The following is a 57,671-nucleotide window of genomic DNA, read 5'->3' on the forward strand; positions in this document are numbered from 1 at the left end:
ATCAAGAATTACAATTAACAGAAGGTCTTTTTACAATTGAAGCAGAAGAGAGATTGGAAACAATCCAAATGGCAACAGACGTAGCAGAAAGCTGCTGTGTAGATGATAACGGAGATATTAAAGTTGACCTTTAGTAAAAACGATTGGGGTAGCCGAAAACCAATAAAAGAGTAGGCAAACAACCTAAATCAAACCAACCGATGAAAAATCAAGAATTACAATTAGCAGAAGGTCTTTTTACAATTGAAGCAGAAGAGAGATTGGAAACAATCCAAATGGCAACAGACGTAGCAGAAAGTTGCTGTGTAGATGATAACGGCGACATCAAAGTTGACCTTTTGTAGAAATTATCTGGGGGTGCCGAAAACCAGTAAGAGAGTAGGCAATTTTTACAACAAATCAATCTAAATGCAAGAATCATGACGGTAACAATACTTGGACTCGGACTGATAGGGGGTTCAATTGCTCTGAGCTTGAAAGAAAATAAATTTGCCGATTTAGTCATCGGTGTTGACAGTAACGTTGACCATATTTTAACAGCTCTCGACCTTAAAATTGTAGATAAAATCCTACGCTTGTCCGATGCCGTTACACAGGCAGATATTATCATTTTGGCAATTCCTGTGGATATGCTTTCAACGATGTTGCCTCATGTTTTGAATATGATTTCCGAAAACCAAGTAGTCATTGATGTTGGTTCTACCAAAAAAATAATCATTGATAAAATTAGGAATCACCCCAAAAGACAGAACTTTATCGCTACTCATCCTATGGCAGGAACTGAGTTTTCAGGGCCTAAAGCCGCCATTCCTAATCTTTTCGATTTCAAAAATTGTGTACTCTGTGATGTTGAGGATTCCAAGCCTGCATTGGTGGAAATAATTGAAAATATGTACACCAATGGGCTTAAAATGAAGGTTATGTATTTAGAATCTTCCTCGCATGACATTCACACGGCGTATATCTCTCATATTTCACATATTTGTTCATTCGCTTTGGCATCCACCGTGTTGGCAAAAGAAGAAAATGAAAACAATATTTTTAATTTAGCCAGTTCTGGGTTTGAATCTACGGTACGTTTGGCAAAGTCTAACCCTGAAACATGGATTCCCATTTTTAGACAAAATCAACAAAATATTATTGATGTTATGGACGAGTACATTAACACTCTCCAAGAATACAGAAATTTAATGCTTACGGGTGACTATGAAGTCTTAAAAAAGATGCTTTGGCAAGCCAATCAAATCAAGTATGTTCTTGATTAAAATAGGACGAATATCCTTCAAAAGGAAAATGATTTGCCTTGATTTTAGTCCTGTCTTTGCTCTGAGTACCATTTTTTCTTAAACCAAAAAGCAGCTCTCACCAACAAAATCAAAGCAGGAACTTCCACCAAAGGACCAATTACTCCTGCAAATGCCTGTCCGCTATTGATACCAAATATACCAATGGCAACGGCAATGGCTAACTCAAAATTATTGCCTGTTGCAGTAAAGGATATTGCTGTGTTTTGGGCATAATCTGCTCCCATTTTTTTCCCGATTAAGAAACTCACCAAAAACATAATGATAAAATAAATAACTAAAGGAATGGCAATTTTGAGGACATCAAACGGAATCTGAACGATTAGTTTTCCTTTTAAACTAAACATCAAAACAATGGTAAAAAGTAAAGATATTAAGGTAATGGGCGAGATAAATGGAACATATTTTTCATTAAACCATGTCAATCCTTTCCACTTAATTAGAAAATATCGGCTTATGATACCCGCAAAAAACGGTATTCCTAAATAAATTAAAACACTCTCCGCAATTTGCCCAATCGTGATGTTTACTTCCATACTTTTTACACCAAAATATGGAGGTAAAACCGTAATGAAAAGATAGGCATAAAGGCTATATAATAGAATTTGGAAAACGCTATTTAAAGCGACCAAACCTGCTGCATATTCACGATTCCCTTCCGCTAATTCATTCCAAACAATAACCATAGCAATACAACGAGCAATTCCTATTAAAATGAGTCCAACCATATATTCAGGCTGATTACGAAAGAATAATATGGCTAAAAAAAACATTAATATTGGACCAATTATCCAATTTAATAAAAGTGAAACACCCAATATTTTGGTATTTTTGAAGACTTCACCCATGTTCTCAAAACGAACTTTTGCCAAAGGCGGATACATCATCAGTATTAAGCCGATTGCTAATGGAATATTGGTTGTACCACTCGAAAATGAATTGATAAATCCAGATGAATCAGGTAGAAAATAGCCAATTCCTACGCCGATAAACATCGCTAAAAATATCCATAAGGTTAGATATTGGTCTAAAAAACTTAATTTTTTTCGTTGGGTAGGGTTACAATTCATTGCACTCATAAATATTGAAAGCTGTTTTAGTTAAAATTATGGAATGGAAAAAGGTATTTTTGGGTCAATACTTTACTACAAAAATCCTCATTTAGTGATGGAAGTATGTCTTTTATCAGTGAACCTGTTTAAACTTTCTGTGGTCAATTTTGTCGTGCGATAAAAATTAACTTAAACCGCTTCTTAGATTTTTACTGAGGGAAATTGCAAATTTAAACGGCACTCTTATTTTTAGAATTTCCCTTAATGAAATTTATACAAGGCAACTTTTGGCGTTTGTAGTGTTTGATGATATGATTCCATCTAAATATAATCTGAGTTTTTCGATGTTTTTTTCATCAATACAATAACAAATAGATTTGCCTTCAATACTTCCTCTGATAATACCAGCATTTTTTAATTCCCTTAAATGTTGAGAAACTGTCGGTTGTGCCAACGGAAGTTTATGCACAATATCCGAACAAATACATTCATCAACTGAAAGCAAATAGTCAATAATAGCCACTCTGGCTGGATGAGCAAGTGCTTTCAAAAGATTGGCGATTTCGTTTTGATGAGCAGAAAAGTTTTCTGTTTTTGTGAGTCCCATGATTGATATATTATAATATTGCAATATTACGATAATAAATCCTAAAAACATGAACTTACTAAATTTTACAATGTGCTTAATTTTTAAGAACAACGTTTAATCAACTCCAATATTTAAAATTTAATGGGCAATGAGGATAAAATCTGAATGGTCAGAAAAGTAAGAATTTGTAAGTGAAAAGCTGACAAGGTGATTATTGTCAGTGTGTTAAATTGAAAGTGTACACAAGTTGCTTGATATGTAGGGGTTAGATTTTAGTTGTTGGGGCAAGTTGGAACTCGCTATTAATCCGTCCTTCATGATGCTTTTATTGTTTCCCAAGCTTTTGTGTCAACATTATACTTTTTTATTACCCTTGCAGGATTACCAACGGCAACACAATAAGGTGGAATGTCTTTTGTAACAACAGCTCCGCCAGCAACTACACTGTGTTTTCCAATGGTTATGCCTGCCGTAATAACGGCATTTGCCCCAATCCAACAGTCATCTTCAACGGTAATGGTAGAAACCGTTTCCCCTTGTAAATAAATAGGTTTTTCAACATCCGTATAAATATGGTTTAACCCACTCATAACGATATTTTGGGCGAGAATAACGTTGTTTCCAATTGTTACAGGCCCAATAATTACATTGCCAATGCCAATTCTTGAATTATTGCCAATATTGACCGCACCAACGCCATTATTGATGGTTGCAAAGTCTTCAACCGTGCTAAAATCCCCAATATTAAAAGGTTGAAATGGTAAAACATCCATACGAGTACGTCGGCAAATGCTTGTGCCTTTTCCTTTTTTGTGAAAAAATGGATTAACAAACCATTGAACCCACAATCTTGGACGAGCCTGATGTTTGGGAATTAAGCACCAATGTACCAACTTCTTGAGTTTGGGATTTGATTTTATAGTTGAGATTATTGACATTTTTAGCTTTTGAAAAGATATTTTTTAATTCTCATTGTCAAGGCACTTTTAAGTCCACCGTCCAATTGGATACGGCGGTCGCTTGTCCAAACTCGTGCATCAAAACCATAAATTGCTTTAATTTTTCCACCAGCCTGTTGCAATCTCAATGCCATCATTCCATCTTCCGTTGCATTTTGTTCTACTACTCCTGCTGCTCCTCTAAAAGTTCTTTGAGTTTCAATATCATAGCCATTTATGTCAATTCCTTTTTGGCGAATAAATCCAGAATTGAATCCCAATGTATTGAGAAATGGTTGTGTTTTTTCTTTTTTTTGGATAATAAAACCGCTCAAAAACTCATAAAACGCATATTGCCAACGAGGTGTACTATCGCTTGGTAAAAATGAATAACTGCCGTGAACACAGTAAACTTGCTCATCTTTTATCATGCCTTCAACCATTGCCGTAATCCAACCAGCAGGATATAGGGTATCGCTATCACCTGTTAAAATATATTTTCCTTTGGCTTCGTGTAGTCCACGTGTACGGGCATGACCAACCCCTTGTTTGGTTTCCAGTACATTTTTTACCCCCAACGAATTGAGCAAGTAAGCCGTTCCATCTGTCGAATTATTGTCGATGACCAACAACTCAACAGCGTAGGTTGTATTGGTTTCGGACAAAGAAATCAAAGTATGCAAAATGCCTTCTTCTTCGTTCCAAGCAGGAATAACAACACTCACAATGGGGTTGTTTGCTGAAAATCGAGTCAATTTTTTCTTCAATTCCACAACATCAGCTCCTTCCATTTGTTTGAAACTGAGAGGTTTCTGAAGAATTGTCTTAACCCATTTTGGAATAGAAATATGTATCATAATTTTATGTTGCTCGTTTTGCTTTTTCCCAAATACCAGAAGTTAAACCATTTTTATACCTTAAATATCCTTTGATGGCACAATAATTCATGAAAGAAAAATAAAAGGGGACAAAGAGAAGTTTTATTCTAATCTTCTTATTTTCAAGATAATATCCAATAATTGCGAGTATATAAAAAGTGATTTGTGCAAACATCAAAAGTTGATAGATGAGGGCAGATTCAATAAATATTAAGGCAACGTTAAGAAGAAAAATAAGTGGCAAACAAAAGGGTGCAACCGCCCAACGCATCGCTCGGTGCGAAACGTATTGAAACGAAAGCAAGCCGTATTTAAAAATATTCCAAAGAAAACCCAAACGAGCAATGGATTGAAATCCGCCAGAGGCAATTCTGATTTTTCGTTTCATTTCTTCTTGAATCGAAAACGAAGGACGTTCACTTGCAAAGGCATTGGGTTCATAAATAACCCTGTACCCGTCGGCAGCAATTCTGAGCGAAACCATGAAATCATCTAAAAGAGTGTCTTTCTCAACTTCTCCAAACAATTTTGTTCGCACCGCAAAAAGCTCACCAGCCGCCCCAACTACCGAATATAGTTCAGTATCTAATTTCTTCAAAAATGATTCATATTTCCAATAAAGTCCTTCGCCTGCACCTGCGGCAGCTTCTGAACCTTCAGTTTCTATCCGTTTTTCGCCTGCAACTGCCCCAACCACAGGGTCTTGAAAATGCCTGACAATGTTTTTGATTACCTGATTATTCAAATTTGTATTGGCATCTGTAAAAATCACGATAGACGATTCAATGGTTTTTACTGCCATATTCATTGCCTCAATTTTGCCTCTACGAGTAGCACCGCCAATCAATTTCATGGTCGGATAGGTGCTGAGGTTTGATAAAATGTATTCGGTAGTACCATCGTTTGAGCCTTCTGTAACGAACAAAACCTCAAATTTGTCGGCTGGATAATCTAAACTATAACTGTTTTTTAGTTTGGCTTCGATACACGATATTTCGTTGTACGCAGGAATTGCCAACGTAACTCTTGGAAGAAAACTTGGGTCATTGTATTGTTTAAATTGTTTGCCCAAAACCTTCCTGATTTTGACTAAAACCCACGCAACTATTCCGTAACCGATATAGGTATAGACGACCAAACCAATACAGAACCAAAAAAATATTTCCAGAATAAGTGTCATTATTTTAAAGTTTGCAGTTAAAAATCACACATTCTCAGATTGTAGAAGTGCAGGAAATGTCATGAAAAATATTTTCATATCGTATTTGAAAGAGAAATTTCGGGCGTATTCAATATCTAATTCAATGCGTTCTTCTTCGGTCATTTCCTTTTTCCCTTTGCCTCTTTTGGTCACTTGCCAAAGTCCAGTTAATCCTCCAGGCCCAGCAAAACGTTCAATATATTTATCCGTTGTGAGTTTTTCGGCTTCATAAAGTGGCAACGGACGATTTCCAATTAATGACATATCGCCCATGAAAATATTAAAAAGTTGAGGAAGTTCATCAATGCTACTATTTCTTAAAAAACCGCCAAATTTGGTAATTCTTGGGTCATTCTGAAATTTCATGAAGGCAACCTTTTCTTTTTTCTCTGCTAAATATGTTTTTTCACAAACCACTTGTCCGTCCAAAAATAACTGTTGTTGACAGGCATTTTTTAAGGAACAATCCTCACATAATCCTTCAATTTTTTTCTCGTTGGTTTCTTTAGTGTACATATTCAACGACCCCATGTTTTTAATCATTTGGTCGGCATCTGTACGCATTGTTCTGAATTTATAGATTTCAAAAACTTTATAACCCGCCCCAACTCTCCGAGATTTATAGACAATCGGTCCTTTAGAATCTAATTTTATCAAAATAGCAACTACTGCCAAAATAGGAGAAAGTAAAAGCAAAGCCATACCCGTTGAAAAAACATCAATGGCACGTTTCCAAAAGGGAATTTTTACCGCTAAAATATTAGATTTTGCTTGCTGATTAGCCTGATAATGACGGCGTTTGATAAAATATTCTAAACGAGTCACTAAGTCACCTTTACTGAAGTCTTTCGGAAACAAATCGTCACCTTTCTTTTCGAGAACCTCTTTAAGGAGTCCTTGTGAAATTTGTTCGCTCGTGATAATGACAGGCAAAGTGCGTGTCCATCTTTCTGTTCTTACAGTTTCCAAAAATTTCAGTCCACCCATATTTCTACCAATAATGATAGCATCAGGCGGATATTTATTTTTGATAAATTCTAAACATTCTTCGGCACTTTCAAGCACTTTTACACTAAGTTTATCACCAAATTTTTTTAGGAAATTTACCGTTGTCAAATGGTCATTTTCAACTAAAATGACTTTTATCGTGAAGGAATCTTGTTGAGATTCATCTTGTTTGATAGTGTTCATAATTTAGTTTATTGAGGTTTAACTCTGCGTAAAATTGCCTTGATTTTGGCATGAACTTCCATTGGATTGAATGGCTTGAGCATAAAATCGTCAGCTCCTAAATTGAGGCATTCAATCCGTTCTTTACTTTCGTCTGTTCCAGACAAAATAATAATTGGAACATCGCTATAAAGATTACTTGCTCTGATTACTTTGATAAATTCCTTGCCGTTTAGGTTGGGCATATTGAGGTCTGCAATGATAAAATCTGGGTCATATCCTGATTCCAGCCAGTTCATGCCTTCCATTCCGTCGTTTTTGAGGGTCACTTCAAATTCTTTATTTAAGAAGTGTTCTAAAACTTTGCGGGTACTCGATTCGTCGTCAATAATTAATAATTTTATTTTTTGTTCCATGCTATTGGGCGATGATTATTTCATTCCATTTAGGTTTAAAAAATGTATTTTCTTAACGTTAGAAATTTGAAATCTTATGGGCAAATCAGAATTTTAAAGGAATCATTCTGACAGATTCTGAGGAACTCATGAAGCTTTCCAGAAGCAAGGATATTTGGCAAAAAATATAGCAAAAATTGTTCCAAAAAATATTTTTTTTAATAATTTGCTTGGAAATGTCGATTTTATGATGAAATACGATTTTCAAGACGTTTTATTATAAATTTTAGGGTTAAATGATTTTGCTTAGATAAAATTGGCTTACATATTGTGGTTAATAATCAGGCATTTAGGCTTGAGTAATCTTAAATTTTCTAAAAATCGTATTGTTAAATAATTTATTGCCAATTTTAAGGAGAAATCAGTACAGAACTTCAAAAAATATGAAAATACAGCAAATAGCATTTGAGGAAAACAATTGGTTGAACGCCTCGCAACAAGGAGACATTAATACGGCAAATGTTCAGTTAGTTCTGGCATTTGGCGAACGTAAGTGTTTAGAAAAAGTTCAGCCCTTTGACCATTTGAGAGCCTTGTATCCCAATGCCGAAATTGTGATAAATTCGACTGCTGGTGAAATCTATCAGGATAAAGTTTATAGCGATACGATTACTGTTACCGCCATTGAGTTTGAAAAAGTGGTCATCAAAACAACACAAGTATCTATTCAAAATCATTTACAAAGTTCAGAAGTGGGCGAAAAATTAGCTCAAAATCTTATTACAGATGATTTGGCAGCAATATTTATTATTTCAGACGGTGCCAATGTGAATGGTAGCGAACTAATTGCTGCCTTGAATAAAAAAACTAATAATAAAATACCAATGTCGGGCGGATTAGCAGGAGATGATGCTCGCTTTGAAAAAACCTTAGTGGGGCTTAACCAAAATCCTACTTCTGGAAATATTGTTGGGATTGGTTTTTATGGAGATAGCCTAAAAATCGGTCATGGAACTATGGGAGGTTGGGAAGGATTCGGTCCTGAAAGAGAAGTTACCGAATCAGAGTATAATGTTTTGTATAGAATTGGGGATAAAGCAGCACTTGATATTTATAAAGAATATTTAGGAAAATATGCCGATGAATTACCAGGAGCAGCCTTACTTTTTCCACTGTCGATGCGGGCAACAGAAGATGATGAACCCGTAGTAAGAACAATTCTATCTATTGACGAAGACAAAAAGAGTATGACTTTTGCAGGCGATATGCCCAAAGGTGCTTTGGTAAGATTTATGAAGGCAAATTTAGATAGAGTTATTGATGCGTCGGCTGAAGCTGCCCAAAACGCTATTTTGGATTTTAATAACGCACCTGAATTAGCTATTTTAGTAAGTTGTGTTGGTAGAAAATTAGTAATGGGACAACGTACCGAAGAAGAAGTAGAAGCAGTAAGAGAAATTTTTGGTGATAAAACGGTTATCACTGGTTTTTATTCTTACGGAGAAATGTCGCCACACAATCCCAATGCTCGATGTGAATTGCATAATCAAACAATGACAATAACCACTTTTTCTGAACTTTAATTTTATATGGATACTTCAAACTTTCACCGTTTACTGAATAAGCAAATATCAAAACATCTCCCCGCAGACAGTTTGAAAAATGAGCATCTTCAAAATTTTATAAAAGCTATTAATGAGTCATATTTTAATTTTGAGAGGGATAAGGAGTTGTTTGAACATTCATCGCTATTGAATGAAAAAGAATATGCTGAAATTAATGAAAAACTGAAAAAGGAAATAAAACAAAGACGACTTTCGGTAGATAAATTGATTGATGCCATTTACTCTTTGGAAGAAAAAGAAGGTCTTGAAGCTAACAAAATTATTGACTCCAATAATCTCTTGGTTTTGGTAGATTACCTACAAGTTCAGATTGATAATCGGAAAAAAATGGAGGCTGAATTACGCTTAGCCAAAGAATTAGCCGAAAATGCCACACAGGCAAAATCTGAATTTTTGTCGATGATGAGTCACGAAATTAGAACCCCTCTGAATGCCATTGTAGGTATGACATATCTGATGCAGCAAGAGGAAGTTTCGGATAATATGGCTGAAAACCTTAAAATTTTGCAGTTTTCAACAGATAATCTTCATGCCTTAATCAATGATATTTTAGATTTTAGCAAAATTGAAGCAGGAAAAGTAGAGTTGGAAAAAGCTCCGTTTGACTTGAAACAGTTGATTTCTAATATCAAGAAAGCCAATCAAATAAAAGCAGAAGAAAAACAAAATTCAATCAAGTTAATGATTGATGATGATGTGCCAAATCTGATTATTGGCGACTCGCTGAGGTTAGGGCAAATTGTCTCAAATTTGGTTTCTAATGCGGTGAAATTTACCAAAAATGGGAGTATCACCGTAGAATTGACTTTGCAAAAACGTGCTGGGAATAATGCCATTTTGGGTTTTTCGGTAACAGATACGGGTATTGGTATTGAGCCACATAAGCAACAATTAATTTTTGATAAATTTACTCAAGCCAACTCAGAGACGACTCGTGAATTTGGAGGAACAGGTTTAGGTTTAGTTATCACAAAAAAGCTCTTACAATTGCACGGGAGCGAAATAAAACTATTTAGTGAGGCAGGAAAAGGAGCAAAATTCTATTTCTCGGTTGAACTTGAAGTGGCTTCTGATGTTATTAAACTGAAAAAAGACATCAATTTGGAGTTTCAAGAGGAAGATATTTTGAAAGGAGTAAAAGTACTTTTGGTTGAAGATTATCCAGTAAATATCAAGGTTGCTACTAAGTTTTTGGAACGATGGAAAGTAAATATTGACATCGCTGAAAATGGAAAAATTGCTCTTGAAAAATTTGAAACGGGCAAATATGATGTAGTTTTAATGGATATTCAAATGCCAATTATGGACGGATATACTGCCACTTCAGAAATTAGAAAAATAGATATAAATGTGCCAATTATTGCTCTGACGGCTTCGGCAACCCTTAATAATCAAGACCGAGCTTTTACCGTTGGTATGAATGATTATATAACTAAGCCATTCAATCCGAAGGAGTTATTTAACAAAATTGCCAAATTTAGTGTAAAATCCTAAAAGATAATGTTGAAATTTTGGGTTGATAATCCCTGACGGTGTTTACAAAATTCGTCAGGGATTATTGAACCTGTTTAACGTTTCTCTTAATGTTGGTAAATATCCTTCCAATTCTTCAATAAATCCTTGTACCGAAACGCTGAGTTCTTCATTCGGATTTTCTTTGGCTATTTTTTCAATTTCAATAATTTTTGGCTCCATCGAAGTTAAACCTACCATGGCTAAAGTTGGTTTCAATTTATGAGCTTCTTTACTGATTTCTTCCCAATCTTGATTGCTCGCATGTAATTGTAATTGATAAATATCAGGCAAAACATCATTCAAAAATGTCTGAAACATTTCGGCAGCATATTCTTTATCCTCTCCATAAAGTTGTTCTAAACTTAGTTGGTCTAAAGTATAGGTAATTTTTGAGTTATCATTTTTACTTTCAGGACTACTGCCTATGTATCTCTGTAAAATGCTCAAAAGGTTATTCGGAGCGAATGGTTTAGTTACAAAATCATTCATTCCTGCCGACATAGCTTTACTCTTTTGGTCTAACATGGCAGAAGCTGTGAGTGCAACAATTGGCGTTTTTTGATTTAGACATTTTGTATTTCTAATGGTAATTGATGCCTCATAACCGTCCATGTTGGGCATCTGGATATCCATTAAAATTAAGTCGAAAAGTTGCTTTTGAGCCTGTTCTACCGCTTTTTTTCCATCAGAAGCAATGATAAAGTTTACCTCCCATTTGGTTAATAAACTGCTGATGTATTTTTGATTCATGATGTTGTCTTCGGCAACCAAAATCCGAGAACCATTTATATTTTTAGGAGCAACCTGTATTTCATGAGTGGTGGGTATTATTTCGGTTTCAGATTTTCGGTACGGCAACATGAACGTAAAAGTTGAGCCAATCCCTTCTTGACTATCAACTCTTATGGTACCCCCTTGAATTTCAACCAATTGCTTGGTAATTGCTAAGCCTAAACCTGTGCCTTTGTGCTTATGACCGTGAGCATTTATTTGTTTGAATTTTTGGAAAATCATATCCACTTTATCGGCTGGAATACCGCTTCCTGTGTCTTCAATTTTGAACTCTATCCAATCAAATTCTTCATCTTGTTTTTTCTGTTTTACGATAATATCAATAGACCCTTTTTCTGTAAATTTTTCGGCATTGCCAATGATATTTAGTAAAATTTGGTTCAAAATCAAATCGTCACCAATGTAATAACCTGATATTCTCCCATCAATCATTAAGTTTAATTCAATCGGTTTGTTTTCAATTTTAATCTGAAATAACCTTTGCGTGGTTCTTAATAAACCTGCCAAATCGAATGGATGGTTTTGTACTTCCACTTTTCCTGCTTCAATTTTTGCCATATCGAGTAAATCAGAGATGAGTGTTAATAAGAAATCAGCCGATGTTTTGAGAATATCCAAATACTCATATTGTTGTTTATTCGGACGAGTATCAAATAACAAGTGAGTCATACCAATAATGGCATTCAGAGGTGTTCTGATTTCATGACTCATATTGGCTAAAAACTGTTTTTCTGACTGTCGTGCCTGTTCGGCGATTAATTTTGCCTGTTCGAGTTCTTGTTCTAATAATTTACGTTCGGTAATATCATAATGAATACCCATTGAACCAACAACCTCACCATCTTCTCCAAAAATAGGAGCTCCGCTAATAATTACCCAAAGGCGACTACCATCTTTCTTTTTGAGTTGTAATTCATAAGAAGAAGCACTTCCTTTTTTACGTTCATCTTGATTTTGACTTAAAACTTGCTCAAATTCATGAGGTAAAAATAATTTTTGGGCAGATTTGCCAACTAATTCCTCTTGAGTATAGCCTATCATCTGGCAAAAACTATCGTAGGCTCTAATGATAATTTGGTCATTGTCAACTTCCAGCAGTCCAAGTTCCATATTATCCATAATTCCCCGATATTTTTCCTCACTTTTGCGTATCAATTCACGAGCATTGTATTGTTCGGTAATGTCGGAATATTCCCAAAGGTGTCCACGATATTGTTTTTCCAAGAAAATAGGAATGTAGGTTCTCAGTAAAATTCTACCATCTGCCATCTGTAGATTTTCATCAACAATTAGCCGTTTTTTTTCTAAAATTTTATTGATTTTCGCAATAAAAATATTAGGATGTTTAAAAAGGTGTTTAGACTGCTCGGCAGCATTTGAATAATCCATGCCAATCAGTAATTCTGGTTTTGTTTCAATACCAAACGTATCACAAAACTGTTGATTCACTAAGACAATTTTACGGTTTTCATCTTCCACTAAAACACCTTTTTGGAGATTGGTAATGAGGGTTGATAATCGAGTTTGTGTTGCTCTTAATGAATCTTCTGTGGCTTTTCTGTCTGAAATATCTCTGGCTACTGCTACCAATTCTGTAACCGTATTTTCACTTTGAATCAGGCGAACTGTCTGCCCAATCCAGATAATTTGTCCATTTTTGGCAATTACTGGAAATTCGGTATAAGTGCTTTCAATTCTTCTTTTAATCATTGTTCGATAACTTTCTAACAATGATTCTACAAAATTTGGTACGATAAGTTTGGAAAAATGCTGACCGATGATTTCCTTTTCGGTATATCCTAACCGATTTTTAACGACACTATTGACAAAGGTAAAATAGCCTTCGGGAGATATTTTATAGATAATATCCTGAACCGATTCTATTAATTCTTGATAGTTTTTTTCAGTCTTTTGTAATTCTGCAATTCCTGCTTGTACCTGTTTGGCAAGATTTTCGTTGAGGTCTTTTAACTGTTCGTTGGTGGTATGTAAAGCCAATGCTTTTTCTTCCAAGATATTCTCGGCTTGTTTGCGGGCTTTTTGCTCCCTTTCTATACGACGTTTGAGTAATTCAAGCTCCTCCATACTATTTTTTGATAATTACAAACTTTGTACTGCTTCCGTCTTCATTTAATGGAATTTGTGAAATTTCGACATTTTCTTGATAATATTCAATACATCCTTCAATTAAACCGAAAGCTAAATCAGCCATTTTTCGAGCTGAAGTATACGTCATAATTAAAGTATTTTCGTCGGGTCTTTCAATATCAAAATGTGGTAGTTCTGCATCTGGATACAGTTTCTGAACCTCAACATGAATATAATTGTGAATTGATGCCAAAAAGGTAAAAGCATCAGGGGCTTTTGCCATGAAATGACTATATGTTTTGGTGAAAGTTTTGAATAAATATCCACCAAAAATTTTGAGTAATTCGTTGATTGGAATATTGGTTTGGTTGCCCAAGTTTATTACCAAACTGACCATTTCGGTATGTTGGTATGTGCCAACGGAAGTATAAATGCCATCCGACGGTAATTCAGTGGTTGAAAGTAAATTATCGACCATTTTATAGCCAAATTTTTCTTCGACCATCTCAAGAAATTCTGTAAATACGATGCCTTTCATAATAATTTTGACGGTAAATTATATTGTGTTTTACTTCATTATTCTATGTCACCAAGACACTAAGTCAAAATGGTTTTGTGAAAAATGGGTGATAGAGCATGATTTCCTCTAAAATATTCATTTCCAATTAAAAACACCCTATTTCTTAGTGTAATTGAGTCTTTGTGGTTAATTTATTATGCTTTTATATGCTTTCCATGCCAAATCCCAAAGTAATGTTATTCTATTTTCCCAAGCATTTCCCTTTGCTGCCTCAAATCGTTCATGTTTTTTCTCTAATGAATTATCATTAATTGCTTCTGGAATCATTTTTAAAAATGCTTCGTGATTATTAGCTAAATAAATACTGTTTTCAAAACTGGCAATATCTTCTGAAAAATTGGTGGTAACAACTGCTTTTCCAGCGGCTAAATATTCATTGATTTTTAGAGGATAAATACCACCCGTTAAATTGGTTTTGGCAAAAGGAATGATGGTACAATCAAAATATTGAAGATAGGCAGGCAATTCCTCAATCCGCTTTGAACTCACAAAAACGATGTTTTTATAGTCATCAAGTCTGATTTTTGTAAACTCTTTATCTTTTCTTGGACCAACAATCACGAGTGTTTTGTCAGGATTTTGTTCCGCAATTTTTACCATCAAATCATAATCTATTCGCTGACAAACCGCCCCAGTGTATCCAATGATGGGTGTTTTGATATTTTCTAATTCTTTTGGTTTGGGTAAAGTTTCTAAAAAAGCTTTTTTGAATAAATGTACATCGCCTCCATTTGGAAAATAATTGACGGTTTTATTATTTCTCGCTGAGATATTTCTGCATAATTGTTTGGAGGTTGCCATTGCCATATCATAATGGCGAACACAAATATTTTCTTTCACCAAGCCATGTCCTTTTACTTCCTCGATGGCATCTCGACTATGATAGATACTCAATGTTGGCGACAAATATTTGTCAATTTTTGCTAAATAATTTGGGTTAAAAGAATTGATAAATATATAATTTTTAAAGCCTTTTTCCCGACAAATTCTTTTGATGACATTACTCAACTGACGGTCGTTATAATCGCTCGCAAAATCATATAATTTGCCTGCTGGTAAGGAGTAAATCGGTAAGGCGGGTTTGGGAGTGACCGCCACAAAATTTTCTGATTGCTCTGGGATATTTACTAAATAATCTTTGCCCCAAAGTAGTGCATTCATGCGTTTTTTGACGGAAGGTTTGTTTCTTTCACGCCAAACATCAGCCCAAGAATAAGGATAATCAATATAAAATACTTGGTTATTCCGACTCAAAACTTTTGCCAATGCCAAAGAAGCCGACGACACATCTCCATCCCATCGAGACATCGAAATGATGAAAATTGGTAATTTATGGAAGTCTTCTTGGTTTATCATGGTTTTGAAAGCGTAATATTATTTCTACAAGTATAAATCTTTACGAGAAATTGGTTTTTTCTTTTTCAATTTTCTCCCTGCCCTAAATCCAATAATTAGTGCTATTAAAACGGGTGGCAAAATAAAATTCCAAGGCATATTTTTAGATTATTGTAACCCAGACTTTAGTCTGAAAAAAAACCAATGGTCACTTCCAGAAAAGTCGGTATTACTTTTCTGAATCTTCTCCATGTGGTGTATGAATAAATTGTTTTCTGGCTTTTCCGATATTTAAAGCAGATTTCAAAATAGAAATTATGGCACTAGGAATTTGCAAAAAAGCATTTACCAAATCTTTATTATACCATTTTGTAGGAATCCCCATAAGCAAAGATACTGCCAATGCAATAAACAGAAAAATGCTGAAAATCAATAAATTACCTGCAAAAAAGAAGCAAAATATAATCCATAATCCCAAAACTGCTACTAATAAAACTCTTGGAAATAAGTAGGTTTGGAATACTTTATTGAAAAAAGAAATATTGCCTCTGAATAACTGAATCCAACCTTCAATAAAATACTTCTCAAAAAACTCAACTTGGGTTGCCAGCCATCTACTTCGTTGCTGACTAAAAACATCGGTTTTGGCTACTTTTTCATCATAAACATATTCTCCATCCAAAAAAGCAACGTCTTTTCTAAGTCGCATCAGTCTGAATTCTAATTCTTTATCTTCGCCAGAGGTTTCGCCGATGTCGGTTAAAAGCTCAATGAACAATTGCCAATCAAAAGCCATTCCACTACCAATGAGGGCAGAAGGCAAACCCGCAGCGACGTGTCCTCTTCTGAAAATATGGTTATTGATTTCCTCTGTGCAAGCATCCAACAAGGCAAATGGCGTTTGGGTATTTTTGGCGGTTCGATGTCCTTGTACCGCTTGAAAACCTGCCTCAAAAGCATTATTGACAGCGTGTAAAAATCCTTTTCCAATATGGTTATCAGCATCCAAAATCAGTAAAATATCAACCGATTTATTTTGTGTTGCTTCAATGGCTTTTTGTAGTGCTTTTCCTTTGGTACTTTTCTCAAAATGAACTTCTACTACTCGAATCGGCAAAGAATTTAAGGTTTTTAAAGTTGCTTCACTGAAAGAATCGGCAATGATAACTACTTCAAATAATTCCTTTGGATAATCTTGTTCGAGAATATTTTTTGCCGTTGAAATAATGACTGAATCTTCTTTATATCCTGGAACAAAAATGCGTATTTTTCGCAATTTGGACGCTTGGAGAAAGCTTTTTTTCTTCGAAATTTTTCCCAAAATCGAAAAAAAAAGCAAATAAGTCACTTGAATTGTAAGATAAATCAAGATGAAATATTCTATAAAATGGAGTGTCAATTTTATCATTTTAATCAATTTTTAACTTACTCAATAAATAGGATGAATGATTTTGGGGTTCTTGTATGGCGGTATTAGAAATATTCCAGACAAATGCACTCCAAATGGCTTTTGCATGAGCATTTTCTTTCTTCAAAAAATGTTTTAAAATATGTACTGGCGAAGAAATGAAAACAAAAAATGAACTGGCAATCAACCACTTAAAGCCCACATAATTTCGTCGAATATACAAAAACCTATTTCGGTATAAATAGTAGGTTTTGAAGGCTGAATTTTTTCCTGTCGAAACAGATTCTTTGTGATAAATTGTCGCCTTACCGTCATAATGAACCTCATATCCATGTTTTTTAAACCTTGCTGCCCAATCTAATTCTTCATAATACAAAAAGAAAATTTCACTCATTTGCCCTACTTTTTTTAAGGCAGAAGCAGGAATCATCATGGCGGCACCGTTGGGCAAATCGGTGATTCTGGAATCATCAAACTTGCCGTCATCTTTCTGTAAATATCCAATATCAAAACTCCTACTGGTGAGTGGATGCAAGCCAATTGCCCCTGCATATTGAATGGTATCAGGCATAAAATGGTATTTTATTTTTGGACAAACAACACCACATTTTGGGTTTTTCTGTAAATAATTGACTAATTCATGGATTAAGTTTGACGTTAATTCGGTGTCGTTATTGACAAAAAATAAATATTCTCCTTTGGCAAAATGTAGCCCTACGTTATTTCCACCCGCAAAACCCAAATTTTCGGGACAACTAATATGTTTGATAAATGGAAATTCTTGCTTCAAATAAACAGAAGTGTTTTTGGGCGAAGCGTTATCAACCACGATAATTTCCCAAGTAGGATATTCTACCAACGCAAGCGACCTCAACATTTCAGCGGTTACTTCGGGCGTGTCATAATTGACGGTTATGATGGAAACTAAGGGACTTGACATTTTTTAATTACGTTTTTGTTTTTGGCACGCAGATAACGCTTTACTATCCCATTTTGGGCTAATAAACACAAATGCCCAACTGATATACACAATGGCAGAAGAAGGTAGGGCGTTCATTACTTCATTGCCATAACTACAAACCAAACTACCGAATGACCCTGCACAAAGCGAAATGAGTTGATTTCTCAGCACAGGGTCACGAGTCTCCCAGATGATTCCTGCTGATTTTCCAACGATATAAAACATCATTCCAAACCAAATAATAAAGCCAATGACACCATACATTGCCCACATTTTCACATATAGGCTGTCGGGTGGAATATTGGCAGTAGCGATGTGTTTATTGTAAGTTCGCCCCCATTGTCCAATTGTTCCTACGCCCATTCCAATGGGCTTACTTGCCATAATATCTTTCAAAATTCTCTGGTTAATCAATCGGGCTTGGAGTGAGGGGTCATTGGGGTCGAGAGAACTTCGTAATCTTCTAATTTGGTCATTTCCAGAACCAATTGATGTAAATTTTAACATTCCTATAAAACCCAAGCCAATCACCATTCCTGCAATTAAAATCCGAGTTTGTTTCATCAAAATCAAGAAGATAAACCCACCACCTACCAAAGCTCCCATTGCTCCTCTGGTACCAGAAATCAACATTCCATAGAAAATTAATAATCCTGCAAATCCATATAATATTTTTTTCCCAAAAGAATAAGGACCAACAGTCAAAGCGATACACATCACCGCTAAATGTGCTTGAGAAGCTCCAAATTGGGCGGCTTCAGAATAATAAGAAAACACCCTTAATTTTCCGAAAAGAATATGTGTTTTCTTCGCTCCTTCTTCCAACCAACGATGTTCAGCCGAATCTACCCCAAGATATAATTGTTTCATTCCATAAAACGCCCCAAGTACCGACATAATAATGATGATGTGTAGAAATAAGCCAATATCTGTTTTTCTCTTGAAAATAAGAATGACTAAGGGTACTGTCAAAAGCCAATAAAGTGCTGATGAACGCATTTCTTGAAACCAGCCTTGAATATTGGGGCGAGTTGGATTGCCGATTTCTAAAACCGTAATGCCAAACCAAATCAGTGCTAACCAAACTAAGTCAATATCAAGGTGTCTGAGTCTAAATTTTGTCCCTTGATAAAAGAAAACCGCCAACCATGTCAAAACCAATAAACCATCTACCAAAAGTCCAAATTGAGGGCCTACGATGTGTTTTCCGATAGTTGGCATCAAAAAACAATAAAAAATAAAGGAAATTAAACCAATACGTGGATTGAGGAAAAGCAATATTAAAAAGGCTATTCCAAATGGTAAAACCAATAATAATCCTGCAATCGTGATACCCATACTGGCAATTAACCAACCCAAAACAATGCTCAATAATACGCCAACGATTAGCCAGCGGTTCTTCAGCCCGATTCGGTTTGATGTATATAAGGTATTTTCTTGCATGAAATATTTATTGTTTCTGAGTGAGTTTATTCGTCATTTTTCCAATAAATTCCTTACAATAATCAATTATTTCTATCAAAATATTGTGTTTTTCTAACAAGCCCGTTTTGTCAAGCATCCACCAACCCAAAGTTGCACCAATTATGGCATTGATGACCGATGCAAAGGCAACCCAAACCAAATTATGTGTTAAGTAAAGAGCCAATAAATCTGCCACGATATTGACAATTGCCATAATGAAGACTTTTAAAAAATTTTTATTGGGCAATTGAAGTGCATCTAAGCAGATTCCCGTCATACGATTGATGGGCAATAACAAGCCAAATAAAATGAAAACTCTAAATATGGGCGTTGTGTCGGCATATTGTTTCCCACCAATAATTAACACTAAATATGGAGCCAAAATAAAGGCAAATAATAAACCTGGAATGTAAAGTAAATACGACCATGACAGGTATTGAACCAATGTTTTTTTGAAGGCTGAATAATCTTTTTCATTGTGTTTTGCCGCCAATTGTGGAAAGGCAGTAGTGCTTAAACTCCGAAGTGGAATTTCAAAAAGCTCTGTCAATTTTAACGGAATGGCATATTTTGCTACTGAAGCAGAACCCATCAAACTTCCAATTAAAAAAGTATCAGCACTTTTCAAAACGTTGGTAGTTGCTAAAGTTGCCAGCGTATATTTTATCAAATTGAACAAAGATTTTACCTCTGTCATCGTTTTGAATTTGATATTGAATGGATTTGTTTTCTTAAAAATCAAGACAAAAACTAACAAGCAAATATTAAATCCTAAATGAACGGTGGCGAATTCCTCTAAACTGCCTTCTTTTAAAAAAGCATAAAAAGCAATAATTAAAGCATTGGTACTTTGCGTGATTCGGAGCAATAAAAGGAATTTCAAATCCTGTTTGGCAACGGCTTCGGCTTCGGCAATGTGAAGCGGTAGCGTAACCAGTCCCAAAACGGCATACCAACCACAAAATATCTGAATACCAGCATTTTGGGAGAAAATTCCAGAGAAAAAAAGAATGATTAGTATCACCGAAATACTCAAGGAAATCAAACCTCCGAGCCAATAAGCACTGCCAATAATGGTTTTTTGTTGATGTTGGTCGTCGGTTGAAGCCCGCATGACTAAGGCAGATTGTAGTCCGCCTGATTTTATCATTTCAAATAAAATAACGGCTGTGGTATAAACAATATATTCTCCCAAAATTTCGGGTTTCGTCACTCTTACCAACAACATAAACGACCCCAAACCAATGATGGCTGGGAGTAGCTGACTGGCAAATGCCAATCCTTGAATGGCAGCTTGACTTTTGTTCGTTTTCACAGTTTAGCGGATTTTCTTTCTATTCCCAAACTCAAATTTTGCAACTCGTTTCAAAATTGACCGAAAAATATTTCTCTTTTTGGGTACTTCTCCAATATATTCTTCGGCAAAATCGGTATCTACTCCGTTGAGAATAAATTGAGGATTATTTCCAGTTGTTTTTCTGAAAATATTGAGAATATCTCGGTCAACTCTACCCCAAACCCGATTTGCCCTGCATAACAAAATGGCATAATTGAGCTTTGGAAACAATCCAGGTTTGATTACAATGTCGTCTAATGACGGAAATTCTATCAAGATAAAATCTTTAACATTTTTGAGTTTATTTTCTCTTGCTTCCAAAAAAGCCTCATAACTATCTGGAAATGAAACACCAAAGGATTTTTTCTCAGGTTCTTTAATCGTTATTGGCAAATAAGTATCTGATGTTGTTCCTGAATTATTGATGAGTAGTTGTTTTTCAACACTATAATTCAGATTCATCAATTCTTGTCCTAATAAATTGATAATGGTTGTTTTTCCTTCGCCAACTTGGGTACTCAAAATCCCCACGACAATTGGCTTTTGTTGGGTTTCTACATTGGCTAAAAACTGTTGTAGTAAACGTAAGTTTGCTTTTTTTACAAAATTGGGATTTCCATTTAAAAGCGGATAAATTCCCAATAAAGGAGCATCGACGGTTTTTCTGGCTCTGAGTGGTTCAAGTAAGGTTTTGTTTATCAGAGCATTCGTTAAAATAAAAGCCAAAACCAAGACCAAACCAATCACAAAACCAAGAATTACCATAACCATTCTTTTCGAAGTATTAGGTCTTAAAGGTAAATACGGAGGGTCAACAACATTTAATTTAGCCGTGAGTTCGGTATTTTGTTGTGTCAATCTTGCCATATTCAACCCATGAAGAAGCTCCAAATATTCTTGTTCAGAAACCCCAATTTGCCTTTCAATTTTCTTCAACATAGCACCTAAGGGAGCAAACCGCCGATATTCTTCTTCAAATTCCTTTTTACGCTTGTCCATTACGGTCAATTTCGCCTTACTTTGCTCATAAGCGAGCGTCGTTTTTAGCCATTCATCCAATACATTTTTGGTAGGAATTCCGTTTGGCGTGTTACTGTCTTTATAAAGTCTATCCAATGAAACCTTTAAACTTCCTTCGGTTCTGGAGGCAATGCTTTTTAAACTATCAATCTGTTTTTGATTGCTTCCGTCATTATTTACGGTTTCGCTGAGGGCAATTTTATTATAAATATTAGAAAGTTTTTCTCGTTCCTTGATAATATCTGTCCCGTTTGAATATTGATTATTTCGACCTTTGATGTTTTCATTTACTTTTTCCAAAGAAGATTTAGAAGACATTTTATCCATCTCCAAATTATGATTTAACGCATACAAATCTTCACGTTCACCTGCTACGGCTTTGGTTTGCTCATAATAGTTGATAATGTCGTTGGTTTTATTAAAGTCCAAAAAGGTTTTTTCGGTAGAATCAAGTTTAGAAAATGCTCTTTTGGTTTCGCTCTCAAAGTAACTTACCACCGAGCCCGTTTGTCCTTCACGTAGAAGTTTATTTTTACGCATAAAAGACTGTTCCAATAATTCAAGCGTTCTTTTACAAATAAATGGGTCGTTGGTTTCGTAAGATATTTTGATTAAATCACTGTTGCTGATACGAGACGATTTAATGCTTTTGAGTGCTTCGAGGGAATAAAATGCGTTACCCGAATAAATGATTTTATAAATCAAATTATCGTCACTTTTTTCAACTAAATCCGCTATCGAAGCACGAGTTTCGATTAAAGAGGGTTTTACAATTTTACGTTTAATATCTTCTGGTACTAATTGTTGTAATTCATCATAAGCTCCCCAAGTCAAAACATTGGGGTCGTGTTTTTTCAGAAAGAGATGTTCTGCCAATAAATCAATTAAAACGTCTTGTTTGGTTTCTCGTGATTCAATCAATGAAAGTAAATTATCAAAAGCATTACTGGTTGAATAAAAATCGGCTTTTGTACTTCCATTCAAACTATATCCTGAGGCAATTCCTGTGTAAATGGTTGATTCTGAGGAGTAAACTTTTTTTTCGTGACGGGTAAAATAATAGATAGAGGCTGCCAAAATCGTAGGGATTATTAGCAGCCAAAGGAGATTTTTGGAAAGCAATTTTAGAAAATGCAAAAAGCTCATTTTACCTGATTTAATAAAGATGAGAAACTTATACCTGTGTAGGCATCCAATTCCATCAAACTGGTCTGAAATTTATTCAAATAAGTTTCATATTCTATTCTTGATTTATTGTAAATATCTAATATTCTTGCGTTTTGTTCTACCGTAATTTGCCCTTGTAAAAAATCTCTTTCGGCCATTTTATAATTAATTTGTGCCGCCTGACGATTATTACTACTTATGAGCATAAGTTTATGAGCCAACTTCAAATCTTGGTAATATTCAATCACTCTTTGTTTTACATACAGATTGGAACTTTCCTTTTCGTAGTTTGCCATTTCAATCTGCGAACGGGTAGCTTTTGAAAAATGTTTTCGGTTAAGTATTTGAGATACAGGTAATTGTACTCCAATTCCGAGATTGTAAAAACCTGTTTGTACGGTGGTGAATCTATTCAGAGAGTTAGTTTCGTTTACCGAAGCGTAATTGGTTCCGTATTGATAACTGGCTAACATGGAAAGTCTGTCGAAAATAGCATTTTTGCTTATTTTCTGATTGGCATTGGCGAAATCAATCCCGCTGGTAAGTCTTTTTATTTCTGGCGAAAATTTCTGGGCTGCAGTTATTAATTGCGGCAAAAGTTGGTCGTTGGTGAGTGCTTTGGTTAATAGGGAATCTGTCGAAATCTTTTGAGAGTTTGATTCATTGGGGATTAACATTGAGATAATCCAAATTATGAAGATGAAACCATATTTTCTGTTTTCCCGCATTTGATTAAAATTTAGGCGTTAATCCAATTTTATTTCGGAACAATAAAGGGTTTGTCTCAAGACAAACGATAGACCACGGATTGAACGGATTATACTGATTTTCGCTGATTTTTCTTTATTTTATGATAGCAAAAATGATGCCTTTTAAATATCATAACCATTTGATTGATAGATTGCTAAGATTTTAGCGGCGGTTTTTTGCCATGTAAAAAGAGCTGGTCGCCCGTATCCTAAATTAATTTTCTCTTTTCTGAGTTGTTTATTTGAATATGCCACTGTCATACCTGCTGTAATTTCGGCTATTGAGTATGGGTTCACCATAAATGCAGCATCTCCTGCAACCTCAGGCATTGCTGAAATATTGGACGTAACCACTGGAATCCCAAAAGCCATCGCTTCTAAAATAGGCAAACCAAAACCCTCTCTGAGCGACGGATATAGGAAAACCTTTGCTTCTGAATACAAAGCCAGTAGCGTAATATCATCTACAAATCCTGTCAGGACAAATCGGTCAAGTAATTCTTTTTTATTGATTTCATTCAAAATATCTTCAATAAAAGTTTCTTTCAAACCCGTGATGGCGAGTTTGACTGTTGGATTTTTTTCTGCGAAATCAACAAAAGCTTTTACCGTATTTTTTACATTTTTCCGTGGTTCAACATTTCCAAGAAACAAAAAATAGTCTTCGGATAAACCTAATTGAGTTCTGATTTCTTTAACAGTTTCAGGGTTTGGTTTTATTCCAAATCTGCGACTTACGCCATTATGGATAACCGTCACAGCATCATTTTTTAGCCCTAATGTTTTGGTTATATTCGCTTTTTCAACTTCCGAAATGGTAATGATACTTTTACACTTTTGAACGATTTTGGGTACGAGCCATTTTCTGTATAAATTTCCATACTTCTGATAGTTCGTTGACGTGTTTTTCTCGGTTGATTTCTCCATGAAAATGACATCATGAAGAGTTAAAACTAATGGAGTTGAAAGATTAAGTGGAGCAGTATTGCTGGTACAATGTAATAAGTCCAATTTGTATTTGCGAACATAAAAAGGTAGCATAATTTGTTCCCAAACAACATAATTTGCCCCAGAAATTTCTACAATTTTAAAATTTTGAGTTTCGTTAATACAAGATTTGTCTTCATCAGGTTTTACAAAAATAAAGTATTCATTTTTGTGGTCTAAAACCTGTAAAGCACGAATCAGCTCTAAAGCCACGATGTCCATTCCGTGCTTATGCGGTCTAAAAAGGCGTTGTGCTTCGATTCCTATTCTCATGTTCTCAGTTATTATCTTGATTCATTACTTCCAATATTGTTGTAATTACGTCTTTCGCCTCCTTCACTTCAGTATCCAAAAGTTGATAGCAGGTCAATACATTTTCCTTATTAGGATTGTTTTTTGAAAGGTCTTCTAATGTTTTTATTTTAGAATGTAAATGCGTAAGTCCAACCATTGAAAACGACGGTTTTACTTGGTGAGTCAATGCTCCAACTTTTTGAAAATCCTGATTTTCAATAGCCAAAGAAATTTCATCCCAAGTGGTTAAACTATCCTCCAAGAAAGTTTCAAACATGATTTGTAAAATAGATTGGTCACCTCCATAAATTTCTTGGAGATACTTTGCGTCGAGTAAAGGATGTGTCGTGGCGGACATAATAGTATTTTTTACTAAATAATAAAGCAAAAAATGTACCATGTATTTATGATGAGAATTCTCAATCGTTTCGATGCCATTGGAAGGCACATTAAATACTTGTTTCCCCTAAATTAAGTTTATACAAGAAGTGTTACATTTTCTGAATAAATAGATAATTTTTCCATAACAATCTGATAATAAATAGATTCTACTTTTGTATCGTAACATTATCAACCGATTTATCGCATGAAGCCCAAAATACTATTTATCACAGGCTCAATTAATCAAACAACTCAGATGCACCAGATTGCTAATAATCTGCCTGATTTTGAATGTTGGTTTAGTCAAATTTTCGTAGATTCTCCTCTTCTCCAATGGTTAATTGATAATACTGAATTACTATCAAAAACAGTTGTTTCGGGTCAGTTTAAGGAGAATTCGGAGAAATATTGTCTGGAAAATGGGTTGAAAATGGATTATAAAGCAAAGCTAAATCGTTATGATTTAGTGGTTTATTGTTCGGACATGATTATTCCAGACCGAATGTTACAAACCAAGACTCTTTGGGTGCAAGAAGGCATGATTGACGAATATACAACCCTCAGTAAAATCATTAATAAACTCCAGCTTCCTCCTTATTTAGCTGTTGGTACAGCTTTGAACGGAGCTTCCAATTTATGTGATATTTATTGTGCCGCTTCTGAAGGGTATAAAGAACGTTTTGCAAAACTTGGCACGGATAATTCTAAAATCATTGCTACGGGTATTCCTAATTTTGATAATAGTGAGCAGTTTTTAAACAATGATTTCCCGCTGAAAGATTACGTTTTAGTCGCTACATCCGACGGTAGAGAATGTTTCAGGAAAGAAGACCGACCTGCTTTTATCAAAGAATGCGTTGAGATTGCAGCGGGCAGACCCTTAATTTTTAAACTTCACCCCAATGAGGTTTTTGAACGTGCCATTGCTGAAATCAAAGAACACGCCCCCCAAGAATCACTTATTTACACTACGGGCAATATCAATCCAATGATTGCCAATTGCGAGGAGTTTATCACGCAATATTCTTCAGCGGTTTACGTAGGAATGGCTTTGGGTAAAAAAGTACATTCTTATTTTGACAGAGACGAATTGGAAAGACAAATGCCTATTCAGAATGGTGGAAAATCAGCAGAAAATATAGCTAAAGTTTGTCGTGATTTTCTAAATTTTGAAGGTAAAAAAGAAGAATTTATGGCACAATATCAATACAAAAAATCGGTTTCAAGATTGGTATATGAATAAACATCATCCGATAATTACCATTGTTATTCAGGCTCGAATGTCGTCAAGTCGTTTACCCAAAAAAGTGATGTTGCCAATTTTGGGTGAAACACTTTTATGGCGAATGATTGAGCGGATAAAACGAGTAAAATATCCTGTAAATATAGTCATTGCTACTTCTACGGACGTAATTGATGATATTATTGAATTATTTTGTCAAGAGAAAAACGTTGCATTTTTTAGAGGTGATTTGAATGATTTGCTCGACCGTCACTATCAAGTAGGGCTTTTGACGAAGGCAGATGCTGTAATAAAAATTCCTTCTGATTGTCCATTGATTGACCCCAAAATTATTGATAAAGTCATTGATTTTTATCTGGATAATCAGAGCGAATACGATTTCATTAGTAATCTTCATCCAGCCACTTATCCAGATGGAAATGATGTTGAATTAATGGCTTTTGAAGCTTTAGAAAAAGCATGGAAACAGGCTCAAAAACCTTTAGAAAGAGAACATACAACGCCGTTTTTTTGGGAAAATTCACAACTATTTAGATTAGCAAATCTGACATGGGAAACGGGTTTAGATTATTCAATGACCCATCGTTTCACGATTGATTATTACGAAGATTACCAATTTATTAAACGAATTTTTGAAGAATTATATCCTTCTAATCCCGATTTTCAATTGGAAGATATTTTGTCGTTAATTGATTCAAATACAGATATTTATAAAATAAATAGTCAGTTTTCGGGTGTAAACTGGTACCGTCATCATCTTGATGAATTAACGACCATTTCATCGGAACAGACCAAGATTTTTTAGCAATCATATATTAAAATGACAGAGAAGAAAATTGAAACTTTGGAGCGTATTGCTTTAAAAGTCCGTGAACATATCATCAAAATGTCAACTGATGGTGGGTGTTTTGTGGGAGCGTCGTTGTCGGCAACGGATTTAATGGTGTATTTGTACAGTGAATTTCTAAATGTTTCAGAGGATAACCTCAATAATCCCGACCGAGATTATTTGTTTTTATCCAAAGGACACGACGTTCCTGCTCTTTACGGTACGCTTGTAGAAATGGGTATTTTAGCCGAAGAAAGATTACAAAATCACCTTTCGGCTTCTGATAATATTTATTGGCATCCTAATACCAAAATTCCTGGAATTGAATTTCATTCGGGTTCATTGGGGCATTTGCCATCGGTGGCGATTGGTGTGGCTTTGGACTGTAAAATTAGAGGTACAAAAAACATGATAGTTTGTATCATGGGCGATGGCGAATTGAACGAAGGTTCGTGCTGGGAGGCTGTTTTGGTGGCAAATGCCTATAAATTGGACAATCTCATTTTTGTCATTGACCGCAATAAATTTCAAGCCAATGTAGCCACTGAAGACTTGATTCCGCTTGAACCTTTGGTAGATAAATTTGAAGCATTTGGAGCAGAAGTTACTCGAATTGATGGACATAATTTTCAAGATTTAGAAGAAGCATTTGCCGAAATTCCTTATAAAAAAGGAAAACTAAACGTCATCGTTGCTGATACCGTTCGAGGAAAAGGTTTACCGAGTATCGAAGCTCGTGCCGACCGTTGGTTTTGTAATTTCTCTGAAAATGAAGTAGAACAATTATTAGAGGAACTTCACGGAACGCACCAAGCCATGATTGAGTCGGAAGTAATGGTGGTTAGATAATCTGTTAAAATTGGTCTTTTCGTGTCTTTTGGCACAAAAAATAAACAAAATGTACGAAGAATTATTAAAAAATACAGCCCTTGCCGATGAACGATTCGTTGTGATGACGGCTGAAAATCGGGCTTTGGTCAGAAATTTACCTGAAGTTTTAGGGAATAGATTTATTGATACTGGCATTACTGAGCAAACAATGATTGGAGCTGCTGCGGGGCTTGCTCTTCGTGGACGTATTCCCGTAGTTCACGCTCTTGCTGCTTTTTTGTCGATGCGAGCCTTTGAATTTATCAGAACTGATGTAGGAATTGGAAATTTGCCTGTCAAATTGAGCAGTTTTATTCCAGGTTTTTTATCAGATGGTAATGGGGCAACTCACCAAGCGATTGAAGACATCAATATTATGCGTGGAATTCCCAATATGCAAGTTTTTGCTCCTGCTGACGAACAAGATTTAGTAACGATGTTGCCCGAAATCTGGAATTCACCCTCGCCAAGTTACGTTCGTATTTGTCACAGACCTACAACGTATAAACACCAACGTGTGTTTGAAATTGGCAAAGCAGAAGTCATTTCGGAAGGGACTGACGTAACCATTTTAGTTTATGGTTTTATGTTTGAACAAGCCATGATTACGGCTGAAATATTGAGAGAACAGGGGAAATCTGTTGGCTTGGTAAATATGAGAAGCCTAAAACCTGTGGATGAACAAGCGATTATTTTTGCGGCTTTACATTCCGAATTAGTCGTAACCATTGAAGACCATTTTCTGACGGGCGGTTTATATACTATCGTTGCCGAAACACTTTTGAAAAACCGTTTAACTGCCAATGTTTTACCAATTGCTTTGGAAGAAAGATGGTTTAAACCTGCCAGACTTTCGGAGGTGCTTGATTATGAAGGATTTACGGGTGAAAAAATGGCAAATAAAATTATGAGTCGTCTGGAAGAAATAGCCATTGACGACCTCAATAACAATGGAAAATATTACGAATAAGACCTCAAAAGATGAAAAATACTGTAAAGTTTAACGATAATTATCCCGAAATAACCAACTCAGACCTCATTTACGAACGAGCATTGAAGGTTCAAAAACCTATTACTCAAACACTTGCCAAAGGAACTGGGCAATTTACCAAAGGTATTGCTCCGAAATATTTGCAAAAAGGGAAAGGCTCGCACGTTTGGGACGTTGATGGCAATGAATACATTGATTTTAACGCTGCTATTGGCCCCATTTCACTTGGTTACGCTTATCCAAAAGTGGACGAAGCGATTAAAAAACAGTTGGAAGACGGTATTACTTTTTCGTTGATGCACCCTTTGGAAGTAGAATTATCGGAGCTTATTCAAGCAGTAATTCCGAATGCTGAAGCCGTAAAAATTTCAAAAACAGGGGCTGATGTTTGTTCGGCGGCTGTGAGAGTTGCCCGAGCATTTACGGGTCGAGATAAAGTGTTTTGTTGCGGTTATCACGGTTGGCATGACTGGTATATCGGTATCACAAGTCGTAATTCGGGTGTGCCAGAGGCTATTCAAAACATGACATTTACTTTTGAATATAACAACATTGAAGCCATTATTGAGGCTTTAGATGAGGATGTTGCTGCCGTAATTCTTGAACCATTCATTTTTGAAGCACCGCAAAATGATTTCTTGCAACAATTAGCTGAGGCTTGTCGTGAAAACGGTACATTATTGATTTTTGATGAAATGTGGACAGGTTTCCGTATTGCTTTGGGCGGTGCTCAGGAATATTTTAACGTCATTCCCGATTTAGCCGTTTATTCAAAAGCCTGTGCCAACGGAATGCCAATTGCTTTATTGACGGGGCGAGCTGATGTGATGGAACTATTTAATAATGAGGTGTTTAGTTATACGACCTTTGGCGGAGAAGCACTTTCTTTAGCCGCTTGTATTGCTACGATTGAGGAAATTAGAGACAAAAATGTACCTCAGTATTTAGCCGAAAAAGGGCAATTGATACAAGACGGATATAATCAAATTGTGGAAGAATTGGGGATGCAAAACCTTACGAAATGCGTTGGTTATCCGTGTCGTTCAATGGTTACTTTTTCTGCCGAAGCGGGTAACGGCTTGGAAATCAAGGCACTTATGCAACAAGAAATGATTAAGCGGGGCATTCTTTGGGCGGGTTTTCATAATATGTGTTTTAGCCACTCCGACGATGACATTAATTACACCCTTTCAGCGTACAGAGATGTTTTGCCGATTGTTAAAGAAGCGATTGAAAATCAGAATGTTAAGTCGTATTTGAAAGGAGAAGTATTAGAAGCAGTTTTCAGAAAAACGAGCAATTATAATATCAAACCAGCTTTAGCAAAAGTATAAATTTGGTGTTTTGTGAAGCGTTAATAAACTCAGACTAAACATAGAAATATGGTAAATTGAATGGAAAACCAAATAAATAATTCCCCCTTGAATCTAACTCAATTATTTTCCTTAGCAGGCAAAACTGCCATCGTTACGGGTGGAACAGGGTTGATTGGCAAAAAGCATTGTGAGGCATTAGCCGCCGCTGGAGCCAATGTAGTAGTAGCTGATATTGCTGAAAATGCTACAAAAACTTTTGCTGAAACACTCGGTGAAAATGCTTTTGGAGTCAGTTTAGATGTAACCGATTCAGCATCGCTTGAAAGAGCAAAATCTGATATTTTAGCTCGTTTTGGCACAATTGATATTTTGGTAAATAATGCTGCTATCAACGATATGTTTGAAAATCCAGAAATGGCAGCCACCTTATCAGCTTTTGAAAAATATCCGATTGATTCGTTTCGTAAATCTTTGGAAGTGAATGTATTAGGTGTTTTTCAATGTTCGCAAATCTTTGGAATTGAAATGGTAAAACAAGGTTCAGGAAGCATTATCAACGTGGCCTCAACGTATGGAATGGTTGGACCTGACCAAAGTATTTACCGCAATCAATTGGGAGAACAAACCTTTTATAAATCGCCTGCTTATCCAACTACCAAAGGAGCAATTATCAATTTTACAAGATACTTGGCGGCTTATTGGGGGAAAAATGGCGTGCGAGTAAATACCCTTTCTCCAGGCGGTGTAGAAAATTCGCAAGATGATTTTTTTGTGCAAAATTACTCAGCCAAAACTTTACTCGGAAGAATGGCTCAACCCACTGATTATCAAGGTGCATTGATGTTTTTAGCTTCTGATGCTTCGGCGTATATGACAGGAGCAAATTTAGTAGTTGATGGTGGTTGGACGGCTATTTAATGTAGCACAGGTTTTCAACCTGTGGCTCTAAATGTATTTTTTTGTGACAGGTTTGAAACCTGTGCTACTTAACTGTTCAAATAGAATTATTTTTTGTGACAGGTTTGAAACCTGTGTTACTGAACTGTTCAAATAGAATTATTTTTTGTGACAGGTTTGAAACCTGTGCTACTTAACTGTTCAAATAGAATTATTTTTTGTGACAGGTTTGAAACCTGTGCTACTTAACTGTTCAAATAGAATTATTTTTTGTGACAGGTTGGACGGCTATTTAATGTAGCACAGGTTTTCAACCTGTGGCTCTAAATGTATTTTTTTGTGACAGGTTTGAAACCTGTGCTACTGAACTGTTCAAATAGAATCATTTTTTGCGACAGGTTGGAAACCTGTGCTACTTAACTGTTCAAATAGAATTATTTTTTGCGACAGGTTGGAAACCTGTCCTACTTAAACAATGACAGAAGAAATACTATCAAAAGCTCGAAAAATTAAGTTACTCATTACTGATTGTGATGGCGTACTGACCGATGGTAGCGTGTACTATGGAGAACAAGGCGAAATCTTGAAAAAATTTAATATTCGTGATGGCATGGGTGTTGAAAGACTTCGGAAATTAGCTGATGTACAAACGGGAATTATTACAGGAGAAGTTTCTCCTTCGGTGGTAAAAAGAGCCGAAAAACTCCAAATCACGGAATTGCATTTAGGAATCAAAGATAAATTGAAAGTATTGATGCAAATAATGGTCAATAAAAACCTGACCACTGATGACATCGCTTATATCGGCGACGACGTAAACGATATTGAAATAATGCAACAAGTTGGCTTGACTGCTTGCCCAGCCGATGCCATCAGTTTTACCAAAAATATCGCCGACTACATTTGCGAAAGCAAAGGCGGAGAAGGCTGTTTTAGAGAATTTGCTGAATTAATTATTGCCTCAAAAATATAACAACAACATTCAAATTTTGTATGAAAAACATCATTTTATCATCAGGAAAAGTAATTGGTAAAGGACAACCGTGTTATATCATTGCGGAAATCGGAATCAATCATAATGGCTCATTAGACACCGCCAAACAATTAGTTGATGAGGCTTTTAACGCAAAAGCTGATGCCGTAAAATTTCAAAAAAGAACACCAGAATTATGTGTTCCGCTTGACCAATGGGAAATTATGCGTGATACGCCTTGGGGCAGAATGAGCTACATTGACTATAAACGCAAAACCGAATTTGGTAATTTAGAATACTCAGCTATTGACCAACACGCCAAATTCAGAGGAATTGATTGGTTTGCTTCACCTTGGGATGTTGATTCTGTGGATTTCTTAGAATATTTCAATCCTGTTTTATACAAATTGGCTTCGGCTTCGTTAACGGATTTTGAATTAATCGAAAAAATCTTGAAAACTGGTCGCCCATTGATGATTTCTACGGGTATGTCAACGCAAAATGAAATTATCGAAACGGTTGCTTTTATTCGTCAATTTGATGAGAATTACCCTTTGATGATTGCACATTCTACGTCTGCTTATCCTTGCAAACCAGAAGAATTGAATTTGAGCATGGTACAAACCTTGAGTGAAATGTTCCCTGATACCCCAATTGGATATTCTGGACACGAAACAGGCTTGGCAACTACCGTAGCTGCTGTTGCGATGGGAGCAACTTTTGTGGAACGTCATTTCACGCTCGACCGTGCCATGTGGGGGTCTGACCATGCCGCTTCGGTTGAGCCACAAGGTTTGTCTCGTTTAGTAAAAGATATTCGTGATGTGGAAACTGCCACAGGCGATGGCGTAAAAAAAGTTTACGAAGCTGAAATTTCACAAATGAAAAAGCTCAGAAAACATATTTCAGCCGAATATTCTGTTTAGTACGCTGTATTTAGTACACTGTTTAATAAGTTATTTCAACCTCCCGAAAGTTCTAAAACTTTCGGGAGGTTCTCCAATCAAACATTTTAGGAAGAAAATTATTCAGAAAACTTATTAAACACTGTATTTAGCATCAATATAAAAAAACGAAAAAATGGAAGGGAGCATTTGCAATTTTCCTTAATTCAAAACCGATAAAGGCATATTTACATAGTATTGTTCAGCCATTTTAGTGACTTTTCTTATCAATTCCTTCAAATCAATCCCTTCATTTTGAGCAATTAAAGGTAGGAAACTCTTTGTGTCTAAATTTGGCATGGTGTTTATGTCCAAAATAAAAATCTGACCTTCATGAATTCTTACGTCAGTTCGAGACATTCCTCTGATTTTCATCGTTTTATGTAAACTCAAAACGATATTCATTAATTCATTTTTGAGCATATTATCCAAGTCAGGATTGAGGATTTTTTCTGTTATGCCATAATTTTGACCTGCAATATAAATTTCACGATTATCATTAGGTCTAATTTCAAGAGGCTGCAAAGCAATATAATCGGTACTATCTTCATTTGGAACCACCCCAACCGTAAATTCTCGTCCTGTCAAATAAGGTTGAATTATATAATCGTCACGTTCCAATAACGCTTGATACGGAATATTTCCTTTTTCAAAAACCAACATATTCAAATGCAAACTTCCCATGCGAGGTTTGGCAATAAATCGGGAATAATGACTTTCAGGAATTTCACTAAGAGCAATAATTTCTGGCGTTTTGACATTGATTTCCTTACAGATTATTGGCAGATTTACTTTGTCCTTCGCCAAAATCTGAATTTCATAAGAACTGGCAGTATGTTTAATCTCGTGACTATCCAGCCACTGTGCCACATCCGCCTGACCAGCATCAATAAAACCATAGCAGACATTAAAAACCATGTCAAATTGTTTCAAAAATGAGGCAAATTCATCGGTAAATCCTACAAAATGAGTCACAAATGGATAATACCCATCTGGCGTTGATTTTAATAAATTAATAATAGTATCACTAAATATGTTTTCTTTCCAAGGAGTAAAAACAGAGTCTGAATACAGATAAATCAATCTTTGCGGGTTCATTGTTACGAAGTTATGTTATGACTCTCAAATTTAAGTAGCCCACAACAACCGTCTTTTAAGCTAAAGTTAATTGAACATTAATTTTTCAATTTAAGTATTAGGACTGAATATTCTCCACAGATAGGTAGCTCTGAAAAATTTAATCGAAAATAAATATTTTCAAAAACTGATTAAAACTGAAGCTTTATGTGTGGATTTAATTATTGAATAAATATATTTGTTTCTAAAAATTATTCAATCTTATAAAATAAATGAATAGAAGAGAGGTCATTAAAAATGTAGCTTTGATGTTGGGTGGTGCATTCTCTGCCCCGACTGTCATGGCGATGAATCATTGGGAGCAAACTACGCAGGTACGAGGCAATATTGCTATTTTCAATTTAACCGAAAATCAGCAAAAAATTGTTGCAGAAATAGCTGAAATTATACTCCCTCGAACCGATACACCAGGAGCGAAAGATGTGGGCGTGCCTGCATTTATCGAGATGATGCTGAAAGATTGTTACAAAACTCCTGAGCATCAGAGCTTTATGGAAGGCTTAGTTTCAATGGAGCGTGTGAAGTTTTTAGAATTAAATGCAGATGAAAAAAGAGGAGCTTTGAAATTATTGGAACAAGAAACCAAGAAAATTACAGGAAAAATAACCCCATTTTGGAGATTAATAAAGGAACTGACGCTACTGGGTTATTTCACCTCAGAAGCTGGTTTAAAAGCTTCATTTGAGTATGTTCAAATTCCTGGAAAGCTCGAAAATATCAAAATTAAGCCTAATCAAAAGTCGTATGCTTATTGAGTGAAAAGTGAAGAGAGAATAGTGATTGGTCATTAGGGAAAATATAAGTAACCGATAATTAATGAACCCAATTACCAGTAACCAATTCTCAAGTAACTAATTTATCAATAACCAATAAATAATTGAAAATCATGAATTTGAATATAAAATCAAAAAAAATAAACACCTTTGATGCCATCGTGGTTGGGTCGGGTATGTCTGGCGGTTTCGCAGCCAAAGAGTTGACCGAAAGAGGTTTAAAGGTGCTGATGATTGAGCGTGGGCATGAAATAAAGCACGTTGAAGGATACGATACCGCCATGAAACAGCCTTGGGATTTTGAACATCGTGGTAAAACCTCTAATCTTTCGGCTGAAGAACGTTGGGCAAATAGTAGATTTTGGGGTTTGGGTAGTGAAGAAGTTGTCAATCATTTAACCAATGATAAAGATAATCCGTATATCGAAAAACGTCCTTTTGACTGGATTCGTGCCTATCACACAGGTGGAAAATCAATGCACTGGGGACGGCAGAGTTACCGTTGGGGAAAGCATGATTTTGAAGCCAATGCCAAAGAAGGCGTAGGTATCGACTGGCCAATTCGTTATGAAGACTTAGAGCCTTGGTACACTCACGTAGAAAAATTTGTGGGTGTAAGTGGTCAAAAAGAAGGCTTAGATGTAGTACCTGATGGGCATTTTTTGCCAGCAATGCCACTATTTGCTCCAGAAGCCTATTTCAAAAATAAAATGTTTGAAAAATTCAACCGTCCTGTAACGGTTGGTCGTGTTGCCAATTTAACACAACCTCAAGCAATTCATACTGAATTAGGACGTGCATCGTGTCAGTACAGAAATAAATGCCAAAGAGGTTGTCCTTATGGTGGTTATTATAGTTCATTATCAGGGTCAATTCCTGCTGCCATGCGAACAAATCGTTTGAGTATTCTGCACGATTCGATAGTGGCTGAAATTATCTATGACGAACAAAAAAAGAAAGCCATTGGCGTGCGAGTTATTAATCAGCATACCATGGAAACGGAAGAGTTTTTTGCTAAAATTATCTTCTTGAATGCAGGTTCTATTAATACTGCCGCTTTAATGCTTAACTCAAAATCAAATCGTTTTCAGAATGGATTTGGTAACGAAAGCGACCAAGTGGGTAGAAACTTCATGGATCATCAATTAGGTTCTGGTGCAACGGCTTCGATTGAAGGTTTTGAAGACGACTATGTTTACGGACAACGCCCTAATGCACTTTATATTCCTCGTTTCAGAAACTGGGGTAACGATAAACAAACGGCTTACCTCAGAGGTTTTGGTTATCAAGGCGGAGCAAGTAGAGAAGGTTGGAATAGAGGAGTAAATGCAGATGGTTTTGGAGCAGATTTCAAACAAGGTTTAAGCCAACCTGGTGCATGGAATATCAGTATTGGTGGTTTTGGTGAAATATTGCCTGACGCTAACAACAGAATTTACCTCGACGCTGACAAAAAAGATAAGTGGGGTATTCCGATGATTGTTACTGATGCAGCATTTGTGGAAAACGATTGGGCAATGCGTAAAGATATTGTAGCTTCAGCGGTTGAAATGCTCGAAACGGCAGGTTTTAAAAACGTTACGCCTTATGACCGCCCAACGCACATGGGATTAGGAATTCATGATATGGGAACTGCTCGGATGGGTCGTGATGCTAAAACGTCGGTTTTAAATGCTTTCAATCAAGTTCATGATTGCAAAAACGTTTTTGTGACAGATGGGGCAGCAATGGCATCTTCTTCATGTGTAAATCCTTCTATTACTTATATGGCACTTACGGCTCGTGCTGCCGATTTTGCGGTAAAAGCATTGAAGAAAAGGGAGCTTTAGGTATTTGATGTAAGCACGATGACGAATTAAAAATTACGATTATTATAAGATTGATTATCAATGGCTTGTAGGGTTTTAAAATAGTGTTTTATTTTACTCCAAAACTGAGTTGTTGATAATTAAGCTTCATTTAAAGAGAGGAGAGAAATCAGAAATTGATATGCTCTTCCTCTCTTTATTCCCTATAAAAAGGAAATTTTTGATGCGTTAGTTTTATAGTAAATTCTTGAAAATTCTTTTTTTTCTTCTCGAAACCACCGCTTCATAACCATTAATCATGGTTACCTTATGTTGTTGTTTATCCAAATTTTTGACATGATTGGGATTAATCATAAAAGAACGATGCACTCTTAAAAAACCATGAGTTTCTAAAAACGGCTCGAAAAATTTGAGACTATGAGCAACCATATTTTGATTGCCATTTTCTAAATGAAAAATGGTATAATTGACATCGCCCTCCAATAAAACAACGGTGTCTATTAATACTTTTTTGGAAGTTTTTTGATTAAGAATTAACAAGGTTGTATTGCCTTTTGGGTTATATGTTTTCATGCACATAGAAGTGGTAAGTTTGAAATATTTCATAGTTTTGAAAAGCATTTATATTCTTTTGCTTTCTCAATACAAAATTTGGAAAAATAGTAGCGTGAGTGTTATCACAAAATGAACTATTTTTAACTCATAATGAACAAAAGAAGAAAAAGGGGGGAGTTTCTCAGTATCAACCACAAACTTCTTTCCTCATTTTGAACTTTTTATATCTCATTTTGAACATAATTGTCTTTTAAGGTATGAGCGTCTATCAAACAGTGTATTGAAAAACGATTGAATCTGAAGTAGTACAATCCAGATAAATAGGCAAAAAAAAACTCCCTCATCAGTTCTAAATTAGAAACCAATAAGGGAGCAAGTAAATTTAATTTGAAATTTTAGTAACCAGGATTTTGCATCGTCTGCTTTTCTGTACCAGTTAACGGAATATTATTTTTGGTGATACCATCAAGGAACGTCTGTGGAATTGGACGCAACAAGTGGTAATCTTTGATATTAGCCGAAGCACCAGTAGTACCAGGAGTAGGTAAGTTATAAGCCTTTGCTCTTGCAAGCAATGTTTTTGTTCTGGCTAAATCCTCCCAACGGTGAAACTCACCACACATCTCTCTTGTTTTTTCGTTCAATACCAAACATAACATCTTATCATACGTTGAAGTATATCCCAATTTATTGATAACTGCTAAATCCTGTGCTGGCAAGCTATTTGAACTTGTAATGTCCAAGGATGTTGAAGCAGTAGTTGTAGGAATACCTGTTGACTCATAATAAGAGTTTTCTGTAAAATACGAGTTAATGCTTGTACTTTGTCCTGCTGTTGAAACAACAAAAGCCGCAGCACCATCAGCATAAGAAGCTCTGTCTTCACCAGCTTTATAGGTTGCTCTTCTACGTATATTATTGATGTATGGCAAGGCATCGTCATAAGAACCAGTACCAAGTTTAGCTAAACGAACCTTTGCTTCTGCAGCCATCAAATAAGTTTCTGCCGATCTTGCCAATACAATATCTCTGAAACCATTCACATCGTTAAAACCGATACGAGAACCATCAAAATATTTATTTAATGATGGGTATCTAACGCCACCCATTAAATTTTTGCCATCTGTTGAATAAGCCACGAATACAGAAGGAATTGTTTTTCCAGTTTTTGAATATACAATCTCATCCACATAACTTGATTTAGCAAAACGCTTATCGTCTGGACTGTTAATGACGTACATGATACCCAAGTCACCATTTACATATTTTCCACTACCCTTATTAACTCTTGATTTTGTTCTAAAACTTTTCCAGAAACGAGAGTCATTTACTTGGTCAAATACTGAATACGTAAAATACGAAGGAGCTAAACGACTGAATGGACGCATCCCTGTCAAATCACGTTGCATGTATGGTAAATCATCGTAACGTGCTGCAAAATACAAGTGTTGAGTATTAGAAGTGGTTGACAAGGCATCATTAGAGAATTGAGCTGAAAGAATCACTTCAGATACAGATTCGCTTGGAGCGTTTACTTTATCCCAAGCCCAAAGTGCAGCATAATTAGATACCAATGGGTGTTTTGTGATAATTTCATCAGAAAGTTTTACTACCTCTGCCAAATCAGCAGCTTTGGTAGAAGTATTCCACGAATCATTGATTTCACTTGCTCTTGAAAGGTACGTCTTTGCTAAGTAATGCCCAACTGCATCTTTCGTGATTTTTTGAGGGCCAGGCCCTACGTTATCTAATAAATCGGATGCTTTTTTCAAATCATCGATAATCAAAGCATATACTTCTTGGGGCGTAGCACGTGAAAACTCTGTTTCAACGGTTGTACTTACGCTTGTTTTGATAGGCACACCACCATACTGACGAACCAGTTTTAAGTAATTGAATGCACGCATAAAATACGCTTCGCCCAATGCTGTTTTCTTAATAGCAGCACTTGTTGAGGTACTGGCAAGAGCTGAATTAATTACCTGATTAGTCAAGCCGATAGCAATGTAATACGTATCCCATGCTCTTTCAGCAGGAACAGTATTGGAAGTTACCGTGTTAACGATAGACTTTAATCCCCCATCGTAGTTATTCCAAGGGCTATTAGACTGGTCTCCACCTACTACAAATTCATCTGTTCCGTAGTTAGTCGTAGAAAAAGTGGCTTCACCATTGAAGGGTACAGCAAATGTTTGATTATAAGCACCTACAACACCAGCCAAAATACCTGCATCTGTACCAAAGTAGGAGTTTGGACGGTCTGTAATTACTTCCTCTGTTAATATATCTTGGCATGATACTGTTGTGAAGAGGGTCAGAATACATGCACCTATTTTTATATATTTCATATTTCTATTTCTTTATTAATTAAGAGTATCAAGATTAAAAATCAAGGTTAATGCCGAATGTATATCCTCTGTTTGAGGCATTTAATTGTAAGTCCATATCAAGCCAGTCAATATTATTGTAAAGCATTCCTAAGTTTTGTCCTTGAACGTAAACTCGTGCATTGCTCACGCCTAATTTCTGACATAATTTTTCTGGAATTCTATAACCCAATGAAACGTTACGTACTTTAATAAATGATCCATCTTTGTAACCTAAAGAAGGTGAATAAGGATCACCTGTTGCAGCAGTATAGAATGGACGTTGATAATCTGAATTGGTGTTATTTGGCGTATAATAACTTACTTGACGTTGCGAAGATCTACCAGAAAGAGATTCTCCACCAGTGTTATACAAGTAGCTTAAACGTCCATATAACATTACTGACAACGATAATCCTTTGTATTCAAAATTATTAGTCAAACCAACAATGAATTTTGGGATTGTACTACCAATTACGGTACGGTCATTGTTTGCATCAATTTTATAGTCACCGTTCAAATCAACTGGTCTTACCATACCTGTGCTAAATTTAGAACCATTTGCATTGAACTTCGCCATTTCATCGGTATCAGACTCTTTCCACAAACCATTTGCTTGATAGTCATAAATTACGCCTTGACTTTGTCCAATAAACCATTTGTTGTTAATATCGTCAAATTTACCTTGAGATAAAGTAACGATTTCATTTGCTTGCCATGAACCATTGAATGTCGAAGACCACTCAAATCCTGCTTTACTCAAGTTCACCGTTGTTAATGTCAAATCAAGACCTCTACTGGCTGTTTGTCCTACGTTTGCGTTTGTAGAGGGGTATGCAGTAACTGTTGGAAGACCTCTTAACATCAATAAATTTGTTGTATTTGATGTATAGAAATCTAAACTACCTGATACTTTTCTTTTGAAGAAAGAGAAGTCAATACCGTAGTTATACTGCGTTGTTCTTTCCCAAGTTAACGATTGGTTTGCTAAAACCTTGTTGTTCACAAGACCAGATAAAATTGACGCACCTGAAGGGTAGAATGCATTTACAAGAGCCCCTTGAGTTTCATAAGGATTAATTGAAGCATTACCTGTTACCCCTACACCAGCTCTTACTTTCAAGGCATCAATCCATGTTTGCTCAGCTAAGAATCTCTCGTTATTGATTCTCCAACCTAATGCCATACTTGGGAAGAATGACCATTTGTTACCTTCTGCCAACTGAGACGCACCATCGGCACGACCAGAAACAGTGATTAAATACTTATTGTCATAATCATAGTTCACACGACCCATGTATGATACTAAAGCTTTCTGTGTAAAGTCAGAACTATATCCACCTGTTGTAGCCAAAGGAGCTGTATCTAAGTTATTCCATTTTTGACTTGGGAACGCTACGTTATTTGAGCGAAGGAAGTTCGACTCGTACTCATATTGCGTTTGTGTCTGTAATGCAGTAAGACCGATTTGACTTTTTCCAATCGTCTTATTATAAGTAAGTAAGTTATCTAACGTATATGAAACAGATTGAAACTTAGTTAAAGAAGCTGCATTTGTTGAACCTCCTAAGTTAGCTACCGAAAGTGCGTTGATGAAAAATCCATTTCTGTTAAACGAAACATCTGGACCAAAATTCATACGATACTTCAAGCCTTCTAATGCTTTAGAGAAACCTCCAAAGTTTAACTCACCATAAAAACTACCAAATAGTCTTAAGTTAACACGTTGGTCTTGAGAATATTTTTCTTCATCTACGATGTTGAAAACCAATGGGTCATTACCTGGTTGTAATATTCTATTACCCGCTTCATCAAAAGGTACTGCATAACTAAATAATCTTCTTGCACTGGCATAAAGACCTGCCTGAACGTTAGCTGCTGTCCCAGACTGACCGTATTCGTTAACCGAATAAGAGGTATTCAATATACCACCCATCGAGAACCATTTACTCGGTGTGATGTCAACACTTAGTTTACCTGTATAACGCTTGTAACCTTGCCCTTTGATAGTACCTTGGTTGTCCAAATATCCAAAAGAAGCATAAGCCTTCATTTTTTCAGTACCACCACTTACACTTAGGGTATGTTGTCCAGTAAGAGCCGTTTGTGTAACCATACCGAGCCAGTCTGTTGTTGCTACTTTAGAACCGTCCCAAGTACCATTAGCCCAACCCTTTTGGATATTAGCCCAAGCACTTTTATCACTTCCTCCTGAGAAAATCTCAAAGTCATTTGCTTGAGTAGGTTGATCTCCACGAGGATAAGCTTTTGATGCTGTCGATGTATAAAAATATGACCATCTTCTGTAATCAATATACTCGCCTGCATTCATCATTGGAGATAAATCAACGATATTTTCAGTCGTAAAGTTAGAATTTAGACTAAGGGTATATTTACCATTTTTACCTCTTTTCGTTGTGATTAATACAACCCCATTCGCTCCACGAGAACCATAAATTGCCGTTGCAGAGGCATCTTTCAATACGTCAACCGATTCTATATCATTCGGGTTAATATTATCAATACCTCCAGTTGAGTTCCTCTCTGAAGTAGCACCAGTAGTAGAATTTCTTTCAATAGTACCACCTGTTACCAACGGAATACCATCTACAACATACAATGGCTCATTGGAAGCCGTCAATGAACGTACCCCTCGAATGGTTACCCTACCTGCTTGACCTGGTCTTTCATTTGACGTAATATCAACCCCTGCCGCTCTACCTTGCATACCTTGTAATGCGTTAGCTACTGGTCTTTGATTTAATTCCGCCGAACTCACACTAATCATCGCACCTGTTACGTCAGACTTTTTACGCTCACCGTAACCTACCACAACCACTTCTTCTAATGATTTGATATCATTTGCCAAAACTACATTAATCACCGAACGTGCCCCTACTGTAATTTCTTGTGTTTCAAAACCTGTTGAAGAAATCACCAAAACCGTATTAGCATCTGGCACGTCAAGTTTGAATGAACCATCACCCCCCGTAATAGTACCACGAGCTGTACCTTTAATTTTGATGGTTACTCCAGGAAGTCCTTCACCATCATTACTTGTTACTTTACCTGTAACTGGTAAAGCGATACCTGACTTGCTTGATATTCCTGTTGAATATGTCAAACTAATACCTTTTGAAGGTAACAGATAACCTTTACCCTGAACTTGAGCATAGCCACCAGCTAAAGCCATCAGCACACTCATACTTAGTAATTTTTTAAGCATTGAAGTTGGGTTTTTTAAATTGAAAAATTGAAAAGTTGACTCAAATACATGATTTATTTTATATTTTTTTGTCTTTTTTGCGCAAAAGCATTGCCGCTAAAATAGGTAGCCCTCATCGAGCATCCTGTAATATAAGTCTTATCCTGTAATAGGGGTAAACACAGAAATCTACTCGTTTTACTTGAAAAAATTATAAAAAAAATGAATTATACTTCAAAATATACAAATCACTCATGAAGATTTACAAAAAAATGAATACTGGGTAGATATTCATCTGGAGGGGATTTTGCTTAAATAAATTGACTTTCAAACGTAAATTTTAGCTTGATAAATCGGTAAATGTTGAGGATATTTCTGAAAATTTGGAGTACCTGATTCGCAATTTTTATCTTAAAAAACGTTCAGAATTATGGAGTGATAGTGAAGGTTGAAAAATAAGTAAGGTGCTTATTTTCAAATTATTATGAGGGGTAAATGTTCTCTGGAAAATTTGGAGTTTATTTCATGATCGGGTGAAACCCTTCGGAATGACAAGGTACATTCTAAAATAATTTCACCCAATCTGAATCTTAACTTTACTGTTTAATAAACTTTAAAGTTTTATTTCCTTTTTCACTTTGATAGTACAATAAATATGCCCCATCGGGTAAATTACTAATATTGATGATGGTAGATAAACTACCAATTTGAATACTGAAAATATTAAGTTTATTACCTCCTAAAGTATAAATTCCCAGACTATCGTGTACCAAACCATGAGGATGATTGACTTTTAAAATACTTTGTACAGGATTTGGTGACAAAGAAATGGTTGTTCCAAAATCATCATTATCGGTTGATAATGGTAGTGTAACTAAACTCTTAACAGGAATATTTAAAGTTGTTGCCCCTTGCGTAACATGAAGAATATCACCCGAATAGTTGCCTGCCTTTAAGGTTGCCATTGGACGAATTGAAATATTGGTTTGAGCTAATTTTCCAAGCGTTGGACTTAATTTTATAGTTGATGCCCACGTTTTGGTATCGCTACTGATTTCAAAGTTTATCGGAGCGGTTATGGTTATATCACTCGTCAAGTTTTCTGCTGAAATAGAATAACTTTGAGCCGTTACTCCTTGCCCTTCAATCATGTTAAATTCACTCAAAGTTTGTGTCAGCGTTACCACAGGTGGTTTCACGTTTAAGTCCTTTGTTGAACCTCTAAACTGTAAATCTTTAATTTTTGCATAACGTCCTGGACTTCCACTGCCTGTGCTATAATACAAACGAACCGTTAGAGAATCTCCTGCGGCTAAGGTTATGCCCTCATTGCCTTTCAAAGCGATTTTGTATTGTGTCGTTGTACTGGCAGGGTCTGAGGTAAGAATTAACGGGGTCAGAAATCCTCCATTTGCACCGCTCAACATGGGCGTTCCATCAGGTAAAAGTCCACCAGTAACGTTTAATGAATCCGTTTTAAAGCCTGTTTTGGAGAATACAACCGCTAATTTACCTGTTGCGGCTTGATACAATGAGCTTTTTAACACCAATGAATCTACTTTTACAGAAAATCCAGTTTGTGCTTTGATAACAAATTGTTCATAAATTCCACGATGCAAATTATTGGCATTTCCACCACCTGCAACCGTCCAAACACCACCGCCATCTGATGAAGGAGCAATACATTGTCCATGCAATGCAGAATAAGGTGCAATCACAGAGCCGTTTGAAATAGTTAAGCGTTTAAGCGTTGGTATTGGGGCTGTTACACCTTTTGCTCTCAATGCCAAACTATCCATATTATTAACCGCCATTGACCAATATGCTAACGTTTGAGTAACAGCTAAAGCGGTACTTTGAGTGAAGCCATTGGTCAAAATATTTTGAGTAGATGCTCCTGTGCTGGTGTGGGTAATCGTGCCTGTGTACGTTCCTGAGGCATTGGCATTCAGACGAACTTGTACATTGATTGTGGCAATTGTGCCATTAACTGGTGTGATGCTCAATGCTTTTTGGCTATTATTCCATGTTTTTCCGCCATCTGCCGAAAGTTCAAAATTAGCAGGAATGGTTACTGTTAAATTATCCGCTAAATTGACACATGATAAGGCATAAACCTGAGCCGCTGCTGGTGTGCCTAAGCCTTGTAAAAAATCTTTGGGAGAACCCGTAATTGTAATCGTTGGAATACTCGATACTGAAATAGTATCAGAGAAATAGGTGTTTAAGCCTGTTTTTGATACCTTCAAGATATAATGATATTGTTTTCCTGCGGCTGGTGCATCGTCGGAAGTGCTAAAATTAATGAGTGTATCCGTTGTGGCGGTGATGGTTTTTACGGTAGAGAAAGTTGTTTTATTATCTGTACTTCTCAATAATTCATACTTCAAATCTTTCATTGCCCAAACCACATTCCAAGCAAAACCCGTTGGCGTTGATAAATCAGCTCCTTTTTTTACTTTTAAATTTACGATGGCAATTTCTGGCGTGGTTGCTTTGCATAAATCCGTTACGGAGGTACAAGGTTCCCAGTTATTTAATACTGTTGCATTGGTTAAATAAGGACTTGCTTGGGCATCGGTCAATTGTTTTGACCATGCCACTCTACTGCTAATATTGGCAGCACTTCCATTATATTTCTTGGGTTTATATTCAGCGTAAGTAATTAAAGCGGTATTTGTACCCGTATCCCATGTTGACCATCCTTCGGGTTTTACAATTTTATCTCCGTAAGTACAATTCAAGAAAACTACTTTGTTATATTTCTTGGCTACATCAGCCGTAGAAGCGTCATTTTGCCAAGGACGACCCAACACATACGACGTTACGCCTGTATTAGAAGGTAATGTACAATTTCTAAAAACATAACCATAAGCCTGACCATTGGGCGTGTTGGCAGCGGTGATATAGCTACCTGATAATTTATCTACACGGTCTTTGGCATAAATAACACAAGAATCAAAAACAGCCGTTGAACTTCCAAAAATAAAGTCAACCACCCCGTCAATATAGGTGTTTTTGAGATACTGACGTTTACCGTCTCCATTAGCCAAAAAAGTATCTTGTCCACCCAATAAAATACAAGATTTTACGATATTTCTGTCACCTTCCAACGTAAGGGCAACCGCTTGCGGAGCATCACCCGTCGTGTTTTCAATGGTTAAATTCATCAATAAACAATCCGCTGCTTTTATTGACAGCGTTGTTGAAGTGCTTGTACCGATGGTAACACCGCTGACAATTTTACCTGAATAATCATTCCAAGAAATAATCGTTTTACCTGCACTTTCACCGATTAATTGAATGAAAGGTTTGTTAGATGGAATGGCTATTTTTTCAAGATATTTACCATTTTTAATGAAAATACGATAGGCTTTTGTTCCATTGATGGTTACGGCATTTATCGCATCTTGTATCGCTTTAAAACTCCCTGTTCCATTTTTAGCGACTACGGCATCATAACCCATTAAGTCAACGATAGGTGTTGTACTGCCCGAACCGCCCACAATTGTCCCCGTACCTGTATCGCCTGTGATTGAATTTAAGTAGTTTTCGAGATTGGTATAGCCATTTGAAGCCACCAAATTTCCGTCATTAGCATCGGCAGGATTTAACCCTTTAGCCGTTTCCCAAGTATCTGCCATTCCGTCCATATCAGCATCTTTATAAGCAGTATTTGCTCCATACTTTTGAAGACCACCCACGTTGGTAGGGCTATCAATAATCCCTGAAGGGTGGCTCACCCCTGCATCTTTCACGGCTGCATACGTTGCTCCTTCATAAGTAGCAGTTCCTGTTTTTGTTTCGTAAACAATGCGAGTATCAATCAAATCTCTTTTGGGTAAAATTGCTCCTACGCTGTCCAAAACGGCTTTGTAGGCATCCAATGCGGATTGTACTCTGATAGGCGAAAGCATTGAAAAAGCAACATTTTGTTTATTGGCAGCAAGCAATGCCGTTGCTTTTGCATAACTATCTTTTTGTACACCTTTTGTCCAGTTATCAGCCGTTACATCTGGAAAACCATCTACATAGTTGCCATCAATATAAAATTTTCCGCCAAAAAGTGTATCTACGCCAGCTTCTGCATAATAACTGGAATAGTTTAAAATTCTGTTTCGTTTATTAGAAGCTGAACTTGTGGTTAAGTTTCCAGCAGTGGCAGGGCCAGCTTTATAATAATTATTAACCATGTTGATTTTTGCCCCTTCTCCACCATACGACGAATTGATATTTCCCCAGTTATAAATCACATTATTACGATAGTCAACCAATTCTTCGCTGGGGTCATAGGGAATATATCCTTTTCTGGCACCGCCAAAACGTGGATTTCGTGAGGTATGATGGGCTACTAAATTATGGTGAAAAGTAGCGTTTGCACCACCCCAAATACCCGCATATCCGTGGTCGCCTTTATCGTGTTTTGAACGATATAGACTTTCTGCCACAAGACACCATTGTAAGGTGAAATTTTTGATACCATAAAAAGTAGCCGTTTCATCAATCGACCAACTCATTGAACAATGGTCAACGATAATATTTTGGTAAGTCCCATTCCACGAATTCATGGCATCGTCATCGACGGCGTTGGTATCGCCAAACCGACAACGAATATAACGCACGATAATATTGGAAGCTGAGATATTTAAGGTATAGCCTGTCAAACAAATTCCTTCTCCTGGAGCAGTTTGCCCTGCAATGGTGATATTATCTTTTTTGATTTGTAAACGACTTTGAAGTTTAATTTCTCCCGAAACTTTAAAAATAATAGTACGATTCCCTACACTGATGGCATCACGCAAACTTCCTGCTCCCGAATCGTTTAAGTTGGTTACCTCATAAACCGTTCCGCCACGTCCGCCTACTGCAAAACGCCCGCCACCTTCTGCTCCAGGAAATGCAATTTGTTGAGAAAACCCCAAATAGGAGAAAGAGAGGAGCAATAGAAAAATAGAAAATTTTGATGGAATAAATTTCGGAAGAATGTACTTAATGTCGCAAAACCTCAGCCCGAACCCTTTTCCGATTGAGAGGGGAGCATTCGACCAACGCACGGGTGAGTTTTTTTTTAACTCAAATTTAACTTTTGACATTGAGTATATATTTTCGATAAATTTTACAAATTGAGATTGTTGTTGCATAGTTTTAGATATTAAGTCAATTATCTGTAAATCAAATAGTTAATTTGTTTAATTGGCTTTAAAAAAAGCTCCCCAAAAATCAGGGAGCTTTATAAATAAATCCAACTTAATCTATCTTTATTTTATTCTCCAACGTGGGTCACCAGTATCTTTTCTCCCTGCGAAACTCAAGTCTTTAAAATTGAAATTTAAGCCACTTGTTGGGCTAACCCATAAATCTGCCGCTGTTTTAGCATAGACAGACGACGGGAATCCGCTAATTTCTGACCCCGCCACAAAGGTCAATGTACTGGTGGAATAAGTATTTTCAACGGTAAAATTTGTCGTGGCAAGTGCCGTAGGAGATTTTGCTCTTATCGAAACCGCCGTTGGTGTACCTGCTTGGTCCCAAGCTCCGCCCCAAACACAATTAGAAATTTTTATTCCATTGCTTACATTATTGGTTGCGGCAGTTGTTCCTCGCCAGTTGAATAATAATACAGAAGCATTGGTATTTGAACCAACTTCATTCAAGGTACAATCTGAAATTAAGACTGATTTTGAACTTTGTCTTGAAGTAAGAAAAATGTTAATCTTACTAAAAGTGCTATTTTGGAAGGCAATATTATCAACTGCCGCCATTCCTGCACCATCGGTATCAGTGGTTAAAATACCATACGTTCCAATTTGGTAAACGATAGAGTTTTTAATGTTGAAATTGGTAAGAAACATTCTCGTTCTCATTCTCAAAACTCCACGCATATTTGATAGAATACAATTATCAAAAGTCAATTCTTTCAAAAGTGTTGCAGTGGCTCTATCAGGATTAAAAACATAACTTGCTCCGATGTCAGCCCCTTTAATTTCAACATTTGAAAAACGGATATAGTCAATTGTTGAGCCATCAGCAATTACCCCACCACCAGTAGTGGTAATAATTGTTTTTTGTTCTCCAAAACCATAGGCACTTGTTATTAAAACCGACTTTGAAAATGGGTTAGTTGGCATGGTGTAAGTTGCTCCTTTTTTCAAAACAATGATTCCCCCATCTACTACATTGGCTAAAGCCGTATTCAATGCCGTTGCGTCATCACTTTCAGAAAGGTCAATTACATTGGTTTGTTTTGTGTCAACTGCTTGCTTGATAGTTGTATAATTGTCCCAACCTTGTACTTTACCTGTGGCATCATAAATGGCTAATTGGTAGGTTGTTTCGGGTAATAATTTCTTGACAATCGTAATTCCCACCTTTTGGTCGGCATCGCTAACGTCGTAAGTTGCCAAGGGAGTTGCTAATTTCAAATCTGTTTTTGCAAAAACTTTGATTTTAGCAACCTTAATTCCCGTAGAAATATTCCACTTTACTCGTGCAGAAACGTCTAATAAATCTGCCGATGTTGGAACGATAAGAATACTTGGAAATTTATCTGTTTTGACACTTCCCAAATCAGATATTTTGCTATTATAAACAGCATCTGCTGCCAAAGCTGTGGCTCTTATTTGGTACAAAGTATTCCAAAAAAGGGATTCCCCTTTTAACAATTGGTCATTTACGACAACATAACTGGTATCGGTAGTTATCTTATAATCAACAGTTTTGAAGGTATCTCTACTTACTTCTACGGTATAACCTGTGGCAGTTTTTGCATCTGCCATATTTACAATAATGGTATTGTTGAGTGCCGACAAATCTTTTTTCAATACAGGCATGAAAAGGCGAGTTTGTTGAACAAGCTCTTCTTCTGGCTTACAAGCAAGCAATAAACTAACGCCTGCCAATGCTACCCAAAATGATTTTATTATATGATTTTTATTCATCTTTCTGCTGTTAAATGCTTCGGTTTTTAATTAAAATCTACTGAAACTGATAACCATCATTGGCTAATTTTCCTTGACTATTGGTGATGGCTTCGGAAGGAATTGGGAAAACATAACGAGCCACTCCTTTGGCAGGCCCTGAATTATAATGTTTATCCCAATCTTTAAGTAACCATTCGCCATATCCAGTAGTGGTTTTCATACTTGCCAAAAAGGATACTTTCGTCCAAGACGCATCTGGTGTGCCAATGTATTTTTTGTTTGGATTTAAGATGGTAAATACGCCACTTGTATTACGTTTCCAATACATAAAGTCTGGTAAATCAGCATATTGACCCGTGCCTGTTGTGGCAGCATCAGCCATTAATTTTAGGGTATTTACGGTTTCTTCTGCTTTTTTAGCATATAAATTCCAACGGATTAATTCATATTTACGAATCATTTCTCCTCCAAATTCCCAAGCACGTTCATTTACGATGCCATCAAAGAAAGTTGATTTACTTTTTGAAATGGTTGAAATGTAAGTATCCACTTTTTCACTCCAATGTTTAGCCGCAAATGCTCTTTGTCGTACTCGTTTTAGGGCATCTTGAGCAATTGCCGTTGGACCATTGATTTCATTTTCTGCTTCTGCTAACATTAATAATACATCTGAATATCGCAACATTGGCCAGTTGATGCCTGTTCCTTTGGCTGAGGCAATACCAGGAGCTTTATCCAAAAACCAGCGACTCCATTTTCCTTGTGCAATGTTTAGGGCATTGGTGACAAAAACCTGTTGTCCAGTTGTATTAATTTTATAAAATGCACAAGTAACATCACGACGAATGTCCAGCGTATCAAAAGAAAAATAGTAGGATGGTGGAATCGACATATAATTATTGCCAGAACCATAACTATGCGAGGCAGTTGCTCCACCTTCAACGGTGATACCAATATTCCAACCTACGTCTCCATTACCATTGGCAAAAGGAATTTCAAAGAGAATATCACTATTTGAGGGAGCAATTAATTTGGATTCATTCAAAAACACTTGACGAAAATCTGTTGGTAACGCACGGTCTTTTAAGGTAATCAATTTTTGTGCATACGTTTTTGCTATTTTGTAATAGTCTAAATAATCGGATTTTCGTTCCATTTTCAAAGCAGGTGTCAAATAATATCCGCCTCTTTGCAAAGCCAAACGAGAAATCATGCCTATGGTATATTCACGGTTTACTTGCTCAATGCCATAGCCAGTTTCATCAGCCCACAACATTTTAGGTTCAATATCAATTAAATCTTGAATACATTGCGACAAAATAGCGTTACGGTCTTCTTTCGTCAAGAAGAAATTATTTCCAGCTTTTGGAGCTTCACGAACATTAGGCACATCTCCAAAATAATAAGCCAACATACTGTACCAATAAGCTCTCACGGTATAAGCTTCACCAAGCATATTGTTCATTTTTTTGGTGGTTGCTGCATTGCCTGATGTTAATGCTTCACTTGCCAAAATACCTTCAATTGAAACATTACAATTGCGAATAGCGGTATAGGCGGCATTCCATACAATTTTCAAATCTGCATTGGCAGCGTTGGCATTCAAATCCCAAACCTCAAAACGAGCTCCAGTTGCACCCCATCCGCTTTGACGTTCAATGTCGGTATTGCCCGTCATATTATTCGACAAACGAGAGCGAAAAGCATCTTGTCCGAAGGGTTCATAAATGGCATTTACGCCTTTTCGGGCATCATCCACATTGGAATAAATATATTTTGTATCGAAAGTTGAAAGAGAGTCTGGTTCTAAAAAATCTTTGCAGGAAGTCAACAATAGAGACAACCCTGCGAGTAAAAGCATATATTTTTTCATATTCTGAAATTATTGAATGAGCATTAAAATAACATTTACGAGGTATTTTCTTTTACTTAAAAAGTAATACTAAGCCCTACGGTATAAGAGCGACTTCTTGGAAATGACGAATTGTCAATCCCAGGAGTCAGTGCCGAAGTGCTATTTTTTGCTGTACTTACCTCTGGGTCGTATCCTGTATATTTAGTCCAAATATGAAGATTATTACCTGTTACATAGAATCTACACTGTGACATTCCCAATTTTCCAATCAAGCCTTTTGGTAAAGAATAGCCAATGTTTACATTGTTCAAACGAATGAAAGAACCGTCCTCAACTGCCCAAGAGTGAATAATTGCCTGAGAATCATTGAAGGTAAATGGCGACCAGATTGTTTTATTCGCATTTATTTCTGCTAATTGTGTCAAGTCGGTCACAATTCCGCCTGCCGTTCCTGTGTATTTTCCATCAATGTCTAAATATGAATAACGGTTATCCAAACTCATGGCATCAGTTAAGTTTCCATAAGTAACACGGCGAAACTGATTGTACTGAATTTTTCCTGCATTATAGACATCATTGCCATACGACCAGTTAAAGAAAACCGACGCATCAAAACCTTTATAACGGCCATTGAAACCAAAACCGCCTTGTGCTTTTGGGAGCGTATTTCCTATCACTTGACGGTCGCTGGCGTTGATGATACCGTCTCCATTCAAATCTTTCAATTTTAAAAACCCTGGACGTATAGCGGTGTTTCCAGTAATGGTTGTGGAGTTGGTAATTCCTTCTTTTAATATGTATTTTCTGGTTGTTGCATCATAACTCGAAAAGTCATTTGTCGAATAAAATCCATCCGTAACATATCCATAAACATCACCAATTGTTCCACCCACTTTTAAATAAAAATCTTCTTGTTCTCTTAAATCCGTACTTGCCCAACCCGACTGAATAAAACGCTCGGTTGTACCGTCTAATTCAAGAATTTTGGCTTTGTTTACACCAATATTAAAATTGGTTGAGAATGAATAATCTGCCTTATCAGCGATATAGGCGGTTAATCCTAATTCAATACCTCTGTTTGAGGTACTACCCACGTTGTTCCATTGTTTGGTAAAACCAGAACTTGATGGAATTGCCGATTGTAATAATAAGTCTTTCGTTACATTTTCATATAAGTCCAAACTACCCGTTAAACGTTGTTTGAAAAAGGCAAAATCTAAACCGATGTTAGTTGTAACGGTTGTTTCCCATTTCAAGTTTGGATTGTATAAAACTGTTCCAACGGGCGTATAATATACATTGTCTGCATTACCAAAACCTGGTCCTCTCAAGGTAGTTGTTTCAAACAGTGGTTTGGTTGAAGTGGGGTCAATTCGGTCATTACCAGTAGCTCCATAACTGGCACGAAGTTTCAATTCATCTAATGATTTGATTGATTTGAATAATTCTGTTTCAGAGAGCTTCCAACCTAAAGCCACCGCAGGGAAAAATCCAACTCGATTCGCTTCGCTAAATTTACTTGAAGCATCCGCACGGAAGGTTACTGTGGCTAAATATCGGTCTTTGAATTGATAATTTACTCTACCAAAACCTGAAATTCTGTTGGCATCCGTATTTTCAATGGCATATTGGCGGTCAGTTCTACCCAGTGCCATATTGGCAAATAAATCTTGCGGTAAGATGGATGCTCGGAAGTCTTCAGTACGAATAAAACTTTGATTTCCACCAACTGTATAGATTTCTTGTCCTAATAAAAAGTCTAATTTATGATTTCCCATTCCCGACATTTGAAAACCTAAAGTGTTTAGCCAACGTAAGGAATTAGTCTCGGTTTGTGTTTTTTCACCAATAGGCAAACTTCCTCCATTATTAAAGGATTCTCCTGTAAGTGGCCCATAAAATCGGAGACTTTTATCATAGGTTTTAGACCCAGTTATGGTTGTTTTAAAATCTAATCCTTTCAAAATTGTCCATGTCAAACCTGCGTTTAAAACATAGTCATTAGTATTTTTCTTTCTCCAGTCTTGTGCAACCAACTTGGTTGGACTTACCAAAGCCGTCAGGAAAGAGGCAAAATCATCATCGGTACTTGCTCCACCCAAATCAATGTCTAATTGGTCGGCAATACCGTTGATTGGACGAGTCTGAATGGCATCTTTAATACTCAATTGAGCTCCAGCCGTACCCGCACCGTCCACAATTGTACTGGTAATACGAGTAGAAGCATCAAATTTCAGATTCTTTGCAATTTTTTGATTCAATTTAAAATTCAATACATTTCTGGTATAACCCGAACCCGTTAATAATCCTTGGTCAGTATTGTTGGTAATGCTTAAATTGAACATTGTATTTTCATTTCCACCGCCAATACTTACATTGTGCTGTTGCGACATTCTTGGAGAACCAAATAATTCATCTTGCCAATCAGTTCCTTTTTGATTTTTATATAAATCATAATCGCCGTATTTACCAAAATATTTCTCCATGCTTGTTAGGGTTGCGGTACTTCCTAATTTTGCTTTTTCATAGTTTGCCATTACATATTCATAAGGTGATAAAACCTTGTAGGCTCTGTTTGAAGGCAATTTTTTGAATTGGAAAAAACCATTATACGAAACCGTTGTTCTGCCAGATTTTGGTTTTTTGGTGGTAATTACCACAACCCCATTTGAAGCTTGAGCTCCATAAATAGCCGTAGAAGCAGCATCTTTTAAAACGTTAATTGACTCAATATCCGACGGCGGAACGTCCTTAATACTACTAACAATAAATCCATCAACTACAAATAAGGGAGAATTGTCTTGAGTAATTGAACCACCACCACGAACACGAATAACTACGTCCGCATCTGGCGAGCCGTCAGTTGTTTGTACACTTACCCCAGCCAAACGCCCTGTCATGGCTTGGGCAGCACTTGTGAGTGGAATATTTCTAATATCTCTTGCTGACATGGAAGCCACAGAACCCGTATTATCGGTTTTTTTGACAATCCCATAACCATCACTTACAATAGAAACCTCATCTAAAATACTATTATCATTTACGAAAGAAACGTTGACTTCGGTACGGTCATCTACCGAAATTTCTTGAGTTTTCATACCAATAAATGAGAATACCAAAACAGCACCTTTGGGTACACTGATACTATAATTTCCTTTGGTATCTGAAGTTGTGCCTTTAGAAGACCCTTTCAACTTGACAGAAACGCCTGGAAGTGCTTCGCCTGTTTCAGAATCCACAATTTTCCCTTTAATAGGGTTGTCGATGACTGCTTTGGGTAATTCAACTTCTTCGGTACTGGGCGTATTTCCCCTTTCCTCAATTGGGGCTATTGGAGTAAGTACGATGGCATTATGTACCACTTTGTAGCCAATATTAAGGGGTGGTAAAAAACGACCTAACACATTTTGTAATTTTTCGTTGTTGGCGGTTAAGCTCAAATTATTTACCTGTGTAAAATTGTTTTTTGAACTAAAAACAAATGTCACACCCGACTCCCGTTGTAGTTCATTTAGGACACCTTTGATGTTGGTGTTTTTGATGGAGACCGTTACAGTCTTGCTCAAAATTTCCTGAGCAAGAGCATCTTTGGCATACGCAACAACCATAAAGGCTATGACAAAGGCAAACTGTACGACAGTTATCCGCATGATTTTTAGAATTGTTGTCTTAATAAATTGTTTTTCCATAAATTTGCTCTGTACGATTTTAGTTTTGAAATCTACATTTACTCAATGAATCACCTTGATAGTATGATTTGGGTTAAATTTGGGCGAAAGTGTTGGTAGCACTTTCGCTTTTTTTTGTTAAAATTTTACTTAATGATATTGAAATCTGAAAATAATCGAATGGCAAACTAACAATTCATCACCACCTGATTTTTACTGACAACCTTCGCCAATAATCGTAATGTCTTGACCATCAATTTGGTAGGTAGCATTTATAGAGCTACAAATAATATCCAAAATCACAGGTAAGCGTTGATTATTAAAATTGCCAAACAAGGTACATTTTCGAATAGTCGCATTGGGAGTTCTGATAGTTACCCCAAATTCCTGCTCCAATTTTGTTAGCACTTTTCCGATAGGAACTTCATCAAAACCAATACTAATTGGTTCCCATAATTGCCGATGCTCGGAATGTTCCAAAGTCAAATCATGCGTTTCTAAGGTATTTTCTTGTTTTTTGATAATGACTTCTTGCTGTGGAGTAATAATAACTTGATTGAAACGGTCGCTATGTTCAGGGTCTTGATATTTTACTTTTACTTTGCCTGTTACCACGGAAACTTCATATTTATCATCTTTTTCAGATGCCAAAACATTGAAACTTGTTCCCAGAACTACTACATTCAACCCCTTGTTTTTTACATGAAAGGGTTGTTCTTTATTCGGTTTTACATCGAAAAAAGCCTCTCCTTCCAGATAAATATCACGTGTAGGAGCATTTGCTAAAATCTTATACGAAATCGTCGTAGCAGGGTTTAACCAAACTTTCGTACCGTCTGGTAGGTCTAATTCATAGATGGCATGAGACGTATTGGTGAAGGTTTGCCAAAGTGGTAAATCTGCTTTAGCCACTTCTCGGAGTGTTGTAAATTGTTTTTGTACAGACTCTCCATTATTTTTTCCAATAAAAATCCAACCTGCTACCAATATGAGGCTCGCCGCCAGCCCCACAAGTGACCAAGTTTTAAATAATGTCATACTCAAACCTTTCGGTTCGTCAAATATCTCGTCAGCAGAAGCAGTGCTTTGCTGGAGTTTGCCCCAAATTTTTTCCTCAACTTCCGAAATATCATCTTCTCCGAGGTCTTGTGTATCATCAAAAGCATTATACCACGCTAATAATTTTTTAAATTCCTCTGGAGTATATTTTTCTTTTAGTGAGTTAAAAATCTCATCGTCACTCTTTAAGTCATTGAGGTTCATATATATTAATATTTTTTATACGGAAAATACCATTTACCCCACATAAACAAGGTCGGTTGGGCAAAGTGTTTCCACTACTTGAATGGTAATTTTTTTAATTATTTTTCAAAAAGGAAGAAAAAAACAGGAAATAAGACATTGGGGCTAATAAATTCTGACATTCTGGTTTTGAGTAACCGTAGAGCTTTAGCGATATGATTTTCGACGGTATTTTCAGAAATACCCAATTGAGAAGCAATTTCTTTTTGAGAAAGTCCATTTCTACTTAATAAAAATACTTCTCTACATTTATCAGGAAGAAAAACTAAATTTTCTTCATACAACTTCATCGCATCTGAATAAAGAATATTTTCTTCTGTATTATTAGAAATTTGAGGTGTAAATGATTGATAATCAACAAATTTTTGTTTTACCGTTTGATGGTCTAATTCATCCAATACACGATATTTTACACTTCGCATCAAATAATTCTGAAGGGTGTCAATCTGTATTTTGTGGCGATTGAGCCACAGATTCAAGAATAAATCGTGAACAATATCTTCGGTGTGTTGTACATTATTTATTCGCCGTTTTGCCAGCGAATGTAGTTTTTGAAAATAACGACGATAAATTTCCTCAAAAGCAGCTTCGTTGTCTTCCCTTAAGAGAACAAGCAACTCATAGTCGGTAGATGCTTTGAATGGTCTGTACATGAGAAATGTTTAAAGAGGACAAGAATATATTTTCTATAATGAATTAAACCATGATTAGATATTATTCTACTCATAATCACTTTCGGGAAGCCCATTCAATATTTTCTATTGATAATTAATTAGCGTGTTTTTTTTCG

General features: G+C 36.3%; 42 protein-coding genes. 14 read left to right on the forward strand and 28 right to left on the reverse strand.

Going from position 1 to position 57,671, the window contains the following annotated elements; all coding sequences use genetic code 11:
- The first annotated feature begins 200 nt into the window (after positions 1 to 200).
- Both VB796_RS17055 and VB796_RS17060 read left to right on the forward strand, forming a co-directional pair.
- Positions 201 to 344: a hypothetical protein gene (locus tag VB796_RS17055; RefSeq protein ID WP_323347780.1), complete on the forward strand. Its 144-nt coding sequence runs from the start codon at positions 201 to 203 to the stop codon at positions 342 to 344.
- Positions 345 to 419: 75 nt separating this feature from the next.
- A complete protein-coding gene (locus VB796_RS17060) occupies positions 420 to 1,265 on the forward strand; it encodes a prephenate dehydrogenase (protein WP_323347781.1) in 846 nt (281 codons plus the stop codon).
- 44 nt (positions 1,266 to 1,309) lie between these two features.
- Here the strand turns inward: VB796_RS17060 and arsB are convergent, their stop codons facing one another.
- The 7 genes from arsB to VB796_RS17095 all read right to left on the reverse strand — a co-directional run bounded on the left by arsB (position 1,310) and on the right by VB796_RS17095 (position 7,548).
- Entirely contained in the window at positions 1,310 to 2,383 is a 1,074-nt protein-coding gene (arsB, locus tag VB796_RS17065; RefSeq protein WP_323347782.1) for an ACR3 family arsenite efflux transporter, read from the reverse strand.
- Between the two features lie 244 nt (positions 2,384 to 2,627).
- Positions 2,628 to 2,963, reverse strand: coding sequence for a metalloregulator ArsR/SmtB family transcription factor (locus VB796_RS17070; protein WP_323347783.1), 336 nt, complete (start codon positions 2,961 to 2,963; stop codon positions 2,628 to 2,630).
- 296 nt (positions 2,964 to 3,259) lie between these two features.
- Entirely contained in the window at positions 3,260 to 3,883 is a 624-nt protein-coding gene (locus VB796_RS17075; RefSeq protein WP_323347784.1) for an acyltransferase, read from the reverse strand.
- Positions 3,884 to 3,885: 2 nt separating this feature from the next.
- A complete protein-coding gene (locus VB796_RS17080) occupies positions 3,886 to 4,740 on the reverse strand; it encodes a glycosyltransferase family 2 protein (RefSeq protein ID WP_323347785.1) in 855 nt (284 codons plus the stop codon).
- 4 nt (positions 4,741 to 4,744) lie between these two features.
- Positions 4,745 to 5,941, reverse strand: a complete 1,197-nt coding sequence (locus VB796_RS17085) for a glycosyltransferase family 2 protein (RefSeq protein ID WP_323347786.1) — start codon at positions 5,939 to 5,941, stop codon at positions 4,745 to 4,747.
- 24 nt (positions 5,942 to 5,965) lie between these two features.
- Positions 5,966 to 7,153, reverse strand: coding sequence for a sugar transferase (locus tag VB796_RS17090; RefSeq protein ID WP_323347787.1), 1,188 nt, complete (start codon positions 7,151 to 7,153; stop codon positions 5,966 to 5,968).
- An 8-nt stretch (positions 7,154 to 7,161) separates the two neighbouring features.
- Positions 7,162 to 7,548, reverse strand: a complete 387-nt coding sequence (locus tag VB796_RS17095) for a response regulator transcription factor (RefSeq protein WP_323347788.1) — start codon at positions 7,546 to 7,548, stop codon at positions 7,162 to 7,164.
- A gap of 422 nt (positions 7,549 to 7,970) precedes the next feature.
- Between VB796_RS17095 and VB796_RS17100 the strand changes: the two genes are divergently transcribed.
- The gene (locus tag VB796_RS17100) at positions 7,971 to 9,110 is read left to right on the forward strand and encodes an FIST signal transduction protein (protein ID WP_323347789.1); all 1,140 of its coding nucleotides are present in this window, start codon (positions 7,971 to 7,973) and stop codon (positions 9,108 to 9,110) included.
- A 6-nt stretch (positions 9,111 to 9,116) separates the two neighbouring features.
- Positions 9,117 to 10,646, forward strand: a complete 1,530-nt coding sequence (locus VB796_RS17105; protein ID WP_323347790.1) for a response regulator — start codon at positions 9,117 to 9,119, stop codon at positions 10,644 to 10,646.
- 54 nt (positions 10,647 to 10,700) lie between these two features.
- Here VB796_RS17105 and VB796_RS17110 read toward each other — a convergent pair whose 3' ends face one another.
- The 11 genes from VB796_RS17110 to VB796_RS17160 all read right to left on the reverse strand — a co-directional run bounded on the left by VB796_RS17110 (position 10,701) and on the right by VB796_RS17160 (position 25,206).
- Entirely contained in the window at positions 10,701 to 13,544 is a 2,844-nt protein-coding gene (locus tag VB796_RS17110) for a PAS domain S-box protein (protein WP_323347791.1), read from the reverse strand.
- A gap of 1 nt (position 13,545) precedes the next feature.
- On the reverse strand, positions 13,546 to 14,085 hold the full coding sequence (locus tag VB796_RS17115) for a heme NO-binding domain-containing protein (protein ID WP_323347792.1): 540 nt from the start codon (positions 14,083 to 14,085) through the stop codon (positions 13,546 to 13,548).
- 168 nt (positions 14,086 to 14,253) lie between these two features.
- Positions 14,254 to 15,483 (reverse strand): glycosyltransferase, encoded by a 1,230-nt coding sequence (locus VB796_RS17120; protein ID WP_323347793.1) that lies wholly within the window; start codon positions 15,481 to 15,483, stop codon positions 14,254 to 14,256.
- Between the two features lie 208 nt (positions 15,484 to 15,691).
- On the reverse strand, positions 15,692 to 16,738 hold the full coding sequence (locus tag VB796_RS17125) for a glycosyltransferase (protein ID WP_323347794.1): 1,047 nt from the start codon (positions 16,736 to 16,738) through the stop codon (positions 15,692 to 15,694).
- Between the two features lie 133 nt (positions 16,739 to 16,871).
- Entirely contained in the window at positions 16,872 to 17,810 is a 939-nt protein-coding gene (locus VB796_RS17130) for a glycosyltransferase family 2 protein (protein ID WP_323347795.1), read from the reverse strand.
- 3 nt (positions 17,811 to 17,813) lie between these two features.
- Positions 17,814 to 19,274 (reverse strand): O-antigen ligase family protein, encoded by a 1,461-nt coding sequence (locus VB796_RS17135; RefSeq protein WP_323347796.1) that lies wholly within the window; start codon positions 19,272 to 19,274, stop codon positions 17,814 to 17,816.
- Positions 19,275 to 19,281: 7 nt separating this feature from the next.
- Entirely contained in the window at positions 19,282 to 20,610 is a 1,329-nt protein-coding gene (locus VB796_RS17140; RefSeq protein WP_323347797.1) for an oligosaccharide flippase family protein, read from the reverse strand.
- Positions 20,611 to 20,613: 3 nt separating this feature from the next.
- Positions 20,614 to 22,728 (reverse strand): hypothetical protein, encoded by a 2,115-nt coding sequence (locus VB796_RS17145; RefSeq protein ID WP_323347798.1) that lies wholly within the window; start codon positions 22,726 to 22,728, stop codon positions 20,614 to 20,616.
- Positions 22,729 to 22,793: 65 nt separating this feature from the next.
- The gene (locus tag VB796_RS17150; RefSeq protein WP_323347799.1) at positions 22,794 to 23,546 is read right to left on the reverse strand and encodes a TolC family protein; all 753 of its coding nucleotides are present in this window, start codon (positions 23,544 to 23,546) and stop codon (positions 22,794 to 22,796) included.
- A 144-nt stretch (positions 23,547 to 23,690) separates the two neighbouring features.
- Positions 23,691 to 24,827, reverse strand: a complete 1,137-nt coding sequence (locus tag VB796_RS17155; protein ID WP_323347800.1) for a glycosyltransferase family 1 protein — start codon at positions 24,825 to 24,827, stop codon at positions 23,691 to 23,693.
- A gap of 4 nt (positions 24,828 to 24,831) precedes the next feature.
- A complete protein-coding gene (locus tag VB796_RS17160; RefSeq protein WP_323347801.1) occupies positions 24,832 to 25,206 on the reverse strand; it encodes an Hpt domain-containing protein in 375 nt (124 codons plus the stop codon).
- A 228-nt stretch (positions 25,207 to 25,434) separates the two neighbouring features.
- Between VB796_RS17160 and VB796_RS17165 the strand changes: the two genes are divergently transcribed.
- The 8 genes from VB796_RS17165 (at position 25,435) to VB796_RS17200 (ending at position 33,274) form a co-directional block, all read left to right on the forward strand.
- Positions 25,435 to 26,472: a hypothetical protein gene (locus VB796_RS17165; protein WP_323347802.1), complete on the forward strand. Its 1,038-nt coding sequence runs from the start codon at positions 25,435 to 25,437 to the stop codon at positions 26,470 to 26,472.
- On the forward strand, positions 26,465 to 27,277 hold the full coding sequence (locus VB796_RS17170) for a glycosyltransferase family protein (protein ID WP_323347803.1): 813 nt from the start codon (positions 26,465 to 26,467) through the stop codon (positions 27,275 to 27,277). The genes VB796_RS17165 and VB796_RS17170 overlap by 8 nt, the downstream gene beginning before the upstream one ends.
- 15 nt (positions 27,278 to 27,292) lie before the next feature.
- The gene (locus tag VB796_RS17175; protein WP_323347804.1) at positions 27,293 to 28,150 is read left to right on the forward strand and encodes a transketolase; all 858 of its coding nucleotides are present in this window, start codon (positions 27,293 to 27,295) and stop codon (positions 28,148 to 28,150) included.
- A 49-nt stretch (positions 28,151 to 28,199) separates the two neighbouring features.
- A complete protein-coding gene (locus VB796_RS17180; RefSeq protein WP_323347805.1) occupies positions 28,200 to 29,141 on the forward strand; it encodes a transketolase family protein in 942 nt (313 codons plus the stop codon).
- 11 nt (positions 29,142 to 29,152) lie between these two features.
- Entirely contained in the window at positions 29,153 to 30,496 is a 1,344-nt protein-coding gene (locus VB796_RS17185; RefSeq protein WP_323347806.1) for an aminotransferase class III-fold pyridoxal phosphate-dependent enzyme, read from the forward strand.
- Between the two features lie 60 nt (positions 30,497 to 30,556).
- Positions 30,557 to 31,396, forward strand: a complete 840-nt coding sequence (locus VB796_RS17190) for an SDR family oxidoreductase (protein WP_323347807.1) — start codon at positions 30,557 to 30,559, stop codon at positions 31,394 to 31,396.
- Positions 31,397 to 31,850: 454 nt separating this feature from the next.
- The gene (locus tag VB796_RS17195) at positions 31,851 to 32,348 is read left to right on the forward strand and encodes an HAD-IIIA family hydrolase (RefSeq protein WP_323347808.1); all 498 of its coding nucleotides are present in this window, start codon (positions 31,851 to 31,853) and stop codon (positions 32,346 to 32,348) included.
- Between the two features lie 20 nt (positions 32,349 to 32,368).
- Positions 32,369 to 33,274 (forward strand): N-acetylneuraminate synthase family protein, encoded by a 906-nt coding sequence (locus VB796_RS17200; protein ID WP_323347809.1) that lies wholly within the window; start codon positions 32,369 to 32,371, stop codon positions 33,272 to 33,274.
- A 180-nt stretch (positions 33,275 to 33,454) separates the two neighbouring features.
- On the opposite strand, the gene VB796_RS17205 is transcribed toward VB796_RS17200, so the two are convergent.
- Positions 33,455 to 34,390 (reverse strand): ATP-grasp domain-containing protein, encoded by a 936-nt coding sequence (locus VB796_RS17205; protein ID WP_323347810.1) that lies wholly within the window; start codon positions 34,388 to 34,390, stop codon positions 33,455 to 33,457.
- A gap of 251 nt (positions 34,391 to 34,641) precedes the next feature.
- On the opposite strand from VB796_RS17205, the gene VB796_RS17210 reads away from it, so the two are divergent.
- Together VB796_RS17210 and VB796_RS17215 are read left to right on the forward strand one after the other, a co-directional pair.
- On the forward strand, positions 34,642 to 35,184 hold the full coding sequence (locus tag VB796_RS17210) for a gluconate 2-dehydrogenase subunit 3 family protein (protein WP_323347811.1): 543 nt from the start codon (positions 34,642 to 34,644) through the stop codon (positions 35,182 to 35,184).
- A 131-nt stretch (positions 35,185 to 35,315) separates the two neighbouring features.
- Positions 35,316 to 37,031 (forward strand): GMC family oxidoreductase, encoded by a 1,716-nt coding sequence (locus VB796_RS17215; RefSeq protein ID WP_323347812.1) that lies wholly within the window; start codon positions 35,316 to 35,318, stop codon positions 37,029 to 37,031.
- Positions 37,032 to 37,244: 213 nt separating this feature from the next.
- On the opposite strand, the gene VB796_RS17220 is transcribed toward VB796_RS17215, so the two are convergent.
- The 9 genes from VB796_RS17220 to VB796_RS17260 all read right to left on the reverse strand — a co-directional run bounded on the left by VB796_RS17220 (position 37,245) and on the right by VB796_RS17260 (position 57,534).
- Positions 37,245 to 37,616, reverse strand: a complete 372-nt coding sequence (locus VB796_RS17220; RefSeq protein WP_323347813.1) for a LytTR family DNA-binding domain-containing protein — start codon at positions 37,614 to 37,616, stop codon at positions 37,245 to 37,247.
- Positions 37,617 to 37,960: 344 nt separating this feature from the next.
- Positions 37,961 to 39,913 (reverse strand): RagB/SusD family nutrient uptake outer membrane protein, encoded by a 1,953-nt coding sequence (locus tag VB796_RS17225; protein ID WP_323347814.1) that lies wholly within the window; start codon positions 39,911 to 39,913, stop codon positions 37,961 to 37,963.
- Positions 39,914 to 39,947: 34 nt separating this feature from the next.
- Positions 39,948 to 43,157 (reverse strand): TonB-dependent receptor, encoded by a 3,210-nt coding sequence (locus tag VB796_RS17230; RefSeq protein ID WP_323347815.1) that lies wholly within the window; start codon positions 43,155 to 43,157, stop codon positions 39,948 to 39,950.
- Positions 43,158 to 43,732: 575 nt separating this feature from the next.
- Entirely contained in the window at positions 43,733 to 48,229 is a 4,497-nt protein-coding gene (locus VB796_RS17235) for a pectinesterase family protein (RefSeq protein ID WP_323347816.1), read from the reverse strand.
- A gap of 165 nt (positions 48,230 to 48,394) precedes the next feature.
- Complete coding sequence (locus VB796_RS17240) at positions 48,395 to 50,074, reverse strand: DUF5123 domain-containing protein (protein ID WP_323347817.1); 1,680 nt, start codon at positions 50,072 to 50,074, stop codon at positions 48,395 to 48,397.
- Between the two features lie 37 nt (positions 50,075 to 50,111).
- A complete protein-coding gene (locus VB796_RS17245; RefSeq protein ID WP_323347818.1) occupies positions 50,112 to 51,929 on the reverse strand; it encodes a RagB/SusD family nutrient uptake outer membrane protein in 1,818 nt (605 codons plus the stop codon).
- Positions 51,930 to 51,985: 56 nt separating this feature from the next.
- Entirely contained in the window at positions 51,986 to 55,600 is a 3,615-nt protein-coding gene (locus VB796_RS17250) for a TonB-dependent receptor (protein ID WP_323347819.1), read from the reverse strand.
- 192 nt (positions 55,601 to 55,792) lie between these two features.
- Positions 55,793 to 56,842, reverse strand: coding sequence for a FecR family protein (locus VB796_RS17255; RefSeq protein WP_323347820.1), 1,050 nt, complete (start codon positions 56,840 to 56,842; stop codon positions 55,793 to 55,795).
- Positions 56,843 to 56,940: 98 nt separating this feature from the next.
- A complete protein-coding gene (locus VB796_RS17260) occupies positions 56,941 to 57,534 on the reverse strand; it encodes an RNA polymerase sigma-70 factor (protein ID WP_323347821.1) in 594 nt (197 codons plus the stop codon).
- Positions 57,535 to 57,671 lie beyond the last annotated feature (137 nt).

Source organism: Arcicella sp. LKC2W (assembly GCF_034931005.1).
Lineage (GTDB): Bacteria > Bacteroidota > Bacteroidia > Cytophagales > Spirosomataceae > Arcicella.

Coding starts and splice junctions, on each gene's coding strand:
- VB796_RS17130 (WP_323347795.1), bottom strand. CDS start 17,810: ATGTCAAGTCCCTTAGTTTCCATCATAACCGTCAATTATGACACGCCC.
- VB796_RS17205 (WP_323347810.1), bottom strand. CDS start 34,390: ATGAACCCGCAAAGATTGATTTATCTGTATTCAGACTCTGTTTTTACT.
- VB796_RS17060 (WP_323347781.1), top strand. CDS start 420: ATGACGGTAACAATACTTGGACTCGGACTGATAGGGGGTTCAATTGCT.
- VB796_RS17085 (WP_323347786.1), bottom strand. CDS start 5,941: ATGACACTTATTCTGGAAATATTTTTTTGGTTCTGTATTGGTTTGGTC.
- arsB (WP_323347782.1), bottom strand. CDS start 2,383: ATGAGTGCAATGAATTGTAACCCTACCCAACGAAAAAAATTAAGTTTT.
- VB796_RS17235 (WP_323347816.1), bottom strand. CDS start 48,229: ATGTCAAAAGTTAAATTTGAGTTAAAAAAAAACTCACCCGTGCGTTGG.
- VB796_RS17255 (WP_323347820.1), bottom strand. CDS start 56,842: ATGAACCTCAATGACTTAAAGAGTGACGATGAGATTTTTAACTCACTA.
- VB796_RS17115 (WP_323347792.1), bottom strand. CDS start 14,085: ATGAAAGGCATCGTATTTACAGAATTTCTTGAGATGGTCGAAGAAAAA.
- VB796_RS17180 (WP_323347805.1), top strand. CDS start 28,200: ATGTACGAAGAATTATTAAAAAATACAGCCCTTGCCGATGAACGATTC.
- VB796_RS17215 (WP_323347812.1), top strand. CDS start 35,316: ATGAATTTGAATATAAAATCAAAAAAAATAAACACCTTTGATGCCATC.
- VB796_RS17120 (WP_323347793.1), bottom strand. CDS start 15,483: ATGATAAACCAAGAAGACTTCCATAAATTACCAATTTTCATCATTTCG.
- VB796_RS17080 (WP_323347785.1), bottom strand. CDS start 4,740: ATGATACATATTTCTATTCCAAAATGGGTTAAGACAATTCTTCAGAAA.
- VB796_RS17245 (WP_323347818.1), bottom strand. CDS start 51,929: ATGAAAAAATATATGCTTTTACTCGCAGGGTTGTCTCTATTGTTGACT.
- VB796_RS17225 (WP_323347814.1), bottom strand. CDS start 39,913: ATGAAATATATAAAAATAGGTGCATGTATTCTGACCCTCTTCACAACA.
- VB796_RS17190 (WP_323347807.1), top strand. CDS start 30,557: ATGGAAAACCAAATAAATAATTCCCCCTTGAATCTAACTCAATTATTT.
- VB796_RS17240 (WP_323347817.1), bottom strand. CDS start 50,074: ATGAATAAAAATCATATAATAAAATCATTTTGGGTAGCATTGGCAGGC.
- VB796_RS17150 (WP_323347799.1), bottom strand. CDS start 23,546: ATGCGGGAAAACAGAAAATATGGTTTCATCTTCATAATTTGGATTATC.
- VB796_RS17110 (WP_323347791.1), bottom strand. CDS start 13,544: ATGGAGGAGCTTGAATTACTCAAACGTCGTATAGAAAGGGAGCAAAAA.
- VB796_RS17070 (WP_323347783.1), bottom strand. CDS start 2,963: ATGGGACTCACAAAAACAGAAAACTTTTCTGCTCATCAAAACGAAATC.
- VB796_RS17105 (WP_323347790.1), top strand. CDS start 9,117: ATGGATACTTCAAACTTTCACCGTTTACTGAATAAGCAAATATCAAAA.
- VB796_RS17250 (WP_323347819.1), bottom strand. CDS start 55,600: ATGGAAAAACAATTTATTAAGACAACAATTCTAAAAATCATGCGGATA.
- VB796_RS17075 (WP_323347784.1), bottom strand. CDS start 3,883: ATGTCAATAATCTCAACTATAAAATCAAATCCCAAACTCAAGAAGTTG.
- VB796_RS17155 (WP_323347800.1), bottom strand. CDS start 24,827: ATGAGAATAGGAATCGAAGCACAACGCCTTTTTAGACCGCATAAGCAC.
- VB796_RS17100 (WP_323347789.1), top strand. CDS start 7,971: ATGAAAATACAGCAAATAGCATTTGAGGAAAACAATTGGTTGAACGCC.
- VB796_RS17175 (WP_323347804.1), top strand. CDS start 27,293: ATGACAGAGAAGAAAATTGAAACTTTGGAGCGTATTGCTTTAAAAGTC.
- VB796_RS17170 (WP_323347803.1), top strand. CDS start 26,465: ATGAATAAACATCATCCGATAATTACCATTGTTATTCAGGCTCGAATG.
- VB796_RS17185 (WP_323347806.1), top strand. CDS start 29,153: ATGAAAAATACTGTAAAGTTTAACGATAATTATCCCGAAATAACCAAC.
- VB796_RS17095 (WP_323347788.1), bottom strand. CDS start 7,548: ATGGAACAAAAAATAAAATTATTAATTATTGACGACGAATCGAGTACC.
- VB796_RS17230 (WP_323347815.1), bottom strand. CDS start 43,157: ATGCTTAAAAAATTACTAAGTATGAGTGTGCTGATGGCTTTAGCTGGT.
- VB796_RS17260 (WP_323347821.1), bottom strand. CDS start 57,534: ATGTACAGACCATTCAAAGCATCTACCGACTATGAGTTGCTTGTTCTC.
- VB796_RS17210 (WP_323347811.1), top strand. CDS start 34,642: ATGAATAGAAGAGAGGTCATTAAAAATGTAGCTTTGATGTTGGGTGGT.
- VB796_RS17160 (WP_323347801.1), bottom strand. CDS start 25,206: ATGTCCGCCACGACACATCCTTTACTCGACGCAAAGTATCTCCAAGAA.
- VB796_RS17135 (WP_323347796.1), bottom strand. CDS start 19,274: ATGCAAGAAAATACCTTATATACATCAAACCGAATCGGGCTGAAGAAC.
- VB796_RS17195 (WP_323347808.1), top strand. CDS start 31,851: ATGACAGAAGAAATACTATCAAAAGCTCGAAAAATTAAGTTACTCATT.
- VB796_RS17165 (WP_323347802.1), top strand. CDS start 25,435: ATGAAGCCCAAAATACTATTTATCACAGGCTCAATTAATCAAACAACT.
- VB796_RS17055 (WP_323347780.1), top strand. CDS start 201: ATGAAAAATCAAGAATTACAATTAGCAGAAGGTCTTTTTACAATTGAA.
- VB796_RS17200 (WP_323347809.1), top strand. CDS start 32,369: ATGAAAAACATCATTTTATCATCAGGAAAAGTAATTGGTAAAGGACAA.
- VB796_RS17090 (WP_323347787.1), bottom strand. CDS start 7,153: ATGAACACTATCAAACAAGATGAATCTCAACAAGATTCCTTCACGATA.
- VB796_RS17220 (WP_323347813.1), bottom strand. CDS start 37,616: ATGAAATATTTCAAACTTACCACTTCTATGTGCATGAAAACATATAAC.